This window comes from Virgibacillus sp. W0430 (assembly GCF_051846935.1).
Taxonomy (GTDB): Bacteria; Bacillota; Bacilli; order Bacillales; family Amphibacillaceae; genus JBPYCR01.
In genome coordinates, this window is the sequence record NZ_JBPYCS010000017.1 from 1 (window position 1) to 55,791 (window position 55,791).

The following is a 55,791-nucleotide window of genomic DNA, read 5'->3' on the forward strand; positions in this document are numbered from 1 at the left end:
GGAGTTAACTTATTTGTAGCTGCTAGTGTTGCAAAGTTGAAGCTGGAGAAATTATTTAAACCAATTCTACCATTGTTGATTACAATGTTATTTGTATTAATTTTAGTTACGTACATACCACAAATAAGTTAACTCCTACTGGGGGAGTAATAAATCCTATAGCTAAATTAAAAACCATGATTACACCGAAGTGCACTGGATCAATACCTAACGCAATAGCCATTGGAAGAAGTATTGGTGTCAAAATAACAATTGCAGCTAATGCTTCGAGTACAACTCCAACAATTAATAAAAAAATATTTATCAACAATAGAATAATAATTTTGTTCTCACTTATTGTTAAAACAAAGGACGCAACTGCTTCCGCTACTCTTTCTATTGTGATTAAACGTCCAAAAATTGTTGCCATGATAATTAACAAGATAATAATAGATGAAGTTGTTCCCGACTGAACTAAGGATTCGTATACACCTTTCATATTTAGGTCTTTGTATACAAATACACCAATAATTAATCCATAAGCAGCTGCTACAGCCGCCGCCTCAGTTGGTGTCATAACCCCACCATAAATCCCACCTAAAATAAAAACGGGTACTAATAATGCTAATTTTGCATTCCATGCAGCCGTAAGCGTGTCCTTCAAGCTAAACGTTGTTTTTTCACCTTGCCACCCGTTTTTTTTAGCAATAAAAAATGTAGTAATCATTAATGCTAGTCCAGTTAATGTTCCTGGTAGTATACCAGCTATAAATAACTTTGAAATAGACTGCTGGCCGACTACACCGTATACAACAAATGGATTGCTAGGTGGTATAATTACCCCTATAGAACCTGCAGTAGCAATTAAGGCGGTTGCGAATCCAATATGATATCCTTGCTTTACCATCGCAGGAATTAACAAAGTTCCAATAGCTGCGACAGTTGCAGGACCAGAGCCACTGATTGCAGAAAAAAACATACAAGTTACAACTCCAACCAATGCAAGCCCACCAGGAAGAAACCCTAACAATTCATCTGATAGGTTTAATAATTTTTTGATGATACTTCCACCACCCATTATAATTCCAGTAGCAATAAACATTGGAATCGCCATAACAGGAAAATTATCAATACTTGTAAAAGCAGCTTGAGGTAAGAAGCTAAGCGGTATAGCATTAGAAGCAAGCACAGTTGCCAATGTAGAGATCCCAAGAGCAAACGCTATTGGCATACCTATAAGTATGAATAATATAAAGTATCCAAATAACATAAACGATACATTCATTTGTTCGAACAGTATAATAGGAAGACTTAAAATAGCAGTAAAGACAACAGCAATACCAACTATTTTCATGTTCATTTCTTTTACGTCTTGGATAAGGTTTTGAACCATTCGAACGAATATGATTAGAAAACCAAGTGGAACTGCACTATACGGTATTGCCATTGGTATTGACAATGCAGGTGTTACTTGATTAGTTTCTAATTGAAAACTAATCATCGTAAATCCACCTTTTATAAGAATATAACTAAAATAAAACATTAGTAATGTAGTTGCTAATGTTATAGACTTCTGGATATTCTTTGGTAATTTACTTAAGAGTACATCGACTTGAATAGATTCACGCTTTTTTATAGCTAAGCTCGCTCCCAAATAAGATATATAAATAAAAATGTAACGAGCAGCCTCTTCTGTCCAAGTTGTTAAGTTGGGAATATCAATAAAAGGTAAAACGTACCGGTTTATTACTTGTAAATTTATAAGTATAATAAAAGCTAGAAATCCTAACACAATGAATACCTCTTCAAACCTATGATCAATCACTTTTATTATTCTAATAAATTTATTGGTAGGGTTATTAACACATTGTACTTCTTCCGTCTTCACCTCTGATTTCCTACGATTCATTACTGTCCTCCCCTCTCAATATGGAACTAAATTACGGGGAACAAATATAATTCCCCGTAATAGCAAAATGATCTATTTGAAAATATCATCCTGTGTCTTCCCTAAAGTTTCTAAAATGATCTCAACATACTCTGGTTCAGCTTCTCCAGGCACAATAAATTCATCCCACACTGACTCTACCGCCTGTTTCCACTTTTTCATTTCTTCATCCGATGGCTCATAAACTTCTATTCCAAAATCAATAAATTTCTGTTTAGCTTCTGCTTCCTGTTCGTTTGCTACGTCTCTTTGCCATTCAACTGCTTCTTGACCTGCCTCCATAATTATTTGCTGATGTTCTGGAGATAGATTATCAAAAATAGCTTTATTCATAACTACAATATCCGAACTATAATTGTAATTTACTTCTGTAGCATACTTTAATACTTCCTGATGTTTTGTAGACCAAAGCAAGGAGTAGCTGTTCCCCTCTGCTTCAATTGTGCCTTGTTGTAAACCAGTATAAACTTCATTCCAGCTCATTGGCGTTGGAACAGCACCCATAGCCTCGAAGTCTGCTTGCTCGACTGGTGAATTAGTCGTCCGGACCTTTAGTCCCTTCAAATCATTTGGTTCTATTATCGGTCTAACGTTATTGACCACTTGACGGAATCCATAGTCTGGAAAGAAAATAACTTTAAATCCCGACTTTTCCAACTCTTCTCTAATAACATCTCCAGGTTTTCCATCAACGGCCTTGTATACTTCTTCCTTATTTTCGAAAATATAGGGCAAATCCCACGCAATAAAATAGTTTGTAAAACTAGCCATATTTGGGGTGGAGGAACTAGCAAAATCAAGCGTACCCTGTTGAGCTCCTTCAATTACTTCTCGATCGTCTCCAATAGTTCCGTCATGGAATGTTTCTACAACTATTTCTCCATTCGTCTTTTCCTTCACTAACTCAGCAAATTTGTCTATACCTAATGAAACAGGGTGGGTTGCAGCTTTGGATTGACCTAATCGAAAACTAATTACCTCCTCACTATCATTTGATGTTTTATCCGTATCGTTCGAGTTCCCACACCCAGAAATAAACAAAACTATAAAGCCTAATGTGATCATAAATAAAATCATCTTTTTTTTCATTTCGCTCATTAAATTCCCCTCCTTCTAATTCTAATAAAACAATTTTTCATCATCATAAATTTATAAGTAAATCTAGCCTTTAACGAAAACACATAAGCACCTAGTAAGCTTTATATTTTTCTAGGCGCTTATCTTGATTCTTCCTATTCATCTCGCCATGCATTATGATCCAAATGTTTATATTTTTCCAAAAATCTAGTCGGCATTTTGAGAGCATCTTTTCTAAAAGGTGGTGCTAGTTGATTTCCATCGACATATATATTGATAACGGCTGGTTTATTTGCTTCCAATACTTTCTCAATAGTTGGCCTAATATCTTCTGCATTGTCTACACTAAAACCGAGCGCTCCCATTGATCGCGCTACTTCAGCAAAGTCAGGTCCTTCAATATCTGAACCAATAAAACGATCATTATAATAATCTACTTGATTTTTCTTCTCTGCTCCCCATGATTTATTATTAAAAACACAAGCAATAACAGGAATGTTTTGTTCAACTGCTGTGCTTACCTCGTGCAAACTCATCCCCCAAGCGCCATCTCCAACAATTGCTACTGAAGGTGAATTAGGCTCGGCTAACTTTGCACCAATTGCAGCCGGATAAGCAAATCCACAGTTTCCAAAAGTTAAAGCAGCTATATGACGTCTACTTTGATTAAAGGTTAAGTACGCATTTGCAGTAGAAGAAACATTGCCTATATCCGTTGAAAAAATTGTATTATCTGGAAATGCTTTTCTCACTTCTAAAAGTGCACGTCGTGGATTTATCGGATGCCCTTCTATCATTGCTAAATCCATTAACTCTTCTTCCCAATCTTTTTTAAGCTTAGATATCCCTTCAAGCCGTGTGTCATCATTTCTTTTGTCTACGCTTACTAAACGACTATATATTGCTTCACTTGCAGCTCGTGCATCTCCAATAACTCCAACTTCTACTGGATGCGTTCGTGCGATATTTCGAGGATTGATATCAACTTGTATAATATTCGCGTGTTTAGGGAAATAATCAATATCATAACTAGGTAATGTACCAAAGATCGATAATCTAGTACCTATTGCTAATAGTACGTCTGCATCCTTGAGAGAATACATTGCTGCCTTTGAACCCATATAGCCTATTGGTCCTACTGCCAGAGGGTGGTTATTAGGAAATGCATCATTATGCATGTAAGATACAGCAACTGGAGCTGTTAAGTGTTCGGCAATTTTAATGACAACATCTATAGCGTCCGAATCTACAACCCCCCTTCCAGATAATATGACTGGTCGTTCAGCATTTTTTAAAAGTTCAACTGCCTTGTCGATCTGAACTAAATCTCCTGCACCTCTTGTATCAGCACGATATTGATGTGGCTGTAAAATATAATCTTCCAACTCCCCATAAAAATAGTCTCTTGGAATATCAAATAAGACGGGGCCGCGCTCTGCATATGCAATACGGAAGGCGGTTCTCAGAGATTCCGCAACTCGACTTGGATGAGTTACTTCTACTGTTTCCTTCGTAATAGCCTTAAACACCGACACTTGATCACATTCTTGAAACCCATCCCAACCAATTGTAGGCGTACCAGCCGATGGTGAAATTACGACCATCGGAGTATGGGCGTGATTGGCGGCGGCAACGGATGTAACCATATTAGTAATACCTGGCCCATTTTGACCAATAACTACTCCTGCAACTCCTGTAACACGAGTGTATGCATCTGCAATATGTGCAGAACTTTGTTCATGTCGCACTGGTAGAAATCGTATGCCGGCTGTTGGTAACAAATCCAACATATCCATAAACGCTGAGCCCAAAATACCATAAATATCTTTAACCCCCTCAGCAACCAATGTTTCTACAATTGCTTCACTCGGGGTCATTTTTACTTTTTTAATATCATTTGCTTTGACTTTCGACTCTGGCTTGTTCATAATAATCCTCCTAATAGAAATTCCAAACTTTCAGTTTTAAAAACAACATACTTAGTAATATGTATATAATCCTCTGCTTTTTACCAACTTGAATACTATGCGACTTATTCAATTAATACGTAACTTACATAACCTACAATTCTTTTTTTTATTTCCGGGTTGAAAAGCTTTTCTACTTCTTTCTAAAGCTAGACAATCTTTTGAATTTATCACTCCTAATTATTATTTTTTTGTAAATACGAACGTTTTATTATTAAACTAACATTTAACATATGATAATTAGTGCATAGGTTGACTAAATTAATTTAAAAAGTCATCATAATGTACGTACCAGTAATATCAACATTACTTTGAATTCAAAAATGTTAGTGATTAATATATACGTATTTTAAAAGTGCAAATTTATTACTATATATTTAAAAAAGTGCAAACTTAAACACCCAGACATTTTTATTATCCGTCTGGGTATCAAAGTTACGAATACTTTATAAAATTAAAACGGCAAATATTGTACTTACGAGCAATCCTAAAATAACTGGAATAAAGTTTTTTCGAACTAACTCCATGACTGAAATCCCACAAAATCCGGCAATAGCAATTAAGGACGACCAAGCTACAAGTGTACCTCCCCCTGTCCAAATGGAGCCCATTTGCCCTATAGCTGCTAACGTAGAGGCATCGATCGAACTATTCTCCAATGCGGCGGCAAGTGCTCCAGTTAATGGAAGACCTGAAAACCCAGAACCGTCCAACCCTGTAATAATCCCAATAATTAAAATACTAAATGCAGCTAGTAATGCACTTTGCGGTAAAAATTGCTGACTTGATTGGACAAGGTCAAATAAGAAGGCCGGTGCTGCTTCATCTACACCTAAAATACTTCCTGAAAATTCACTGCTGCCTAGAAAGAAAAATCCTGCAATTGGAATAACAGGTCCCATTGCTTTAAATGCAAATACAAATCCATTTGTAATATGGTTGGTAATATAATCTAAAGCATGTTGTTTACCGAAAGCGACGGTTGATAATAGCAACAAAATAACAGCTACACCCCCGATTAAGGCTGCTCCATCACCACCTTCCAATCCCCCCATTCGCCCAGAGAGAAGCTTCGTATAAACCATGTAAATGACAACAGCAAGAAGTGTGAGCGGGACAAATATCGCAAATAATTTCCCCCAATACGAAAGATGCTTCGTATGTGCCTTTTTACCGGTATCACGCTCAAGAGACAATGCCTGCAGTTCCGTTTCAATCCGCGGATCACTTTTATCTCTAATCTTTTTTCGATATACAATGTAGGCTACAGCAATGGCAATTGTTCCAGTAATTAAAGATAATATTAAAGCTTTGTCCGCAACGACTATTGTAGATACCCCAGCAGATTTTGCGGATAAGCTAGGCGCTACTTGAACTATATAATCCGAAGAAAGTGCCATTCCCTGCCCAGCAATAGCTACCGCTACTGCCGCTCCCATAATGGGTAAGCCTGATCTTACAGCTGCAGGAACTAATAAAGCACATATAAGCGGCACAGCAGGAGTAGGCCAAAAAAACAAGGAAATAACATACGTAACACCGATTAAAATAAAAAATGAAACATGACCATTTACCATCATTTTTTGAATCGGCTGAATCATTTTTTCATCTGCACCAATGTCTCGTAATGAATGCAAAAGTGCGATCATAAATGTAATGATTAAAAATATATTAAAAAGCTCAGTTGCAGCAACCAAATTAGCATGAAATATTGAGGTGAACCCATCTACTAAACTACCTTTATATACCCAGGCAATAACAAAAGTACCTAACAACGATGGTAATACGACACCTTTACGAAAAATCATAGTTACAATAATTAATAACGTAAATAAACCATATAACAAATGTGACGTCGTTAAATCCACTCCCCATCTTCCTTTCTACATAAGTGTGCTATAACCTATGCGAAAACGCTACTTACAGTGCTTATTTATATGAAATGTTTAATTCCTTATTAGACGGGAACATACACAATACAACATCTAAAGGAGGCATAAATATGAGACCATTTGTTATGGAATATACGAATGACGAAAATCTTCAAAGAGATGTACAAGCATTGCAAAATAGAGGAGTAAATAAAGACGATATTTATTTATTGTCACACGATGATGATCGAACAGATCGCGTAGCAAGTAATGCCAATGCTAGTAAAATTGGCTTGAAGGAAATGGATTTTACAGATGCGCTTAAGAATGTATTTAATAAAAAAGGGGACGAGCTACGAACAAAACTACAAGATATCGGATTCTCAAGACAGGAATCCGAAACGCTTGAGGAAGATTTAGATGAAGGAAAAATCCTTTTAATTGTTACAAATCATGATAATCCAGAACGGTATTTAATGTAGCACTTCCTAAAATAACACGCGCTCTAGGGCACCCTAATGTTAATGACACTAGGGTGCTCTTTATAATACATTGTAATCAGATAACACAATTTTCAAAAAATAACTTTTTTGAAGGAATTATAATTGGCTCATTTTGTTCGTTTACTGTTTAAGTAGATCTATCAGGGGACGAGTTGCTCAGTTTTGGGAAGCGTATAAATTAGTCCCTTACCAAAATCAGTTTGAATGATCGCAATGTACGGTTGCGGTATATCTTGACTTCATACGTAAGTCGGCCAAAATTATTTGATGTAATATACCCTATCTTCATCCGCTTGCTAGTAATGTGTCAGCCGTCTTTTATGAGTGCTACTGCGAGTTTTATTTCTTTATATCTATTAAATTAAAAGAGGTAATCTTTACATTCAATTCTTTTTCCGGCTATTTATGTGTGGAACCACCACCTTCACCCCTTCCCGATGACCTGGGTCCATAATTAATACCGACTTCACTTCTTTCTTTTCTCTCTTTTTTTGTTCGTCAGTCCATTCTCTGTTAAAATTTCCTTTTGCATTTTCCCTGTTTTCGTTACATAGTTGTTTTTATACCAGGCTATAACTGACGTAACTGTTGTAAACATTAAGGCGCTCATATGTTCTATAACCTCACTTTCAATTGGCAAAGGAGACTTTCCAAAGATGACAAGAAATTGGTTGGTTAATGCTAACAATAACGTCGCTGTGCGAATAACCGTTCCTCTGTCCATTCAAACACCTCCTAACTTAATAATCATTTTTTATTTTATTCCAACTTACAATTATAGGAACGGCAGGAAAAGCAGGTGTTTTGTTAAGTGAGGTTACAAATACATCAAATCGATAGATAAGAAAAGAGCATCTTTTACCTATCATAACTTTCTCTTATTTCTTATTGCACGAAAGCTTGTTTGATAAGACGATTTAGTCGAAATTTTAATGCATAGAAGTATTTCAATAGCATACTCCATCATTGATAAAGGAAAATCACTTTTAATCATGTTTGATCGATCGTAGAATATTCTCGTAGGGTGGGATCTGCTTGCACATAACGAAGCAATTCACCTCCCAAGTACTATTAAACGCAAGAACGATGGCGTAAAAGTAAGCGATTCAGATGAGGTTAAATCATTTAAGAAGTAAATAGAGAGTAGGAATTACGTAAATTTAACCATATACCGGACAAAGTGCAGCTTCGTAATAGACGTACACATTTAAAGGAAGTGATGTGCGACGGGAAGCTTTCGTATGCATGCGAAGGAGATTCGACTGTTATCCATAGAATGTGAAATGCATTTCCAGATCGAAGCGTTACCTAAATGATAAAGTGTCCATTTCTGTTTGTAAAAAGGTGTGTTCGTTAGGAGTTAATTGGTTGGCTTTGCTTCAGATGAAGAATAAATTCGAATGATCATTCTTCCTTCAATCGCTTGCGCCCTTATTAAAATAGGCTGATCATATTTATTTTTAAATACAAAATCGGGCCCCCACCAACTAACAGTGGCATCTTTTCCTGGCGGTACATAGGGAACTGAACGACTGTGAGAATAGCGTTCAATTATTTCTATCCCTTTTAAATTTACAGCATTAAATAAAGTGGATGAAACCTGGCATATCCCTCCACCAATATCTTCTTCAATCTCACCTTTAACAATTACAGGTGCTTTTTTATACCCTCTTTCTTTCGTACGTTCTCCGACAACCTTATTAAACGAAAACTGTTCTCCTGGTAAAACAACGTAATTATTTATCGCTTTAGTGGATAGTTCAATATTATGGGTACGCTCAACGTTCGCTTTTTTAAAATACGTTTCGTACTCTCCCATTTTTTTATCTCGAATTTTTAATAATAATTCACGATCTACTTTAGGATGTACGATTTCTTTAGGTACTTCAATTTGATTTGACACGCCACTGTAGAAAAAACGAAGGATCGCTTCGGTTAGAGCGACTCTATCCATTCGGCTTCCTAGCTGCTCATTAATTATTGAATTATCATCCGCAATTGTTGCGTCTATCGGTCGTTTATAAGTCGCCTCATCTATCTGGTTCAATAATCGTTGTAGCTTAGCATGATTAAAAAACAATCCAGTATGGAATGGCAGTGAATAAGCATCGCGCTCAACGACCTCTATTATGTTTCCTTCATCGCTTATTGTTAGTGACACTGTGACATTTTCTAGTGAAGGTGTTATTAAATACAAAAACAGTAAAAAGACATACATCGTCAAAACCCCTTTTTCTTAGTATGAGAAAAAGGGGTAAGTTCATGTGTACAACTTGTACAGTTACTAAAAATTAATTAGATACACCGTTTATATCTAATAAAGCAAAGTACGCAGGTTAAACTTTTGTGAGTATCCCGAGAATAATGTAGAAGAAGTTTTCTCACATTGCTCATGAAATACTCGCTATCCGTAGGCAATTACTCAACTAATTTAAACAGCCTTTTACCCTCTTAAATTGATTTTCGACTTTCCTATGGGAGTATTGCCTATTCCATTCTATCGTGTCGGAGACGAATCCTGAGTTCCATAATCTAATCCCTCTTTTTTTAAAAATACAAAAAAGGTTCGATCATTGATTGTCTATGATCGAACCTTTTTTAACATTTTTGGCTACATATGTCCTAGATTTATTTACTTTTAGCGGAAATCTCTTGTTTCCTCTACGTAACGACTTGCAACCATATAACCAATAACGGCTGCTAAAACCATTAATAAACCGTTTCGCATTATTCGTTTCCTCCCCTGTTCATTGACTTTGCAATTAAAATGGACGAATTTTCCCTTTTTTAAGTAAGATTTTCGTGCCACCGAGCATAAACAACGAGCGATTGTCGACAACTTTTTTCATCGTAGCAGCTGATTTCCCTTTTAGCTTCGTACCATTGAAAATACTTCCTATGCCATCTGTGACACCTAATGATGCTACAGTACCCTTATCATCGAAATAGAAGTTTTCTAATGGCTCATTGTGTAGCAACGCTCGAATATTATTTGCACATGTTTTTGCATGCTGTAAAGCTGCTTGAGCTGTTGGAGGGAACGGGCGACCTTCTGCCTCATTCATTACCCAAGCACAGTCACCAAGAATAAAGATATCCTCTTCGCCTGGTGCACGCATATCTCCATTTACTGTTACTTTTCCTCTTGTAATTTCAAACCCGGATTTACCTAGTATAGAGTTCCCAGTTACTCCACCTGTCCAAACAATCGTACCTGCCTTTATTTCTTCATTATCTTCACCAATAATGAAGCTATCTTCTGTACATTCTTGGATCTTCGCATCGAGTCGGAATTCTACGCCACGATTTTCCAAAGAATTCATTGCATAAGATACTAAATCTTTGTCGAACATTGGTAAAATGGATGGTGCAGCTTCAACATTAATGATACGCACCTTACTTCTTTCAATGTCATATTTTTTACAAAGCTGTGGTACTCGTTCCACTAATTCACCAACAAATTCAATTCCGGTAAATCCAGCTCCACCTACTAAAATAGTCAAGCTATCTTCGTCCGGATTTTCTTCTGTTTTATATTTTGCGAATTGATACTCAATATGATCACGAATTAACCGACTAGAGTCAATATCTACGATGGAGTATGCATTTTCAGCCATTCCTTTAATACCAAACGTATTCGTTTCGAATCCTAAAGCAATAACAAGATAATCATATGTTAGTTCTCCGTTTTCTAATACAACACGCTTTTCGTCTTTCTTAATTTCTGAAACGACGTCATAAACAAGACGTACACGATTTGGATTTACAACATCGCTCAGCATAAAGCGCGCTTGGTTCGGATTAATTGTACCGGCAGCAACTTCATGTAACCAAGTCGTTTCATAATGGTAATTATGTTTGTTGACAAGTACAATGTCGGCTTCTTCAGCAGCCAAAGTTTGCGTTAGTCGTCTTGCTGTCATTAGACCAGCGTACCCTGCACCAAGTACGACGATTTTTGGTTTGTTGTTCATAAAAAATCCACCTTCCTACTTTGTCCTAAAGTAAATAAATTTGTAAGTTCAGCATCGCTATGCATTACTTATAAGTAGAATCACTAGTAAATAACATATCCATAATAGCAAATAAATAGTAAATTAGCTAATAAACTTGGCTATTTTTTTAATGTAAGTTTACGACATACCTATTTTATTTTAAACAGGTCGAATCGTAATTTCGTTCACGTTGACATTATCCGGCTGCGTTGCCGCATATACTACAGCGTTTGCAATATCATCCGTTTGTAATGGCGTTCGGTCGGTTGGCACTCGGCCGCTGGAAAGATCGGTTTTTACCATGCCTGGTGAGATATTCGTAACTCGAACACCTGTTTTTGCTAATTCTTTTTCAAGCCCCATCGAAATTGCGCGTACGGCATATTTGGTTGCACTATAAACAGTGCTCATTTTCGTTACTTCAAAGCCAGAGACCGATGCGATATTAATAATATGTCCCGTTTTACGATCTATCATAGACGGTAGCACAGCATGTATACCGTATAAAACCCCTTTAACATTAACATCAATCATACGTTCCCATTCGTCAACATGCCCGTCTTGAACTTTGGAATGGAGCATCTGTCCTGCATTATTAATATAAAAATCAATTTCATTAAAAAACGACTTTGATTTTAAAACCATTTTTTCAACGTCATCTCGGTTCGCTACATCAGTTGGGACAGCAAGTGCTTTCCCATTTCCTCTTTCGTTTATTTCAGCAGCTAGCGCTTCTATTTTCTCTTTTCGCCGTGCTGCCAATATAACGTTTGCCCCTTCCATAGCAAGTCCTTTTGCTATACGAGCACCAATTCCGCCACTTGATCCTGTTACGATAGCTGTCTTTCCTTGTAAACGCATAAGTAATCCTCCTTGTATCTATTTACTACGGTTCTACGCTTGCCTCTTCACCTGTCTCTGTTTCCATTGGTAATTCTGTACCGTTATCAATCGCATCAGCGTCTCCCTCATCTTCCTGCTCTTCTTTATCTGGAAGTTTTGGAGATAGATCATCACCCGCCTGTTTATCTGCATTTTTTACAACATTTTCATCATCTTTACTTTTATCCTCCGTCGATTGTTTGTTTTCTTTTAATTCTTCTATAATCCAATCTTGTTTCTCTTTGGGCTTTGATTCGTGGTTTACCTTTGGACGTACTGATGGATTTACAGACTTGGATTCAGATGAAGGCTTGTTCGTTTCAACCGGCTTGTTTTCTGTTTCCGAGTGATTAGAAGCGCTTTCATTTTTCCCCTCTATTATACGTTCTTCCTCTGTTTCACTCGATTCAATCGTTTTATGAAAGATAATTGCAAAATCATTTTTATGCTTCGGGATATACGTATAATCAGGTCTTAATGCATGGCTTCTACTCTTCTCATTACCTATTTTTTCGTGATCCGTTGCTGCATGATTTGTTTGTCTATGATTCATTTTTTGTACTCCTGCAAAAACTACAAACATAAAGGCAATAAAAACAACAAAATTGATGTATAACAGTTTTTTATTCTGCACCCCTCCACCTCCTCTACAACATTCACAAATCAGCAGCACTTGCTTCTAGTATCTATTGTAAACTACGAGAGCATTTTTTTACAAACGTAGCGACTGAACGGGTTGAGTCACGTATTGATGATTGGATATTTAATTTCTTGAAAAGGTATAGATGATTCTATTTTTTAATACGCTGCGCTACGGCTATAGACAGTAACATAACAATATAAGAACTATTGAAAGAATTCCTAATAAAATTTCCTGAAGTATTGATTCCCTTATCTATATTACTTATCTTAGCAAATGGAATATACGCGACTTCACTAGGAAAAGCAACAACTGAAAAACCATTAAAGAAATTTGTAAGATGCTCACGGAAAGCGAGTGTAGTCCATGAGCAAGATAAGTAAATCAAATATTTAACTTCACAACTGAGCTATAGCACCATTGAATATTGCATATCAAAAATTAATTTAAGCTGCAAGAGATTTTAAAAAAACATTGACTTTTTTAAAATATATGCCACAATAACAAAGACAAGTTTATACGGTTACCTTTAATTCAGTCCCGTGAGGCTGGCAAGGTGGAACAGACGAGTTCTGTTCATTCATAATAGTGCAGAATTATCAAATTTCTCTCTATAAACTATACCTTGCCCTTTTGCGGCAAGGTTTTTTCTTTTTAAAATGGTAACCGGTAAACAGCATTTTAAAAGGAGATGGATACTGTGAGAAAATACGACGAAATACAAGTACACGAACGGTTACCTTTATTAAAAAGTTTACCTCTTGGATTACAGCACTTATTCGCAATGTTTGGTTCAACGGTTTTAGTTCCGATTTTGTTCGGAGTCAATCCGGCAACAATTTTGTTAATGAATGGAATAGGAACACTCCTTTATATATTTATTACGAAAGGAAAAATTCCTGCGTATCTTGGGTCGAGCTTTGCCTTTATTTCTCCAGTTTTTGTTGTCCTTGGTCACTATTCTGGAAATGATGGCTACGGATATGTACTCGGTGGTTTTTTTGCAGTTGGGGTTGTGTTAACAATTGTTGCATATATTGTAAAAGTTGCCGGAACAGGGTGGATTGATATTATTTTTCCTCCAGCTGCAATGGGGGCGATCGTTGCAGTAATCGGATTGGAATTAGTACCCGTTGCAGCAGAAATGGCTGGTTGGATTGCTCCAGCTAATGCTGATGGTACGTGGTCAATGGATCCAAAAACAGCAATTGTCTCGTTGTTAACGTTGGCAGTTACGATTGTTTGTTGGGTAACTTTACGAGGATTTTTAAAAATCATACCGATATTATTAGGAATCGTAATTGGATATATTATTGCTTTTTCTGTAGGATTAGTCGATTTCACCGCGGTTAAAGAAGCTTCCTGGGTAACTACACCGCAATTTTATCAAATTAAATTTGACTGGTCAGCAATCCTAGTAATTTTACCAGCAGCGCTCGTATTAATTCCTGAGCATATAGGCCACCTTTTTGTAACGAGTAATATTGTAGGTAAGGACTTGGCGAAAGACCCTGGACTTGACCGTTCACTAGCCGGTAATGGGATTTCAACGATGATTTCTAGTTTATTCGGTTCAACACCAAATACTACGTATGGTGAAAATATTGGTGTGCTCGCGATTACACGCGTTTACTCCACGTGGATTATTGGCATTGCAGCTGTCATTGCAATTGTTTTATCCTTTGTCGGAAAATTAGCGGCCCTTATTTCATCTATACCTACCCCGGTTATGGGAGGAATTTCTCTTTTGTTATTCGGGATAATCGGAGCAAGCGGTATTCGAATGCTTGTTGAAGCTAAAGTAGATTATAGCAGATCTCAAAATTTAATTTTAACATGTGTTGTTCTTGTTATTGGGATAAGTGGTGCTACGATTCAAATCGGAGAGGTTGCGTTAACAGGGATGGGATTGGCAACTGTTGTTGCAATAATTCTAGGACTATTCTTTAAGCTACTCGATGTTTTAAAATTGTCGAATGAATAATATTCCAATTAAATGTGAAACAAATCTTAGTCTTTTAAATTTTCGTCGTGTAGAAAATTAGGAAGGCTCTTCAAAGCGAGCGAATGGAAAATGCGGGAAACCAGCGGGAGGCTAGAGATCGATGAGACCACAGTGTGTACCAGAGGAGGCTCGCCACTCGCCCGCGGAAAGCGCGTATATTCTATAAGCAGAAATGTTACAAAATTTCTCCTCCTACATTACTTTCCGGATACCCAAAAGTTTTATAGAGTTAGTACATAGCACTGCTAGATATGCAAAAGGAATTCAGTTTAAAACTGAATTCCTTTTGGCATCTTAATAGTTCTTTGTCGAATGACGTTGGTGATGTATTTTAAGTTGAGGAATACGTACGAATTAAGTAGAACGAAAACACGAAAGCTTGTGCTCTGATTTCGCTGGCTTGCACTACAGCCGACACGCTTTCCGCTGCCACGGCCTCCGCTTCTGTAGCTCCTCTATCCGAGTCGCTGCAGTGATCTTCAGACGCTTGCTATTTCTGCAGGAGTCCGTCGACTTTCGTTCCAATCAGCCTAAAGAGGGTAATATGGTTTTCGACGACTTTTATTCTACGGGGACATTCACTTGTTTTCTATTAGAAAATAAAAATGAAGGTAGTGAATTTCCTTCACATTTCCCTACCAAAAAGTAAGGTGGTTTTTATTCACCAACGTCATATATTGGAAAACCATCTTAATTACGATGAACATTACATAACAAGGAATCATCATGTGGATGTTGTTTGGCCTCCAACTGGATCGTAACGTGAGTAATTCCAATGCTTTGAAGGTTTTCTTCAATAGCACGTAAGATATGCTCTGTTTCTGCGATCATCAAATTACCATCCACTACCACGTGACAAGATAATGCATGTTGGCTACTTGTAATACTCCATACGTGCAAATCATGAATGCTATATACTGCTGTAACGTTTTCAATACCATTAACGACATCGGTTAAATTAATGTTCTTCGGTGTTCCTTCCATTAATATGTGAAAAGCATCCTTCGTTACTCGCCAGCCGCTAATTAGTACAAGTATAGCAACGAAGACACTTGCTAATGGATCCGCCCAACTCCAGTCTAATGTCATGATTACTATTGCTGCGATAATTGCCCCAATCGAACCGAATAAATCTCCTAAAACATGTAAAAAAGCAGCACGTAGATTCAAGTTTTCCTCTGTTTCACCTTGATTTAATATCCACGCAACAACTACATTTACAATTAAGCCAATGATCGCAATTGTAAGCATGCCGAATGAAGCTACTTCAGGCGGGTCAACGAAACGATGGTATGCTTCATAAAAAATATAAAAGGAAATGATCGTAAGTGTTACCCCATTAAATAGTGCAGCTAGTATTTCAATTCGTTTATATCCATATGTTTTACGATCGTTTGCCAATTTTTCACCGATAATAAAAGCAAAAGCCCCAACGCCTAAAGAAATGGAATCACTTAGCATATGACCAGCATCAGATAGTAATGCGAGACTATTCGTTAAAAATCCTCCAACCGCTTCAATAATCATATAAGCAGTTGTAATAATAAAGCTAATAATAAGCGCCTTTTTATTAGCTGCATGTCCATGTACGTGCTCCAACTGAAATCCTCCTCAAACTAAACAACTAAGATTCACGTAGTAACTACTGTTTTCCCTTTATTCTGTTCAGTTATCCACTATTTTTTAGTGCTAATTAATCGTTTATGCGCGTTTACTTCCTCGCAGTACGTGGTAGAAGAAAAATATAAGGACGATTAAACGCGCGAGCATTTCTTCGTCCACCTTATATTTACTATCATAATTATGAGAATGAGGAATTTGAACGATAACGATACGATATTAAGACGGGACTACGTAGATGCTTGCTCAAAAATCGGAAAAAATATTAAGGAGGCAGCACATATTATGAAGCCCTTACGTCAGCTCAAAAACAATTACGATTCAATTCATCATGTGAAAAATGAAGTAAACAATGCATTTCAACGTTTTTTTGAAGAACCATTAACATTCACTTCCCCTTGGAACAAGGAACACGATTTCTTTCCCCCTATAAATGTGATCGAGAATCTCGATCGCTATACAATTGAAGTTGAAATACCGGGAATGTGCTCAGAAGATGTAAACGTAACAATAGAGAATAATATGTTAACGATCAAAGGAGAAAAGAAACTTGACGATCATGTAAGCATAGAGGAAAACACGATGCACATTAAGGAGCGCGCACAAGGTGTTTTCCATAGGTCGCTCACACTTCCAAACAACGCAAATGCAGATCGTATTTCTGCTGAATGTAAAAAGGGTGTTTTAAATATATACATTCCTAAGGACCGTGTGAATAGCAAACAAATTGAAATTGAATAAACTCTAAAAACGAATGATTACAAATGGTTCCAATCGCCCCTTTTTATGATCGGAACCATTTGTATTTTTATTTACTAGCAATAACTACATGTACAGGCTAAGAGTTGAATTAATAGCTTGTGAACACCTCAAAAAGGTTTGAAAAAAGAATGGCAGTGGAAAATAGTACTTAAGCAACACCTGTTTTTCTTGTTGCAACAATTTAGCTTACGCGTATAACTAATCATCCATTTTTACAACAGAGCCCGTTTTCTAGACAATTATTTTCTAAAAGAGCGAGCCGTTTGGCCGCTATTATGTATAGCAATGGCGTCTTCATATGACAAATAAACGATCAAATATAACAATTACGACCTGGGGAGGAAAGATAGTTGTTGCTAAAGAAGTTAAGGCACACACACCGATATCAAGAAATAATAAATGTTTTAATTAAGAACGGATTTAGTCATTTTTTGTATCGGATCGGTTTAACCGATCGAAATAAATTTATTAATAAAACGAAACGTCAAGCAAATGAGAATATGACACTTCAGCATATAGGTGCAATGGTACGTATATCGTTACAGGAGTTAGGACCAAGCTTTATAAAGCTTGGACAAATTGCTAGCTCTAGAAGAGATTTGCTACCATTACCAATTGTAGAGGAGCTTGAAAAGTTACAAGAGCACGCACCACCTATACCGTTTCGTCAGGTTAAAGATATTTTAGAGGCGGAATTTTCCGATACGCTAAGTAATGTATTCCCTCATTTTAACCAAACACCTTTGGCAACCGCTTCAATCGGTCAAGTACATACTGCTAAATTAAAAACAGGGGAACGTGTCGCGATTAAAATACAACGTCCAAACATAAAAAAGACAATGGAAACAGATTTAGAAATCATACTCCGGCTCGCTGAAAAGATGGAAGAAAAAACGGAATGGGCGAGAGCTTATCGGATTAAAAACATCGTTACTGACTTCTCTCATTCTTTACGAAAAGAACTCGATTATCGTATTGAGGCGTATCATGCAAAGAAATTCAAAAAATTGTTTAGTAAGCAGTCAGACATTTATATTCCAAAAATATATCAAACGTATTCAACAGAAAAAGTATTAACGATGGAATTTATTGAAGGAGTAAGCGTACGTAAGGTAACTGACCTTGATAAGGAAGGTTTAGATCGAAAAACGATTGCTAAACGGTTGGCAGATTCCATGTTAGAGCAAGTGCTTGACGAAGGTTTTTTCCATGGGGATCCTCATGCAGGCAACATTTACATTCTACCAGACAATGTCATATCCTACTTGGATTTTGGAATGGCCGGCTACTTAGATGACGAGATGAAACGTCATATTGCCTCTCTCGTCATCCAAATTGAAAAGCAGAATACGAAGGGGATTATCCGTACATTTTCGAAATGGGGCCTATTGAGTGAAGCAACAAATACACATGAGCTCTCACTGGATATTGATTATTTTTTAGTAACGTATTATGATTTAGAGCTTCGAGAAATAAAAATTGGAAATGCAATTAGCGAACTATTAACAATCGCCTTTAAGCATAACGTAGCTATTCCGTCGAATATTGCTGTGCTTGCGAAGGTTATTCTTACTATTGAAGCTATAATTGCAGACCTTGACCCTGAATTTAATCTTATGCAAGCAATTAAACCATATGGCGACAAATTGATGAAGCAGCGACTAAATCCGAAAAGCATCGCTAAAGACAATACAGAAGAAGTATTTGATTATATTGAGACTTTAAAGGAAGTACCTTATACAATCCAAAAGGCAGCTCGTACGATCCAAAAGGGGACAATTCGTTTTGACGTTAACTCAAACGATTTACAAACCTTTTTAAGAAGACTTGATAAGATTAGTAATCGGATATCATTCAGCATTATCTTACTAGCATTTTGTATTCTAATTGGTTGCTTAATAATTGGTGCCTCAATTATTGATCAATCAACATTATTATGGAAAATTCCAATTATCGAGATCGGTTCAATTGCAACAGTGCTCGTATTTTTATTTATAATGTACTCCGTGTTTAGATCTGGTTAACAACAATAATAAGCAGGGCGTAAATTAAACAGCTTATATCAGCCAACTTCTAGCATACTTCCCCTTTTCCATTCATACAATTGCAATTAATTGCATGTTTTGAAAGGGGGAATGAATCATTTGCTAAAGGCACTACTCGCCGATCATATGTCTTGGAATCTACCCTTACTCCTTCTTTTTATTACACTATCTTGTTTCTATTTCCTGCTGTTGCATAAACAGAATCGAAAGTGGTTAGCGATCTTTAACCGTGAATCGTATATGTTTCACCTTTCACTTATCCTTCTTTATTTAGCAATCGGGAGCCCACTTCTTGCCATAAGTTATTTGTCTATTTCGCTTCATATGCTACATATGAGCATTTTATTTTTCGTTATCCCTCCTCTGTTCCTGTTAGGAATTCCATCTATAATCTACCGACAGCGTTTCATCAATAAGATCAGCATTTTATTTATACGGCCAATGATCGCTTTAACGGCATTTTCTGTTTTATTCTTTCTCTACCATATTCCAATAAATATATCTTACCTATCCAGTCAGCCCATATTACAAAAAGTGTATCTATTTTTATTATTCGTACTTGCCTTACGAATGTGGTGGCCCATTATAAACAATCAATCGAACGAGCAAAAGACGTACGACAGTTATGTAAGAAAAAGCATGCTATTTATTACGCCTGCCTGTCTACTATTAATTATTGGTGCATTGCTTGATGGTGCAAACAATCCATTTCTTACACAATTAACAACACACCTTTGCTTACCTGCAGACTCCTCCCTTCTTCACGTTTTGCCAGTGCCCTTTAACACCAAAATTGATCAATTATTAGCCGGCGCTAGCATGATGGGCATACACAAGACTAGTTTGATCATAACGGCTAGATTTGGTATAAAAAACGAATAAACCGACGAAAAATTAAAAAAATAAAATAGGAGTGCGCATCACTCTGCACCACCCCTACATCTATTTAGAACTGTTATTCCATAAACCGGTTGACATTTATTAATGAATTGCCGATTTAAATCTACCACCATGGACTTCCTGTGTATCCATAATCGTTATAAACGCTTTTTCATCCTTATCATGAACGATCGATTTGAGCTTTGCTACCTCTAGGCGGGTAATAACAACATAAATAATCTCCTTGTCAACGTGATGATATCCGCCTTTCCCGTACACTTTCGTAACCATACGCCCGAGCCGGTCATTTATGGCTCTGGCAACCTCCTCATATTCATCAGAAACAATTATTGCTGCTTTTGTGTCACCGGACAAGCCTTGAACAACTGCATCAATCGCTTTAGACGCTATATAATAAGTAAGAATGGAATACATTGCTTGCTCCCAGCCTAGGACAAATCCTGCCCAGCCAAATACAAATATGTTTACAAACATAACAAATTCGCCAACAGAAAACGGAATCTTCTTTGATAATAATATACCAAGAATTTCCGTACCATCGAGCGAACCGCCATTCCGGATAACAAGTCCGACACCTGCACCTAATATTAATCCACCAAATACAGTAGCAAGCAAAGGTTCATTTGTAACGGGCGACATTGTGAGCAACAGATTTTCAATTATCGCAAGGAAAACAATCCCAAATAACGAGGAAATAAAAAAGCTTTTTCCAATATGTTTATAGCCTGTGTAAAGAAATGGTAAGTTAATAATAAAAATAAGCACACCAAAATTGATCCCGGATAAGTTGTTTAATAATAAAGCAACTCCGATTACGCCTCCATCAATAATTAAATTCGGCACAAGAAACAGTTCTATGGAGGCTGCTGCCATTGCTGCACCAATCATAAGCATTATATAGCGATAGATAAAACGAATTACTTGGCCTTTTTTCATTTGCCACACCTGCTATTTTTAAAGTTTTAAACGGAAATTTTGCTTGTAACGATTAAAAAAACTACGCAAGTTCCACTTCGAACGATTAAGTCTGCTTTTGTTCGCTAAAACAATTCTAAAAAGAGCCGTACGACATCAGCACCTGCAATAAATGTACCGAGCGCACTTCCGAGACTTGCTAATACAACTACTAGTAATATTCTTGTGACGTTATTTTCCCAAAACCCTTTTACATGTTGTACATCGTCTGCTAACGATTCAAAATCCTTAACGACTGGCTTGCGCATAATCGCTTGAACAAATCCAGCAAAAAACCCAGCACCGATAAGTGGACTTAAGGAGCTAATTGGCGCAACAACAAAAGCTGTTAGGATGGCCAGCGGATGGCCAAATGCAACCAAAGCACCGAGCGCTGAAAGGGTTCCATTCCATAAAACCCAGCTAAGCGTTTGCTGTAAGCCGAGGGATGGATTCATATAAAAGGTATACGCAATAATCCCAACAATAAGAACAGGTATCGCCCATGCAATGATTTTTGGCGCTTTAGACTTAGGTGGTTTACGCATTAACTGTTTAATATCATGGTCGTTATGTATTTCCTTTTTTATCCCTGGAACATGTGCTGCACCAACGACTGCAACAATTTTATTCCCCGGTGCGTTTTTAATCTTTTCAGCTAAATATTGGTCTCGTTCATCGACTAACGGCTTTTTTAAAGCAGGAAAACTTTTTGAAAGATCTTGTAGCATTGTGTCAAGCATGTCTTGTGTTTTCATATGCTCTAGTTCTTCTTCCGTTATTTCATCCGTAATAAAAATACTACCAACTACTTGCATTAACAGTTTCGCTTTTCCCCACAGTCCTACATTGCCCCAAATACGAGAAAATGTCGTTTGGATGTCTCGGTCAGCTAATACGAGCTGTGCATCGATCTCTTTTGCAGAGTCAATTCCTTGGATCATTTCCTGCCCTGGATTTATACCAAATTGTTTAGCAATCCTTTTTTGAAACGAGGAAATTGCTAAATTCATTAAAAGCAACGTCGCTTTTTTATTCTTAATAACATGAAATATATCCATGTCCTTCCACTTGCTACCCTCTGTAATCGATTTGTAGCGTTGTTCGTCTAATTCAATACAAACTGTATCTGGTCGCTCCGCTTCAATTACTTCTCTTACTTGTGTAGCACTACTTCTTGAAACATGAGCTGTACCTATTAAAATTAGTTCCTTATTCGCAATAGTAATTCGTGTAATATATTCTTCTGACATTGGACGGTTCCTTTCCTATTCCATGCGTTCATTAATTATTCCACGTGAAAAAAAGATAGTCAAGCGACACACCACTTTTTACCATTTAATCATACTTCAGCTGTTGATAAATTTCTGGTGCTGCTTTATTGATACGGGTAGGACGCCAATTCGGTTTCACCCAAATATGCAAAGTAGACCCGCTTGCCAATCGCTGACCATTAAGGGGTACTTTTGTTCGCTCGCTTCCTATATCGGTTTCTTTTTGTTCGTCAACTTTTCTCACTTCATAATCAAACCGTAGCCTTACAGCTGATACTTCAGATACTTTTGCAAAAACAGCAATTACATCATCGTATTTTGCTGGTTGTTGATAGTTCACTTGCAAATCAATAACTGGCAATAAAAGGCCTAAGCTTTCCATTCTTCTGTAAGCAAGTCCTGCAGCTCGCAGCCATTCGGTACGCCCAATTTCAAACCAGCGTACATAATTGGCATGGTGAACGACTCCCATCTGATCTGTATCCTTATAATGTACGCGTACTGTTTCTCGATTCCACTTACTCACCGGTACGTTCCTCCCTGCCAATCGTATTTTTTAGCAAGTCGTTCTTCAACAATTGACCATATGGTATTCCTTTAATCGTTTCATTAAAAATAATAAAGCGACTGTCCAATTGAGTAATAATATAAGATAGATCAGCTTTTTTTAACATCGTATTAAGTGGTACTACTACAACACCTACAAGTGAACTGGCTATAATGAGGGCCGGATATTCCGGAATGTTTTCCATTAAAGGGCGACATGATCCACTCGCTTTACCCTTGATTTATTAAGGCTTGAGCGTATTCGTTTGCGTCCTCCCACAGTTTTCCGTACGTTCTGGAACGCTTATCGACATGAAGATATATCTTTTCTTCATTGTTAGTGCATACGAACTGAAAGTGTTCAGCAATTGTATTACGTGGTCATACTTCATACCGTTTTTTCAAGTCAGAGCGTCTTTCAGTAACCATATTTTGCATTTGACGCTTGTTCTGTATGAATAACCCCCATCTGTTACGCCCTCCTGATCAAGTATCCATCTATTCGGTATTGAGTGATACCCGTTTAGTTTATCTGAAATTAAATATTCGTGCAATTACACTTAATTCCTAGATTGAGTCAAGTATTTGTGGGTGTTATTTTAAGAAGTTAAAAAACCTCTCTTTGTATTCGTAAATTTTAGTATTGATTTCTAGCAACCGCAGTAGATATACACTACGCTTTCCGAGGAGGCTGAAGCCGTGCCCGCGGAAAGGATCCACCTGCAGTGAAAATCAACGGTGTTATTCATGTGTATATCGTTCGAAGTAAAATTGATCACATATTATCTAGTTAGATAAGTGCATGTGTTCCCCCACAAACATTTTACTCATACTAATTCCTAAGCTTAAATCTAGTATTTATGGGAGGTTATTAAGACCTAAAATTATTTATTATTTTACTTTTTTAATACGCGGTTGCTTCAGCAGTTGACATGCTGCTTTTTCTAGAGTCTCGTATATTCCTTACGCTAATAGGTAATAACCATGAATTGATAGAAGAAAAGCTTACTAGATAAAAAAATAATACAATAGTCCCAATGTTTTCCTACAAGCAACAAGGTGCAAACACGTATTTACAGTACTTTTTACTCGTACGTACAAGGGAGAGGATCGTTCTTCTTATATTTCTTCTTTGCCTTCTATTTCGTTACCCTTTACAATAATCTGGAAAGACTATCATGTAAAGCAACAGGTCGAACACACGTATAAACGTTATAATGAGAAAGCAAAACAGACGAATTCGTAATATAACAGGCGGAAAAATAATGCCTGAACATAATATACGAGGAGAGTATTTATGAACACAACGTATGAACTGCCACAATCGATTCAAAAACTGTTGATCGACAAACGACGTAACTCCAACCTTGTAGACTACAATACAGGAAAACAGGGAAAGAACGGATACGTAACTCCTTCAATGGAATTATTTATTGATGCGGTTACCGCTTTAGGAATGGGAAAAAACGTGTTGCTAAAAGGGCCCACTGGTTCAGGTAAAACAAAGCTGGCAGAAACGCTTACCGCTTTATTCAACCAAAAAATGCATAGTATTAACTGTTCCGTTGATTTAGATGCTGAAAGTTTAATCGGTTTTAAAACATTAACGTATAAAGAAAATAAACAAGTTATTGATTTTATACCTGGTCCAGTTACAAACGCAATGAAGGAAGGCTCCTTTCTTTATATAGATGAAATCAACATGGCAAAGCCAGAAACATTACCACTCATTAACGGTGTGCTTGATTATAGACGAACAGTAACAAATCCTTTTACGAATGAAGTCATTACCGCATCACCTGGCTTCAACATTATCGCAGCAATTAATGAAGGGTATATCGGAACAGTGCCTTTAAATGAAGCATTAAAAAACCGCTTTATCGTAATCGACGTACCTTATATTCAAGGGGGTCAATTGCGACAATTAATTCGAGCAAATACAGATCTTTCGGAAGAAAAAGCGATCAATTCGTTTGTACAGCTGTCCGCTGATCTTATCCAAGCTGTCAAACAAGGTAAACTTTCTGAGGATGCCGCTTCGATTCGAGCCCTTCTTGACGCCTGTGATCTTAGCATTTATATACCACCTAAACGAGCAATCCTACGATCAATAGTGGACAAACTGGACGAACAACGAGAAAAAGACTTGATTTTAAATATAGCAGATACACTGTTTTAGAAAGAACTGCGGTAATGTGTCAAGTTGAAAATTATTAATTTTTTTGTTATCAAGCTTTAATTTGCTTAAAAAAGACAACACTAAATTAATCCTAGTAAATTATTTAATTTTCCTAATAGCGGAGTTGAGATTTAGAAGCTAATTATGTCTCATATATTTACGCTAATTTCGGGTTTGTAAATTTGGTTTTTGCGTCGTAGCGCGTCCACCAAACGCACTAATCTTCTAATCCGTGTCAAAGCAGGGGGTGAGACCCCGACGGAGATGGTTTCCTTCCGAGGAGACTCAAGCCATGCCTGGGAAAAGTGTCCGCCTGTAGTGCAAATCAACGGGTGTAACACAGTGTAATTCTCACGAAATATACACTAGTTCAAATAGAACACAGGAAGGAACAATAGGCGAAAAGCATACTATTCGAGGAGGATACCGATGAAGCCGAATCAATGGCTAGATTTAACAATTGATAGCGGTCTTTTTTTACAACTGCAAGATTTGGCAACTGTTCTAAGTGGTGATGCAGAGTTTATCTTTGATTATAGCTATAGCTCCTATATCGATGTGATCGAAAAAAAAATAACCGGCAGCAGACTTTGGGATACAGAAAATGATGAAATGAAACTTTCTGGTTATAAATCAGATTTGTTTTTACGTATGCTTGGAACACTTTACTATACGAACGTACGTGAGCTACAAAGGTTTAAGCAGGACATCGATGCTTTGAAGCTAAAAAAGTTTGCTACACAGCTCGTCGCTTTGCTTGAAGATATACGGTTAGAAGAAATGATTATTAGAGAAAGACCTGGAACAAAATACGATTTTTCTATTCGGACAGACTATTTGCGGCATTATTTTTATACTCAATTAACTGCCAACGTAACGCGAGGATTTGAAATTGATGCATTCTACTGTATTGTTTATTTAACATTGCGCGCAGAGCAACCAGATCCGGCATTTACGAATGCAACGAAAGAACAGCTTGATCGATTAGAGAATATTAAACCGATTATTCATAATGTATACGCAGCTAAAAACACGAAAGATATAATAAAGATAACGAAAGACATTCTACTACGTCTCGACACGATTGAGAAAGACATGGTAAACAGTTACTTCCCATTACCTATTCAACACTTAGAGAAACTGAACAGTCGCACAATGTTTGATGCGCTAACGAGAACAGATTCGCTAGCTAATGACGACGAGGAAACGGTAAACGACAAAGATAATGATTATATTGATGAACGCTTCTCCACGTGGCACCGCGAAAATGAAAACAGCGACAGAAAGCAAACTTTTCTACAATTTGAATTGGAAGTAGGAACAAGGACAACCTTGTTAGGTGGCGAAGCTCGTGAAACAGAAGATGCAGATGAAGCATTAGGCACCATTCAAGGAGCCTCCGGTACGAGTGAAAAAAATGACTATTCGCAATTAGAGGGACTGGACAAAACAGAAGAACAAAAAGGAAACGATCAAAAGGAAGCAAACGAAAATACGGATAATAAGCATGCGGTTGCGCTTTATAAATACGCTCATGCTCCGACACAATACAATATAAAAGCGTACGAGGATGCCCTACAAATAATTGAACCATATAAGCGCAGACTAGAGGTAACTATTGAAAAAACGATCGAACATAAAAGAAATGAACAACGTCAGCATTTAATTTTCGGTCGGTTATCAAAGCAAATGCTCCCTTTAATCGTTTACGACAATCCACGAGTGTTTTATAAAAAAACTGCACAGTCCAAAGATATGAATGCCGCTTTCACTCTACTTGTTGATTGCTCCGCTTCGATGCATGATAAAATGGAACAAACAAAAAAAAGCCTCATCCTATTTCACGAGGTTTTAAACAAGCTTAAGGTGCCTCATTCTATTGCTGGCTTTTGGGAAGATGCAATGGAAGCTACTGAGAGCTATCAGCCGAACTACTTTCACATTATCCGCAATCTTGAGGACTCCTTTTATAAGCGAGACGGAGCTAAAATAATGCAGCTCGAACCAGAGGAAGATAACCGAGACGGCTTTAGTATTCGAATTGCCACAAGACAATTGTGGGGCAGAAATGAAAAAAATAAATTTTTACTCGTATTTTCTGACGGTGAACCAGCCGCGACCGGGTATGATCAAAATGGTGTAATAGATACGACTGTTGCTGTTTCCGAAGCGCGTAAAAAAGGCATCCATGTTATCGGTATTTATTTAGCTAATGGAGATATAAGCGAAAAGGAAGATCGACTCATGCAAAACATTTATGGAAAAGAACGGGTAATGGTCCCAAATATTTCAGAGCTTACCGACCGACTTGCTCCACTACTAAAGAAATTATTACTTCAAACGATGTAACGTATTGTACAGAAAGGATAATTTAATTATGCGTCTCTGGCATGAAAAGCTTATTCCCCATCTTCCTCGTCAGCAATTGCTCGGCCAGCACCGAGAGTGTTGCGCATTAAGAGGAAATGGGTGGGGGAAAAAACATTCCGTTGTTAACTATGTTTTTACCTATCCACCAATTTATCTTTTTCAATATCACGAACGAATTATGAAAGAAATGGAACGACGGAACTATCGCGTTGATCCTCTATGGAAAAACAAATTTTATCGGGGCAAAAAGTGTGCCTCCTTTTCTTCTGCACAGTTTTATGGATGTATTGAGAAAGAACAAACGCGACAAACGCTTTTTTATAATGAGCATGACGAAGCATACTTGCAAGCTTGCTTAGTTAATTTATTAGAAAAGGGAATTGACTTATATGATACTTGCGAATCACAATAGCCATTCCCTATTTTCGCAGTTAACGGACATCCTTTTCTGTGATGTGAATAATAGAGCTTTATAAACCATCCGTTATGCCAAGTAAAATAATACCAACCACGACAACAGCAATCATCACGTACTGCTTTTTAGACATAATTTCTTTCAAAAAGATTCGTGATAAAATAACCGAAAAGATACAATAAGAGGCAATAAGTGGAGCGGCAATAATCGCATTTCCGGCCATAGCAAAGACATAAAAGAACTGTCCAATCGTTTCTAGAATGGCAGCTATTCCTCGATCTCTTTGTTTAAATAGTTTAAAAGGCTCTTTTTTAATAACCTTTATATAGAAGTAACATATAGCAGCACAAATAAAAAATGTGAACTCATATGCGAGCAGCGCAGCATCTTCGCTAATGAGCTTTAACTCATCGAGATAAATGCCATCAGCAAACGTACCGAGACCGTCAATTAAACTATATAATATCGGAAAAATAATTGCTAATACACCAATCTGATACTTCTTATCAATTATTTTGTTATTCGTTTGCAACGCTTCTGTTTCCGCTTGCTTTTCCAAAAAGGCAAGTCCGATAACACCAGCTGTTACAATAAGAATCCCTGCAATTGCAATGCTACTCATTTCGCGGGGGAAAAATATAAATAGAAGCACAGCACTTACTGCTCCGGAAGAGTTTTGCACCGGAGCTGCAATCGATAATTCAATGTATCGCAATCCAATATATCCAATAGTCATCGACAAAATGTACATAAATGAAACTGGGAAATAACGAACCATATCGAATGGATCAAATGAAATATCTTTAATAATCATATAAAATACTGCGTGAATCCCCATAACAAGACCGACCATAACAACAATCTTCAAATGACTCAGCTTATCCTTGCTGTCTGACCCTTTTTTATAAAACAGGTTTGCTGCTCCCCATGCAATCGCCGTAAAAATTGAAAAAATAAACCACATGTACGATAATCCTCCAACTAGTTAGTCTGTGGTTCGTATGAACGCATATGCCGTCCATAAACCTTTTTTATTTTACCACGTGAAGCAATTTCATAATAGCTTTTATTAATACAGAAGTTAAAAATTTAGAATATGTTTTTTAAAGCCTTACTTCACCTCGTACAGTAAAAGTTATGGTGTCTATGAGCATACAAATTGATTTTGAAGGAAAGTAACCTACATATACATTTTTCAACTTTTAGCTTTTCCAGCACTTATCTTCACATCCAGACCAGCTATACTGATTTGTGAATAAAGATCCCTTTTCAATTTAGGATAACACTTACACTACTGATGAAAGCTAGATTCTAATCAAATTTACATTTGATATACTCGTCATTTTATAGAACGTGATTTCGACTCTCATTGTTTTCCTTTTTACTTTAATTTACAAAAAAGTAATCACCAATGCTCAGGGTAGCGATTACTTCTATTACTAACACGTTGGTCACCCGCTCTAATTAATGCCACATCTGTGTCTTCATCTGAAAAGCTTTCAACTTCTGAGCTTGAGCAGCAGCCTCTTTCGTATGATCTTGAACAATTATCAAAAAGAGCGTCTCTCTCATCTCATCTGACCGTATTTATTTAAGAAATTGATTAAAGTGATCTTCGGGAAAATTATAGGTTTTTTCTGTACTCTTATTATCCCATAAAATCGATTCCGTAGAATGTTTTTAATAATCATCTCCCTAAGATTTCTCTCGTTTTATCGAGTATCTCTTCATCCTTCAAGCGAAACTTAAATTCTACACGCCGGGATTTTTCCGCACTATATTCCCCATGATCATTCGTTCGGTAATCCGAAAAAGATTTACTATTAACGGTCAGCTTTTCTTCTAAGTTGTTCTGAATGTGCTTATAAGGAAATGCATCGCTTAATATATAGGAAGCAACACTGTACGCCCGCTCTTGAGCAAGCTCCAAATTGTACAAATACGTTCCGTCACGATCTGTGTGTCCTTCAATAATAATTTCGGCAATATAATCTTCATAACCACTTGCAAACAATGTGTCTAAGTATTTCGGGACAAATTCGTCTAGAAATTGAAATGAAGTTGGCTTTAATTTAGCTTCGTCGTATTCGAATAATATTTCCGTATTAAAAATGATTGCACCTGTTTTTTCATCCACTTCAATCGCCAGGTCAGAAGTACTGAATTCATTTTTCAAATCACTAACAAGCTGTTCACGAACACCCATAATTTGATCAATCGTTCGTTTCATTTCTTCTATTTGCAACGATTTTATAATCATCATCGCAATAAAAATTAAAATAAAACATAATAAAATAACTGTTAACAAGTCGGTAAAAGATGGCCAGAACTGTCCTTCCTCTTGTTCGTTTTTAAAAAGCCTACGATATTTAGAATTCATTTTGACTCAACCTAGCAGTTTGATTTCGCTGTGCGACGTGTTGGCCTGTAACCGATAATTGCCTGTTTAACTGTTGAATCTCCCGACTAAGCTCCTGTAAAATTTGCTGTATGAAACGAAAATTTTCTTTTTGTATATCCCCCGTAATACGGCTTAACTCCCTGAAATCCCTGTTAAGCCCATCGCTCGTTTTTTCTGCTGTTTCATGCATGTTCCTTACGACCCTGTCCAGTTTATCCTCAAGCGTTGAACCTAGGATTGCAACATGCTTCGTAAGTGCATCTGTCAAATGGGCTATCTTTAATTCGATTTGCCTTTCCTGTTCATTTGAAATATGAGCTGTTTTCGAAATAACTGTATTTATTTCATGAAGCAACTCATTATTTTTTAAGCCTATCTGTTCATACGTTCGACTTGCTTCTTGAACCTGCTTATCAAAGCGAATTGAATCGTCGGCATGTGATTTTAAATGATTGTTGAATGTTCGGTTAAACTGCTTCAGCTCCTCAAAACGATCTATTAATAAATGCTTGTATTCTACTTGCGTGTGACTAATCGTCTCCAAAGCCTCCGGTAAACTTCCAATAGCATTTTCCAGCATATCAAAGTCATTGGACAGTTTACTTAAAGTCGAAACAATACCGGCTAACTGTGCGCTTACATTATTTCCAAAAACGTTTTTAAATTCCTTGTTGTGCTGTCCCATAGTGTCAACTAAGCGACTATTCTGTTTGATTATTGACTTAAAAGAAGCTTGGAGATCCGTCTGCTCTTCCACAATAGAATGAATATATTGCTTCAGCTCATCTACCGAAGCTTGAAAATGCTCGAATATACTTTTCTGAGCTTTTGAAGCCTCCTTTATCCGTTCATACATTCCTTCCACTGTTTGCGAAAGCCGCTCATTTCTTCCATCGGCTTTTTTGAAATAAGCAAATAACGTATCGAAGTTTGTATTCAATTTTGTAGTCGCATCGCTAAAGCCATCTGTTATTTGTTTCATATTGTGAAACAGATTTTGAAATTGCTGTAAATTATCTGTAAGTCCATCATTAAAGGCTGCAAGGTCTTTTGCTGACTGTTGCAGACTAGATGTATAGTCTTGGAATCCGGAAAAAGCATTCACTATCGCTTGCAATGATTGCTCATTCGTTTTTTGCAATCTTAAAATTGATTCATTAATCGTTTCTGAAACGTCAATAAGACGATGCATGCTTCCTTCTTCATGCCCTTCCAAAATCGATTCCGCTTTCAACATAATATCTGTGAGTAAGTATTCTGTATTAAATATTTTAAGACAAACGGTCATAATAAGTGAAAGTCCCATTCCAGCAATACTTGTATAAAACGCAACATCAATCCCTGCCAGTACGGCTGAAACGTTTTCTACCAATTGATCTCCTTCTGTATTAATACTGCTTAAAGAGATCGTTAAGCCGATAAACGTCCCCAGTACTCCGATTAAAATAAACATAGATACAGTCATTTGTATTGTCTTAATAAGGCTAACAACCGGAATATTAAACAAACGCCAGCTAGAAAATTGTTCCTGAACAAACGTTTCTGGCTTTACAGCTTCGGTTTGCTGTCTATCATTAAACTGCTTCTCAAATCTATTTAACGGCTCCATGTCCATCTGATTTGTTTCTCTTACATAATTTCTTATGTTTTTCAATTTATTAAACAATGCAATATGAATAAGAAACGTAGCAATAAAAGTAAATAACAAAATAATGAAAATGAATTCAATTATTGGATTCGCTAAAATTAATTCTACTTTTTCTCTGTTAATAAATATTCCTAAAACAGCCTCAACCATGATTGTCCTCCTAATGAAGATGCATTCTAATTTTTTTCAGACAACGCAAGTACATACCTTATACATACGTATTCAGGAGGTGAACAAATCATGTGTTATTGTTAAGAGCAATTATATTTTCTAATACACGTCTTCTATATTTAATTACATATTTGTAAACCGAGAGACTAGTAAGGTCATTCACTCCCCTTAAACCAGTAATTTATCATGCAGGAAATCCAGCTTAATTACAGGTATTTTATTTATTAGTTTGGTAAACTACATACATGTATATAATACGTGGTACGACTTGTTTATGTTTCCTTAGCTTCGTTCCAATGAGCTGTGCAATAAAATTTTAAAAACAGTACTACTACACACATTTATTCAAAATTATCCCGCATAAGAAGGTGGAATTATGGAAGAATTTGCTCTCGTTAGTATTGTTGTTATTTTAGGTCTCGGTATTTTTTCTCAGTGGCTTGCGTGGCGCATCCAATGGCCTTCAATTGTAATTATGTCTATTGCTGGATTATTAATTGGACCTGTCTTAGGCCTTATTAACCCACAGGAGACACTTGGAGATTTGTATAGCCCGCTCATATCGCTTGCAGTTGCAGTTATTTTATTTGAAGGTAGTTCAAGTCTTGATATCCGAGAAATTAAAGGGATTTCAAAATCGGTTTTTCGTATTGTAACCGGTGGTGCTTTTTTAGCGTGGATTCTCGGTTCACTCGCTGCTCACTTTATTGCAGGCCTAAGCTTAGAAGTTTCGTTTATTATTGGTGGGCTTTTCGTCGTTACTGGACCGACAGTTATTATCCCACTATTAAGAAACGCCAAGTTAAAGCCAAGAACGGCAGCTGTTTTGAAATGGGAAGGCATTATCGTTGATCCAGCTGGCCCTTTGCTTGCTCTTTTTGCGTATGAAGTAATTAAAGTATTTACAAACGAGCATCTCGAAATGGATTATTTGTTCAACTTTTTTGGTGGTGCATTGTTAGCCGTCATCTTAGGTTATGTGATCGGCTTAATTATAAGCATAATGGCTGGAAAAGGTCTATTTCCCGAATACTTAAAATCACCGATTATACTTGCTTTTGTCCTGATCTGTTTTACATTGGCAGAAGTTATTATGCATGAAACAGGCATGCTCGCCGTCACTGTAATGGGATTAACGTTAGGTAGAACAAAAAAATATGTTTCGTCCATAGGAAATGTTAGTCATTTTGTGGAAAACGTTTCTGTATTACTAACATCCACTGTATTTATTTTATTAACGGCTTCCTTGCCTAAAGAAACAATTTTGCAAATGTTTACCTTACCTATTATTGGATTTGTAGTAGCAATGTTATTTATTGTTCGTCCGTTATCGATTTGGCTCCCTACCATCGGGACCGAATTAACGAGTGCAGAAAAAACATTAATTGGATGGATAGCACCAAGAGGAATTGTCGCGCTTACAGTTGCAGGATATTTTGCTACTACACTCATGAACGATGGCTATGAAGGAGCCTCGATATTGATCGCATTAACATTTGCACTTGTATTTATTACGGTATGTGCGCACGGCTTTTCGCTTGGACCACTTGCGAAAAAGCTCGGTTTAGCAAATCAGGAATCACCCGGGGTTCTTATTGTTGGTGCAAGTAGTTTCTCTGTAGCGTTGGCAGAGCAACTAAACAAAATGGGAAATCCTGTTCTAATCGCTGACTCTTCGGAAGGACGTTTACACTTTGCTCGAAGTAAAAATATAGAAACATATCATGGGGAAATTTTAGCTGAGCACGCACAATTTGAAACCGATCTTACACCGTATGATACGATTCTTGCGATGACAGGCGACGCATCTTATAATGCGCTCGTTGCCCAATCGTTTGCACCAGAATTCGGCTATAATCATACGTTTTCGTTACCAGCACCAAAACATTATCATACCGATCAGTCCGAGCTGCCTATATCAAAACGAGCTTCTCTATTATTCGATGAACAAGCTGTATTTACAGAATTAAACCGAAAAATTAACACAACATATACGTTAAACCAAGTTGAGATTAACGAAAAAGATACCGTTTTAAAGGATACAATTCCTAATAGCATAACACCACTCTTTATTAGGAAGAAAAATGGAAGCATTGCATTTGTTACATTACGTAAAAAAATGATTTTAAATGAAGGAGATATCCTTATCGTGTTACAGGAACGAGCATAAAACACCGATTAATACGTACATGATGATTTAGTTTTTGCAAATGAAGACGAAGCGAATGCTGCCATACTCGGCTTCATGCGCTTCTCCTTCTTTTGGTGGCTATAACTTAAGTTTTTCTTACTTTTGAATAACGACATGATGTGGAAATGGAATATCAATGTTTGCCTCATCAAATGCTTCTTTAATGCGTTTACGCATATCTCGTTCACATGCCCACTGCATACCATTTTCCGTTTGACCTACTACGCGTAAAACAATATCCGAGGATCCAATACTTTGAACACCAATTGCGTTTGGCCCTTCTTTAAATCGTTCGTCTTCTTGGAATTCAGAACAAATTACTTCAAGTACTTCAATGGCATGGTCAATATCGTTTTCATAGTTTATGCCAATATCCACGAGTGCTCTCATGTTCCCTCGAGAATGGTTCGCAACCCCTTCAATATACCGATTTGGTACGTAGTTAAGCGTCCCGTCGAAGCTTCTAATTTTCGTTGTACGCAAACCTACTTCTTCTACAATTCCATCATAGCCAGCAGTAGTTACATAATCGTCAATTTCAATTTGCTGCTCAAGCAAAATAAAGAATCCCGTTACCATATCACTGACGAGCCCTTGTGCACCGAATGCAATTGCTAAACCAACTATTCCTGCACCTGCAATAATAGGCATAATTTCTACACCTAGCGTCGCGAGAAACATAACAATAAAAATAAATAGCATTACATACGTAAACACATTAGCAAGTAATTTTTCTAACGTTTTCATTCGCCCTTGGGACGATGCTCTTTTTTCGCCTATTTTTCGTATTGTTCTTTCAATAATCTTTCTTCCAATCGGTACGGCAATAACAAACGCAATAATTAAAATACCGATATGCCATAGAACTTCAATAATTTTTGCTAAATCAATTTCAATTCCAAATATCTCCATACAATAGTACCCTCACTTTTTGAATTAGTAATATAATAAAAGGCAAATGATGTGTGTGAATTTAGTCATTTTATTAGCAAATCGGTCTGGCATTACATTTTCAGCTAGCTAATATAATTATTTCCATATAATAACCCATTCGACGTAAACTAGCTATTCGCTAAGCTACAGAGACGATTCAAAATGAGCGTTGTCAGCATTATCTTTAAGCTTACGAGCATAAATTACAATTTCACGAACGTCCTATGTTCTAATGACAACCTATTAAATTCCACACTCTCATTTACCATACCCTATGATCTCCTTGAATAAACGTTACTTTAATAGAATTTAACTTCACGAAGACCATTATTACATTATTCTATTATATAGGATACGTGTTTGAACTATTTTTTCAAATAAATCTGTTTATAGATCGGAGCTTCCTAAATTGATTTTCGGCTGTTCCTTTTCCCACTGGAGCTTTCTCTGAGGGAGTCTCCTATATTCAGCTATATAAACACGAATCACTTAGTAAATCTGCTATAATTACATTTATATGAGTCAATTTCATAATTGTCATTTTTAAAAAATCACAAAAGAACAGAATTTTAAAATCCACTTAAAAATTTAAAGCTAGATTGGCGTCTGCTGTGTTCCATCCGGAACCACTCCGCTTTCCGAATGCAACGCCTCAACTAATCTTAACATTTTTTGCCAAAACTTTTAAAATGGATTTTCGGCTGTTGCTTTTACTGAGGGAGTCTGCGTGGATCCGGATTCCACACAGACGCGTTGGTATTGCTATTCAACCTCTGTTTCTTGGTTGAATGCTGTATGAATTCGTTCACGGCTATACGTCGATGATAGATACTTTCCCAAGCTTTTGATCCCCAAGCTGAAGCTTTATATCTTCGAAGATTTTTGGTGATCTTCACCTTAAATACTTTTTGACAAATGCTTTTAGTACCCAATGGACAATCGATACATTCCTTGGGGCTTATGGAACTTTAGTGCGCAGTTCATTTAAAGGAACTTCTAACTGTTCTTCAATTTTTTTCATAGATTATTATGAATGGTATATAAAATTGTTTAATATGGCCGTTAAGGCTTACTTTAAAGGATGGAAGACAAATGATACAAGATCAAGCCTTTTCAAAAAAGAAGATTTTCCTCACTATTATTCTAACATTTCTAGTCCTGACTAGCTTTCGAGTCGGATGGGTGTATTATCATAAAACCCCTGAACAGCCTTATGCAAAAAATGGTGTAATCGATTTGAGCGACTGGGAGTTTAAAGACAATGAAACGATCGTATTAGATGGAGAGTGGGAATTTTTCCCTCAAACGTTAACGAATAATCACGCTCCTTCTCAAAGGATGGCAAAGATAATAAATGTTCCAGAGGAAAGCATGATGCCAGACCATTCAACAATAAAAACATACGGCTACGGTACATATAAATTAAAAATTCTTCTCCCAGAAAACGTACATTCCTTATACGGTATTCGTTTTAAAAGGGTTACAACCTCTGCTGATATATTCATTAATAATGTACCTATAACTGATTTTAATTCTGTAACGAAAGACCCAGGAAATAAAGTGATAGAAAGGGGGCCATTTTCTGCGACATTTCACCCAAACAGCAGTGAAGTCGAATTAGTCGTTCATGTATCCAACTATGAGATTCCCTTCTTTAGTGGCATAACTAAGTCTGTTCAGTTCGGTACAGAAACCGCTATCCAAAAACAGTCAAGAAGTTCAACTACTTTGCAAATCGTCGTAGGTTTGATCTACATTCTTCATAGCATGTATGCGTTGATCGTTTACTATATTGGTAGAGGAAAATATGAGAAAGAGCTGTTTTACTTCGGATTTATGCTCGCTATTCATGCATTTTCAATTTTAATAGATGATGATGTTGTACTTCAGTTACCAATACATATTGTGACGACTAACAAGCTCTTGCTATTTTTATTTTTAAGTACGTTGTTTACACTTCTTATATTTATTAAACATTTGTTTCATATACACTCTCGTTTCTTCAAGTTTCTTACTTATATGTACTTTTTCTTAGTCATAGCTCAACTCATTGTTCCTTTTCAATATTATCCTTACTTATTAATTCCCGTTATGATTTTTTACCTTTTATCAATTGCTTTTTTGTTTATCCAAACGGTAAAAACAATACGAGGCGGACACCAAGATGCTATTTTCATTTTAATTTTTGTAACGAGCTATACATCAAACATGATTTGGGGGTTCATGATTAATTATCAATTGGTTGAAATCCCTTACTATCCATTTGATTTTATTTTTTCAATTGTAGTAATCGCCTTACTCCTTTTCAAGCATCATATCCGTCTAAATCGGCTAAACGAACAACAAACAAAAGAGCTTCAAGAAGCGGATAAGAAAAAAGATGAGTTTTTAGCTAACACGTCTCATGAATTACGTAATCCGCTCCATGGCATTATTAATATTGCTCGAACGATATTAAATGATAAAGAAGCACGGCTAAGTTCGGTTAATAAGGAAAATTTAACACTTCTCGTTCAAATCGGTGAACGAATGACTTTCACGCTCAACGACATTCTTGATATTACGAGACTAAAAGATAAAGATATTCGTTTGAATAAGGAAAGTGTAAATTTAAGTACCATTATCTCTGGTGTGCTTGATATGATTCAATTCATGACGGAAAAAAAAGCAATAAAAATACATCACAATGTACCTGTAACTTTCCCTAACGTTTTTGCCGATGAAAATCGATTAATCCAAATTGTATTTAATTTAATTCATAACGCTGTTAAATACACGAATGAGGGCACCGTTACGATTCGTGCTGAAGCACAAGACGGCGTAGCAATTATTTATGTTGAAGATACTGGAATTGGTATAAGTGAGGAAACAAAAAAGAAAATCTTTATGCCTTATGAACAGGAGGATGCAAGCATTACAGCTATTGGAGGTGGGATTGGACTTGGACTACATATATGTAAACGATTGGTTGAGCTGCATGGAGGAACGATCTCAGTCGAATCTGATATAAATAAAGGGACTGTTTTTTTCTTTTCAATACCACTTGCAAATAATTTGACTAAAGAGCCAAAAAGCCGATTAAAAGCTTTTGACACTGTCGTACCTATTCATCCAGTTAAACAGGAAAAGCCTATTCGTTCAGTAGAAGATTCGCAACCCACTTCTTCTAGTAGGAACAGTAACTCGAGATTCTCAAAAGTTGCTCAAATTTTGATCGTAGATGATGACCCAATTAACTTAAAAGTCATTCGGTCATTGCTTGAGGGAGAGTATTGTATTCAGACAGCTTTAAACGGCGAAATGGCCTTAGAGCATATTGATAAAAAAAATTTTGATTTAATTATATCCGATGTGATGATGCCTAAACTATCCGGCTATGAGTTAACAAAAATAATACGCAAAAAATTTTCCATAGCGGAGTTGCCGATTTTACTAATTACGGCAAGGAGTCAACAGGAAGATCTAAATGCTGGATTCCTTGCTGGAGCAAATGACTATGTAACTAAGCCAGTAGAAGCAATGGAACTGAAAGCAAGAGTTCGAGCCTTAACTCAATTAAAACAATCGATAGATGAGCAGCTACGAACAGAAGCTGCCTGGCTCCAAGCGCAAATACAACCCCATTTTTTAATGAATACTTTAAATACAATTGCATCATTAGGTGAAATCGATAATTCTAGAATGGTCAAGTTACTAGATGAATTTGGAAATTATTTAAACAAAAGCTTTGCAGTAAATAATACAAAAAGCCTCGTATTATTAAAAGAGGAGCTGGCACTAACACGATCATACTTATATATCGAACAAGAGCGATTTGGCAACAGAATTTATGTCGACTGGAATGTTGATGAGACGCTTACCTTTCGTATTCCGCCGTTATCCATTCAGCCTATCGTCGAAAATGCAGTAAGGCACGGAATACTAAAAAAATTGCATGGCGGAACAGTTACCATTTCGGTAAAAGAGAATGAAATAGACTATGAAGTATCGATTCGTGACAATGGCGTTGGGATGGCGAAAGATAAAATAAATGAATTGCTTCACGGAAACATATATGATAAGAAAGGGATTGGCATTACAAATACAAATCGAAGACTTATACAAATGTACGGAAAAGGGTTACAAATTTCTAGTGTTCCTCAACAAGGTACGACGATGTCCTTTCTCATCCCTAAAAACTAAGTGTTAGCCATAAGGAATGGTTTATATGAGCGGGTACTTCGGCATAATTTAACGAGAAAGTGTATGCTTTATAAGAAAGGATAGGTCGTTTATCATAAGATAAACGACCTATCCTTTTTGGCTCTTTTAAATTACGAACGTAAATGCCTCATCCGTTTATTTATCGGAATCTGTACTTTTTCTTCGTACATACAACACTGTAAAGCCTGCAAGTATCATCATTATTCCACCAAGTATACTATTATAAATCGTTGTGGCGGTTTTAGGTAATTGCGCGCCCGGTGCTTTCGTATCTTCTTCTGTATTTTTCTCTACTGGTTCAGAAGGAATGAATGTATTCGTAATGTCGAAACCATCAATTTCGGTTTCATAACCAGGTACTTCTACTTCCTCAATCGAATAACTGATTTCTTTACCTTCCTCATCATATACGGGTATGTTTGCAAATGAATAGCTCCATCCCATTTGTTCTGTAACCTCCAAACGGTCTACTTGCTTCCCATTTGCATTTAAAATTACAGTAATAAATTTTGGACGATCTACTGCGGTATCGCCTTTCCAAGTCTTTTTACCGTCAATAGATGTCGTATCAAATCGTACGTTTATAAGATCAAAACCATCTATTAATGTTTTGTACCCATCTAGTCCTTCTTCCTCTATCGTATATTCATATACGACACCATTATCATCGTATTTATCTAGACTAGTAAAACTGTACTTCCATTCAGAATCCGCCGTTACTTCTTTTGTATCAATCGCAACCCCATTTTGGAGTAGATTGACTTGGATTTTTTTCGGCCGATCTGCAGAATTATCATCTTTCCATGTTTTTGTACCAGTTACCTCTGTTTCTCCAACTCGAACATTTGTAATATTAAATCCATCAATTACTGTTTTATAGCCGTCTACTGCCGCTTCTTCTATCGTATACTCATAGGCTTTCCCATTTACATCGAATGCTTCTAAGTTAGAAAACGTATGTGTCCAATCATTTGCTGCAGTAATTTGTTCTGTATCAATTTTTTCACCATTTTGTAATAGATAAACAGTGATTGAATCTGGGCGATCTATTGAATTGTCATCTAACCATTCTTTTGTTACTTCTATATGCTTCAAGCGAACATTCATTATGTCAAATTCATTTGCCGTAGCTTTATACCCATCTACTTGCTGCTCCTGAATCGTATACGTATATGGCTCACCTAGCGCATTTGTAAGTAATAAGTCATCAAAACTGTACTGCCAATTATCATCTTCTGTTACATCTTTTGTTTGAATGACTTCCCCATTTTGTAATAAATCTACTTTAATCATTTTCGGTCTGTCTTCCGCGTTGCCATCATTCCATGTTTTACTACCAGTAATAGACGTTCGTTCAATTGCCTTATTTTCTGCAGTTACTTCAACTGTTTCAATTTCCTGCTCGTCAATCGTAAATTGGATTGGTTCACTGCTTAATAAATACCCTGCTGGTGCTTCTTTCTCTACAAACTGGTATGTTCCCGGCTGTAAGTTCTTTTCATAGATGACACCTTGAGCATTCGTCGTAAGCCCCTCTTTAATCGGTTGAAATTCACCGTTAATTTCTTGGTATAGGTCGAACGTAGCCCCAGCTAATTTAGTTGTTTTATCCGCTTCATCTACTTTTGTTAATTTTGTTTCATAAATAATTTTATGATTTTGGATATTTATTTCTTCGTTACTTTTTGTGAATTTAAATGTGTATCCATCCCTATTGGAAACAACGTAGCCGTCTGGCGCCTCTGTTTCCTTAAGGGTATAATCACGGTCATAAAGCAAATTTTTAAACGTAATTTTTCCTTCTGCATCTGTTACTTCTCGTTTAATAAAGTTGTTATCCCCGTCATAAAGCTCAAATGTTGCTCCTTGAAGTGCCGAAGCTTGGTTATCGGCATCAACTTTTGTTACGATAAGTGCTCCTACTTCACCAGTAATTCCCCCTTGTATTTTACTAACGTCAATTGCCCTGCTAAATGGATCTGTGGATGAGACTGACTCTGTTCCTTCTCCATTCAATGTAAAGTTATTTTTAAAGTTCCCTTCTTCTCCAGTTCCTTTGTAAAGAATATAAGAATCATACTCTAACACATACGCTGCTTCAACTGGATTATTAAAAGAGATCGTAAACGTGTCACTACCGTCTTCTCTTTCTGAAAAAGCGACCGTATAATCAATCCCTTCTTCTAATACGTTACTTTCATCTTTCACAATGCTATTCGGATTTGTATTAACCTTCGTACCATACAACATAATGGAATCCTTGCGTAACGATTGATTTTTACTAAGCTCATCATGTAAAACGAGATTGTTTATTTTAGATTGCGCACGATTTATGTCTACGCTCCAATTCACTACTCGTGGGTTATCTTCATTTTGCTCTCCAAATTTATCCGTATAGTTGCCACCTTCATATGGAGAAACGGTAGCAGTTAAATCAAATGGCTCTTTATTCTCAGAATTAACAACAGCCTTATTACCGTAAGATGACTTCACAAGTAAACCGTTTAAATCGGTTTTATATTCAATTAAGTATGGCTCGGTAATATTATTTAAAACTACTTTAAATCCGATCGTTTCACCTTGATCTTCGATTGGTTCAATTGTATACATATTTTCAGCAAGTGCTGCACCTTTTTGCACCCCATTTTTACTACCTGTTAATTCCATTTCATACACTTTTACAGAAGCAAGGTCAAAATTTTGATTTCCTTGGATAACATCTTCTATGACCGTATTGTTCAACGTCTCTTTGTTATAGTTGACCCCAATCTCCCAACTTATTTCTTTTGAGACAGGATTATACGTCCCGTTCTTAAAGCCATTCTGCTTTGAGTATTGATCAGGCCTAAAGGTTGATCCATTTTCCTGTTTCCCTGTTGTTATCGATCCCGGTGAGTGCTCAATATCCCATTCGATGCCTGCAGCATTCGTATGGTTTTGAGAACGATTTTCACCTTGGTCTGTTATTATCGCATCATAATTAAACGTAGTCGTGTAATTAATATGAACGACATCTGTTATCGCATTTAGAAAAACGATGTTGATCTTTCTAGTAGATTCATTATACGTAAGCGTATAGTCGGAACCTTCCGTTACGTTTGTTCCACCATGTGTCACTGTTATCCCATTTTCAATCGTAAATCCGACCGGAAGTGTATCAGTAAATGTCACATTTTCCATTGTTTGTTTATCTTCATTAATTCGTATGTTCCAGCGCACTTTTTTATCTTTATAGTCTACACCGCTATGTGATTTAAAAAAGATTTGCTGAGAAATAGTCGTTTTTGCTTGCTTGCTGTTTCCAAATTCGTCGTTAATTGTGTTGTTAATTTGATAACTATTTTCGGTTTCTCCAGGACGATCGACTGCCTTCGTTTTATACTTAATTTCATATGCATGATCAATCGCATTGTTAAATTCCAATGTAAACCCATTACTTGTTGGATGAACGGTATACTGATTCGGCGCATTGCCTGCGCTCACAAGCTCGCGACTAGCTTCTGCACCTGTTTGCTGATTGATTGTTATTTTATGCACTTCAAAGCTATCATCTATAAGTGCATGGTTCCCCTGTAATACATCGGTTAAAATCGCTTTATTTTCTGGGATGAACCTTTCATCAAAGTTATATTTAACAATCCATTCAACTTCTTGCTTTTCCTTGTTATATGCTCCATTTGTTTTTTCTAACGGTTGTCCACGTTTAACATGTACGGTGGCCTGTGCGTTTAATGGACTAGAAAGCTCATCGGCATGGAGAGCTACATTATTTTTGTACGCATTCCCTGTATCACTCTCATCAATTTTTGTTTTATATTCAATTCGGTATGCTTTGTCAATCGTTCCCAAAGACAAAGGAAAACTTGAACCAAATTGATTGTCAGCTAACGGAGTTGCACTTGCAATTGTTCCATCAATGTTCATTTTCAACTCATAAACCTTGATCGGTTCTGACATATAATGGTGGTTTCCTATTAACGTATCGTGTAACTGAGCATTATTTAATTTTTGTAAATCTTTGTTAAAATCAACTGTCCAAGTAATTTCTTTCGTATTGTAAGGCTGATCTGCATCCGCCTTCTTGCTAATTGACGAGCCTTCCGGAATAAACTTCACCGGATACGTCACTTCTGATCCATCTGATATCGGAAATTTAATCTCTTGTTCGGCGTTTCCATCCGAAAAATGTTGATCAAATTCTGATTCAAGACTTATAAAACCAGAAATTTCAGAGTTTCCTTCAATTTCTTCGTTAAACTCTATTATTATTTCGTTATTGTTATTACTAGTAAATGTTCCGAAGACAGTATTGCCATTGCTTGTTCGTAATTCCGTAGGCTCGGGATTCGGTTGCACTTTAATTTGTTCAGGTATTGTGATTGTATATGTAGACCCATTCGAATACCCATGATTATTAGGCAAAGCAAACTTATATTCTAGTGTAACTTTAAAGTCATTATAGGGACGAACAAGCTCAATTTCTTGCCCCGGCGTTAGCTCCTGTTTCTCCGTTCCATCTTCAAGTCGTTGATAAAGCGTGATATCGGTTATAATATTTTCCGTAATTGCTGTGTTTGCAGAACTAAAACTTGCTTTTTGTGTAGTTGGTACAGATTGTTTGCTCGCAGCGGGCGTAGGTTTCTGCGTGGAATCTGGCTCCGCATTTTGTTCCGATTCTGGCTGATTACTTACATCCGATCCATCTTTCTTTTCTGGTGATTGCTCTTTCTGCTCCGTCTCTCTAGGAGCAACAAGCGCCTCTATAACAAAGCTTCCTGCCTTTTTTTCAATACTTTCTAATTCCTTTTCTACGTGTACCGTTATTGCTCCATCCGTTGTTGCTTGATAAATACCTGCAGATGGATTCTCTTCTGATAAACTACCGTTTTGCTCATGCTGTATCAATAGTTCAGTTGGAATAGTAACTGTATCCTTGTTCACCTGGTTTAGCTCTACTTCAACGATAGACCAATCAACAAGAATATGTACAGTTTCCCCTTCTTTTGTTTCCTTTAAATGGATAGGATTACCTTCTGCGTCTGTTATTGTTGTTCCAGTTATAATTTTATCATCGATGCCTTTAGCTATTGTGTAAGACGGTAATGCAAAGCCGCTCATTATTGTTTGAAAAAACAATAAGCAGATAAACATCACACTTAGTTTCTTGCTCATAAATAAATCCTCCTTCAATTTGCTTACTTATGTTAAAAATTCCATATTGTGGGAATCATTCAATCACCATTGGACAGTATAAAACATACGTCTTAACAAGATATATACAGTTTTTTAAAAAATGGATAAATATACCGATTTATAGGTATTTCAGACTACTAAAAAGCCTGACAAAGACTCAAATTGAAAGTAATAAGAAATTCAAAAAGCCCGAGAAATATTGATTAATCAACATTTCTCGGGCTTTTTGCAAAAATCACAACAGAATTGAAAACAATTTCATTTTTAACTATTTCTCTTAGTTTTAGCCTTCCTATTACGAAAAAAACAAGCAAAAATTCCTGTACTTACAACGACAATAATTATAAAACCAATAACAATCCATCGTTCTATTTTTGTTTGATCACTTTGAATAATTCCATTGGATGAGTCACTATCTACAACATCAACATCCTTAATCACATGAGAAAAAACTTCTCCATTTTGACTTTCAACAACAATATTCGCATCCAAAACATTTGCTTGCACGTATTCTAATAAGTTTTCAGTCAAAAAAGGGACGGTCTGCTTATCATGCATTGGTGAAAATACGACCATTACATTCTTTTTATTCCAAATAGATGGCTGCACCCACGCAATGTTCTTAGATGTTTCATTCACAAAATGAAATGCTGATGCATCTAAGCTATAGTTATCATCTACTTTTATTAGTAAATCATCATAAAAGTCTTTTAAATATGGATGATCTATAACCCCACCGAATATAATAACATTTTTGGATGTAAGCGAATCTTCATTCAAATTGTTATCAAATAGGATTTCAAGTTCATTTATTTTCCCTCCGCGGCCTAACGACTGCGTTAATAAAGAGAGCTGATTAATAAGCTGCTGATCCAATTCCCTTGGCAATACGATTACGGTTTCGTCTAATCCACCCACCGAAGAAAATGGCGATGGCCATGCTTTAAAGCTCGCTTCCGATTGATGATGCTGTATACCGAGCTGCAAATAGCTGTCTTCATGAATAAAAATCCACTTGTCTTCATTTGCCGGCGTACAAAAAGCATCTTCACGTAGTCCATTTGCTTGAAATTGAATCGTTAAAAATCGTTCTTGCTGTAATAAATGTGATTCGATCGGAACCTCTACTTCATAAAACGATTCATTCTGTTTGTCCAAATCGTTTATTGCAATTGAATAAGGTAGTTCATTAATGAAAAGAACAAGTTCAGCATCTTCTACCGTCTCAGCAGTGTATTGCTCGTCATTAAATAATGTTTTGGAAACTTTTAAATTCAAATGCAGCATTGCTTGTTCATTTGATTGAATGTAAGGTGGAATTTCATAAAAATAGCTTTGGGAAATGGATTGTTTTCCAGTTAATGTCTGATCGGTAATACCAATATCTTTAAATGTTTGCTTTGAATTTAATTTTTGTTTAGGAATAGATGGTACTTGTGCAATGGATAGTTCATTTCCTGCAAGCTGATCGCTTAACTGCTTCTCTGTTAACATACGAACCTTGTCAGCTATTATTTGATCATCTGTTGCAGTAACGAATAAAACTTGCTTCATTGCTTTATTCGACTTAACATAATACGTACTTAAAACGATCTCCTTACTCGGTAATGAAAGATTAGCAGTTTCATATATATGTTTAATTAAGCCTGTCCATTGGCCTTCTGCTCCAACAATAATTAAGTGATCAGAAACGACGTTCAATTCGGACTCTTTAACAATCAATTGAGCTGCTTTCCCATTCGTTTGTTCCAGTAAGCTATCAGCTAGCTGCAAGGCAGCGGACAGATTTGCTGCAGAAGGGTTATCTGGAACAACAATTTTACTTTGAATTTCGTTCTCTTGGTTCTTTTGAATAAATGGGTACGGATAATCGTATAATGTGTTTTCTCGATCCAACGCCTCTTGAAAATTTAAAAACAAATAGCTCTCAGGTAAAATCGTTAGCCAATTCGCAGGATTATCTAAGTCTGCACACATTTGTTCGGACAGGTGCCCGTAAAAAGAAACTGTTACTTTATGAAAACCTTGTTCTACCGCATCCCCTGTTAAAGGTATTTCTATATCCATTGCTCTCTTTTTTAAATCCAATGCAGTCGTAAAAACCGGTTCATCATCAATATAAATTGTTACTGTCGAACCTTTTAATAACAGCTCAGAGTATTGTACCTTGACATTTAGTTTACTTTCTTTTTTTATCGCTTGTACGGGTATCTCATAATACAGTTCAGCTTGGTCAACGAGCCCTTCCAATGTTATAGACTCATTTGTTAAAGGAATTACTGAACTTGTATTCTGCTTTTCAGAACCATTTAGAAATTGTTCCGGTAATGAAATGACATTCCCTTCAACCGAAAAGTCCTCTGCATGAGTGGGCTCATTTAGCAGAAATAAAACAATTGCAAGCATGCCGCTTATTGCAAGTCTTGATAATTTAACCATACTTTCCTCACACCTTAAACTTATTTAAACACCAGTTGCACGAGCAAACTTATCGATTAAACCGTTCTGTTTTATACCATTTCACCTCTTGTTTGAACAACACTCGTTTCGTTTCTAAAAATAAAGCATAAACAACTAAGATAATCCATAATTGCGAATAAGATATATACATGAATAATACGATGAAAAAGTTTAGAGCGGTCATTTCTGTTTTTTCTATGCTGAGCGTTATATAGATTTCCGTTACATATAAAGAAAATGCTAATACCCATAAAATAATTGTTACGATTCCGATCGATAAGTTTAAATCAACAAATAAGCTAACGAAAAATATTATGTTTGACAATATAACACCAAAGAAAAAGAGAAAATACGTGAAAAAGAAGTAAAATAAATCAAATACAATAGCTTTTCGCTTCAGCTTAAAAAATTGCAATAAAAACTTTACTACAACATACTGATTTCCTCTTGCCCATCTTGCACGCTGTCGCCACCACACTTTCCACGTCTCTGGCTCCTGCTCCCATGTTATAGCCGCTGGAAAAAAACGAATATAATAACCTAAGTTATAAACGCGTATCGTTAATTCGGTATCTTCTGCAAGTGCTTTTTCATCCCATCCGTCTAGCGTTTCAATAATTGACCGTCGAATTGCAAAATTCGTCCCTGGGATAGTCGTCATTTTAAACCAGTGCCAGCGACCAGCTTGAGCCATCCATTGAAAGCAAATCGTTTCAATATTAATAAAACGTGTTAATAAGGTTGATTTAGCGTTGCTTACGCGAAACTTACCGACAATTGCTCCTGCTTTATCGTCGTTTTTTAATCCCATAGCAAGATAATAGACCGCTTTTCTTTCCGGAGTATTATCTGCATCATAGACGACGATATATTCTCCTGTGGAAGCTTTAAATCCTTGGTTTAAAGCACTTGACTTCCCCTTTCCAGCATGTGGAAAAGTTGTCTCGACTACTTTAATATAAGGAAACTTCGCTGCCATTCTTTCAGCAATTTCACCCGTTTGATCGGTCGAATTATCATTAATGACAATTACTTCTAATTGTTCCTTTGGATACTCTAATCGTGTCATTGCTTTTAATGTTTTTTCTATAACAATTTCTTCATTATGTGCAGGAATTAATATACTCACTTTCGGTAGATCTTTCATACTTTTCTGCCAACCTGGAATAACGAACTCGTACCGTGCAAAATGCAGAAATCCTCCTAACATTAGAAACATGTGATACAACAGCATCGTCCAAATCATAAGTAATGAAAACAAAAATATACCATTAATCAAGATTACGTCGCTCCTTAAATAGCCTTTTCTTCAATTGGATCCGTAAATATAATGTAAAGATAAAGAACAATAGAAGAAAAACACATACAACGATCGTAACAGCCCATAGAATCATCTCTACTGCAGTGAAATGATTTCTTTCAAAAAAAAGATCCCACGGCTTCAATGTATTTTCAACATGCATTTTTCCTAATTCGCTCGACGATAGGTGTACATTGTCCGCTTCTACGTAATTGCTTGTCCTTTTTAAATCAAGCCAGGTCAGATTAGGGATTTGTTCATAGACATCTAATAGCTCTGACAAATATTCTAATCCCAAATATGGGTGATAAAATCCACCTATTACACCATCTCTTACAATCATTGTTTGTTTTAACTTTTTCTCCATGTCCAAAAAAGGCTGAGACAGATCTGGATTAACATAACCTATTGTCTCTGGATATAGTTGCATTCCATTTAGAAAGGAGCCTGACGATATAAATGGAGGGGCGTCCATAATTTCCCAATTATCGTCGCTTAATTGTATTTGGCCAAAAATAGTTGAAAAGTAGTTTCCAACAATGGAATATCCTTGCTGTGACATCGTGTAATGAGGAGCTTCAAAAGCGAGTGGATACAAACGATGCGAAACAAGTTCATAAATTGAATATTCCAAGCGTGCGCTTATATAGTCGTTCTCCTTTTCTTTTAACGGCCGTATATAATTTAAATAGTCTACTTTACTAGGAAATTGACTAGATGGCAATATTTGCTCTATGTCATGTGCTGGATCAGACTGGATAATAAATTGTCCGTTTTCCACATCCCAAAATTCAAACCCTTCACCTGTTTCGCTATCTCGATATTGATGCGTGTAGCCATGTGAAATTACCGTCCCACCTGTTTCCTGCATATAGTGAAGTACTTCAACAAGCTTAGGAGAATCCGTAAAATGAACTCTATCACCAGTTCCAGGTGTTATGTATACCGGAATTACTACTAGAATATAAGGAATATTTCGTTTGTTTAAATACTTGCCTATCTCTAGCAATCGATCAGGATCGGACATTGGATGAATGTCCTCCAACCGAAGATATGCTACATGCACATCCGTATGATCGTTAGGCAACATGTCGTGAAGTGCTTCTGCTAAAATATTTATTACTTCTCTATCTGTCAAATCAACAGTTATTATGAAATCCGACCCTTTTTGCACGAGCAACGGAAAAGTTTGCGTGTCTTTATATCCATACAACATCACTTGTCCTTCACTTGTAGTTGATATTTCCTTCATTTTTAATGGATTGCTTAAAAATGTTCGATTATTTGTGCCTAATTTTTCCTGAACTCCATTTATATACACTTCACTATTTTGTTGAAAAAGATCGTGTTTAATAAGCTGTTCTATATTTTCCCCCATAAAAATAGTTGGTTTAGATCGTACCTTTTGAAACAGGGAGCGCACCGATCCGTCAACCGTTTTTTTATCCTCACCATAATAAAAAATATGTGTAGCCGTTTCAAGCTCATGTGCAGAAATGTCTGCATCGGAGACAATTTTTACATTTGCTGTAAAATGATGCAGCAGCATATCCAATTTTTTTATTTGTTCACTTTCTACATTTTTGTCATTTGAGTATATTAGTAAAAGATGAATTTCATTGTTTTGCAAATCCTCTAATAAAGGAGCAGCATGTATTTTTTTCGCAGTAAAACAATACAGTAAGGTGAATGTAACTAAGGCTAGAAGTATTTTATGATACATGTTCTTCCACCTGCTCCATTGCTAAATCATAGAGCTCATTATGATTTTTAATATCGGCTGAAAATCCAACTACACCATACGTAAGTTGTAGCGTAATAAATTTTTTGTTTTGTAATTGATAGACTTGTAGCGTATTATTCAGCTTATTTATTACGAGTTGTGCATCGTCAACCGGTGTATCTGTTAGCAGCAAAGCAAACGTGTCTTTTTCCGGTCGATACTTATGATCGCTTGCCCTTACGCTTTTATAAAGGCTTTGAGAAAAGTATTGGAGCAGATTAGATAATTCCTGATCTCCATATAATTTTCCAAATTGTTCCATATGATTAATTTTAATTAGTATAAGTGTAAACGTATGTCCATATCGTTTCGAGCGATTAAATTCCAACTCTAATTCAACGAGCATTCGTTCTTTATTATCAAATCCAGTAATCGGGTCGATTGCTACAAGTGTTCTAATTTGTTCACGTAATTCGTTATTTTCATTAATTGTTGTTTTAATTTCTGAAGACAACTGACCGGCAGCGAGGGATAACAACAAAAGAATAATCATCCAAGCTAATATGAGTACATACGGTATAGAAACTACAAATAAATTACCATCACTAAAGCTCACCCAAAAAAATCCACTTCCTATCAAAAAGAACAGTACTAAAGTTAAGCCAAGTGATGCTAAAACAGTCCCCATAACACCGATAATACTAACTAACATTGCTAAAACAAACAAAATTAACCCGATTGAATCATATGGAAGAAAGAATATACTTACTACTAAATTTAGGAGTAATACAACAACTGTTAAAAATAAAATGCGACTTCTTTTATTCAATAACTTGTTCATCTAACAGTTTCCTCTCTGCAAGTAGAGCGAGTAAATTATCAAATGAATGCGTTGAATTTGACGAAAGATACCCACCATAATAAGTTGCATCTTCCTTATCTGTCCGGTGACGAATCATCTGTTTATATACATCTTTGGCAAACGTATATTCTTCTCTTTCTAAACTATAAAGAATCGTTAGGGCATAGACAGCAACAGACTCATATTCGACTGCATTCTTTTTTGTACTACCATCATATCTTCCATATAAATGATCTTCTTTATAAAAGGTTTCCTTTAGCCACGCATAGAAAGACTCTGTATTAATATCAAATCGTTCCATATGCATTGCAACATAGAGCTGATCAATCAAATTGATTGTATCGTCAAATTCAAAAGAATCATCAGATATGCGATAAGATTTCGGATAAAAACCATTTTTTAAAGGAACGTTTTGCATGAACTGTTTTAGAAAAACCAGATCTTTCTTTGAAAACTTACTGTATTTGACCAAATATTGAAATGCCGTTGGACTAACATAGGATAACGTTAATTTACTATCCCTTTCTTTATACTGAACATCAAAAAAGTCAACAAAATGTGCTTCAATTCTATTGTTTTTTAAAACACCATTCGCTATTCTTTTAGCAGTTGTAATGTATTCTTCTTTGTTTCTACGTTCCCCTTCTCGAAATAAAGCTTCCATAATTCGAAGGTCATCAATAAGCGCATTTGTTGTAGCGGACTTACCGTTTTCGATCTTCCACATGACTACATTTTCTTTCGTTAAAAAGAGCTCTTCAATGGTTTGATAAGCTTTATCAAATAGTTTCGTATCTTCTTTCTCTGCTAGGTATTCCATCCATAAGCCTATCGACTCAGATAGGGCGACAGCACTTCTTGAATGTTGCGGCAAATCGGTTCGGATCGTACCATCCTTATGCAGTAGATTATTAATAATAAATTGCTCCGTTGGAAGCGTAGCTTTTTTATTTTGTTGAACTTTTTGCCGCTCACTGTTGCTGTTCGTCTTCGAGGGAACTACAAAAAGCCATATACAAGCTCCTATTAACCCAATCACTAATAGTACAATTACGAATCGTTTCATGATTCACCTCAATCGATATCAATTAAATTATAGTTGCTCCATCTATACAAGTTCTATACGTACCTGAGTAAAATAGTAGTTCTCTTATTAATCGGTATATTTTAGTATGATTAAAGCTATTTGTCTTACACTTTTTAAAATAGCAACCAAAGTTGTGATCCCCATATACTATCATAGGTATATTTTAATTCACACTTTAACTTTTATCCCTCCCATTGAGGTTTTTTCTATCCCTATTTGCACTTATTCAAGCAAGCTCTCTATAAGAATAGCAATATATTTAAATTTTTAATATTTAAACCGATAATAATAAGCAGCCGACGAATTATTATGATACGCTTTCTTATAATAAAGAATTTTGACAAAGGGGAATATGTATGAAGGCTATTCTTATTGATGACGAACAACTTGCACTTGATTTTTTAGAACGACAAATAAAAAAAATTAGTACATTGCATATAAAAGCAAAGCTTCTTTATTTTGATATGAATGAGCATAAAAATCTTTTATATAAGGTAGATGTTGTTTTTTTGGATATTGAAATGCCTGAAATTAACGGAATCGAGCTCGCAGAGATGATGCTTGAAGAGAATCCGGGATTATCAATAATTTTTGTTACTGCCTATAACGACTATGCGCTCAAAGCATTTGAATTAAACGCGCTAGATTATGTATTAAAGCCTGTTCGACTAGAACGATTGCAAGCAACGATAGAGCGGATTGAAAATCGTTCTAATTATTTATTCTCTCAAACTATTAAAAGGGATCAACCATTAAGAGTTAATGTATGCAAAGAGCTTACGTTTCAACTAGAAAATAATGAACGGTTGCAAATAAAATGGCGAACCGCTAAAGCAAGAGAATTATTTCTTTTTTTATTACATCATGAAGGGAAAACAAAGCATAAATCAGAATTAATTGAATTACTGTGGGAGGATTTCGACCAAGAAAAGGCGTATTCTCAATTGTATACAGCGATATATCACATTCGCAAAACACTTCGACCGTACACAAATTACTTCACGTTAAAAAACACATTAGAGGGCTATCACCTAACTACTACAAATGTTTTTATAGATATATATGAGTGGGAAAAACAGATAAAAGAGGCTGAAAAGATCCAAACCGACAGTCTCGATGCGTATGAAGAAATTATGGAGTTATATACTGGTTCCTATTTACAAGATTATAACTACTTATGGGCAGAAGCGGAACGATTTCGTCTAGAACAGATATGGCTTTCACACGCACATAATATCGCATCTTTTTATAAAAAATGGAAATATCCAGAGAAAGCAGAAGCATGGTATGTACGAATATGTACGCTTCGACCAGAAGATGAAGAGGCGCATTTTTACTTAATGCAATTGTATGCTTCTATGGGATATGGCATTCTTGTAAGACATCAATACAAACAGTTACAAAATGCCATCGATGAGTTTCATATTAGCATCAGTCCTCATATACAACAGTGGTACAAGAAATGGAGTCGAGAAGAAGTACCAAATTATACGGTATAACCGTAAATTATATTTAGTTTGTCACGTCGTAAAAAAATGGTGTTCGCAAATTCGGTTCGTTCCTTGACTTATTTACCGATGGAGTATCCGCCGAAGTCCACTACCTACGTTTACAGGCGTAGGTAGTAAGCTGAAGCATAACTTGTGGGAAACGAAATAAATCCGACCGACATACTTGCCTGTTTTCAGAGAGGATCCCGATCAAAAGGCCTTCCCCCTGATCTGATAGCCGTTAATCAACTTTGGTTTCAGCCAATGCCATCCGACGCATTAAATTGAATATACATTTAATTTTCCTATACGCACTCGAATAAATCAGATCTTACACGCAAAACGTACTCATTCTATAATAAATAGCCCTTTTTTTGAATAATCTCTTAACTCTTCCAATAAATACTTTAAATGAACCTCAATCAATTGTAGTTGAACCCCGTAATTATGCCCCGTCTTCACTTGTTTATGCCATATTAATTTACCTGGTAGCTTTAATTCCCTTTCATTAAGTGTAAACGTAATTGTTAGATAGGTCATCCGTTCGTTCGCCTTAGGGATAAACAATTTAGAATAGAGTTTTAATCCTTCCAGACTAATATCGAGCAGCTTTGCTTCACCATTTGCAAGTGCTACTCTTTTATTGTTTATGAACTCAATAGAAAAAAGTGCAGAAACTGGTTCTATAAACGTATAGCGAAATAAATCGTTTCTTCTGTATTTCAATTCAATGCTCCTAACTAATAAAAGCTGTCAAAATACAATCAATGATATAGTTTCATATGTTACAAAATAAAGTTCGAATCACACTCACTATGATATTATACGAGACTCTTATTAGACTGCCAATTGAAATACGTTTCATGTTTTAGTTACGTAATTGTGGGTGGATATTCAATCATGGAAAATACGTGATACAACACGCAAAAAAATATGCAAAAGACTAGTGGCATTCGTTTATACGGTTTGACTTTTTATACATATTTTATACTACAATACTTTTTATGCATATAAATCCATAGCTAAGAGAGGGGGATTTTTCATGTCTGGTTATGGTGGCTATTCTAACGGTAGTGAATTTGCGTTAATTGTCGTATTGTTTATTCTGCTAATAATTGTAGGGGTAAGTTTTGTAAAATATTAATCTCCATTTCCAATCCGATTGCGACTTGGTTCTATACTGAATTAGAACCGAGTCGTATTTTGCTGTTTAGAACAGTATATTGAGGAGAAGATGTACTACAATTTGAATCCTATTAAGCTCCTAATTATTAATGCGAATATTATAGTTATAACATGGGCTTTCTAGAGTAAGTCTAAGAGGATGAGGCTGTTTATCACTTCGTCCCCCTAACCCTACCAAAGCATTAGTAAGATGCTTTTTCAAGGTATGTTCAAATCTAAAAAACAAGTATGAGTAAAATGGTTGTGGGGGAACAGATGCACGAATCTAACTAGATAATATGTGATCAATTTTACTTCGAACGATATACACATGAATAACACCGTTGATTTTCACTGCAGGTGGATGCTTTCCGCGGGCACGGCTTCAGCCTCCTCGGAAAGCGTAGTGTATATCTACTGTGGTCGGTAGGAATCAATACTAAAATTAACGAATACAAAGAGAGGTTTTTTAACTTCTTAAAATAACACCCACAAATACGTGACTCAATCAAAAAACAAATACATATTGACATATCTTCCTGAATTATATATAGTATTACTTGTCGATACATTTGATTCCGTAGCTCAGCTGGGAGAGCGCTACCTTGACAGGGTAGAGGTCGTTGGTTCGAGCCCAATCGGAATCATACCCTTAAACCCTTGGCACATATGGTGTTGAGGGTTTTTTATTTTTTAAATAATAATAGAAAAATATATATGTGTACCGTAAATGTACCCAAAAGTTTCGACCGCCTTAAAAAAGTGGTCTTTTTTTCGTGGAAAAAATACATAAAAACTTCTTCATATCTATTGAAATACACCTTATAAGGTGTTATAATGTAATTAACAAGTCAAAGGGGGGGTCAAAATGGAAAGTCTTACAAAAGTAATAGAAGCGATAGCCGCAGTTATCACAGCAATCGCTTCACTAATTACAGCTCTTGTCGCCTACAAGATATCTAAGAAAGATAAAAAATAGGCAACAAAACAGTAAGGAGCCACCACTCCTTACTGTTACTATAACAGTACAGAA

At 36.3% G+C, this 55,791-nt stretch carries 38 protein-coding genes, 1 tRNA gene and 1 pseudogene; 14 read left to right on the top strand and 26 right to left on the bottom strand.

The window, feature by feature from the left end:
- Positions 1-36: 36 nt before the first annotated feature.
- Positions 37-132 carry a hypothetical protein gene (locus ACLIBH_RS09785; protein ID WP_439316565.1) on the top strand — a complete coding sequence of 32 codons (96 nt, stop codon included), beginning with the start codon at positions 37-39 and terminating at the stop codon, positions 130-132.
- On the opposite strand, the gene ACLIBH_RS09790 is transcribed toward ACLIBH_RS09785, so the two are convergent.
- The 4 genes from ACLIBH_RS09790 to ACLIBH_RS09805 form a co-directional block, all read right to left on the bottom strand.
- Entirely contained in the window at positions 107-1,888 is a 1,782-nt protein-coding gene (locus ACLIBH_RS09790; RefSeq protein ID WP_439316526.1) for a TRAP transporter large permease, read from the bottom strand. The genes ACLIBH_RS09785 and ACLIBH_RS09790 overlap by 26 nt on opposite strands.
- Positions 1,889-1,960: 72 nt before the next feature.
- A complete protein-coding gene (locus ACLIBH_RS09795; RefSeq protein ID WP_439316527.1) occupies positions 1,961-3,025 on the bottom strand; it encodes a TRAP transporter substrate-binding protein in 1,065 nt (354 codons plus the stop codon).
- A gap of 134 nt (positions 3,026-3,159) precedes the next feature.
- Positions 3,160-4,932: a sulfoacetaldehyde acetyltransferase gene (gene xsc / locus ACLIBH_RS09800; RefSeq protein ID WP_439316528.1), complete on the bottom strand. Its 1,773-nt coding sequence runs from the start codon at positions 4,930-4,932 to the stop codon at positions 3,160-3,162.
- Between the two features lie 485 nt (positions 4,933-5,417).
- Entirely contained in the window at positions 5,418-6,839 is a 1,422-nt protein-coding gene (locus tag ACLIBH_RS09805) for a hypothetical protein (RefSeq protein WP_439316529.1), read from the bottom strand.
- Positions 6,840-6,973: 134 nt separating this feature from the next.
- On the opposite strand from ACLIBH_RS09805, the gene ACLIBH_RS09810 reads away from it, so the two are divergent.
- The gene (locus ACLIBH_RS09810; RefSeq protein ID WP_439316530.1) at positions 6,974-7,324 is read left to right on the top strand and encodes a general stress protein; all 351 of its coding nucleotides are present in this window, start codon (positions 6,974-6,976) and stop codon (positions 7,322-7,324) included.
- A 487-nt stretch (positions 7,325-7,811) separates the two neighbouring features.
- On the opposite strand, the gene ACLIBH_RS09815 is transcribed toward ACLIBH_RS09810, so the two are convergent.
- The 5 genes from ACLIBH_RS09815 to ACLIBH_RS09835 form a co-directional block, all read right to left on the bottom strand.
- A complete protein-coding gene (locus ACLIBH_RS09815) occupies positions 7,812-8,069 on the bottom strand; it encodes a phage holin (protein ID WP_439316531.1) in 258 nt (85 codons plus the stop codon).
- A 636-nt stretch (positions 8,070-8,705) separates the two neighbouring features.
- Positions 8,706-9,563, bottom strand: a complete 858-nt coding sequence (locus ACLIBH_RS09820) for a VanW family protein (protein ID WP_439316532.1) — start codon at positions 9,561-9,563, stop codon at positions 8,706-8,708.
- Between the two features lie 544 nt (positions 9,564-10,107).
- The gene (locus ACLIBH_RS09825; RefSeq protein ID WP_439316533.1) at positions 10,108-11,319 is read right to left on the bottom strand and encodes an NAD(P)/FAD-dependent oxidoreductase; all 1,212 of its coding nucleotides are present in this window, start codon (positions 11,317-11,319) and stop codon (positions 10,108-10,110) included.
- Between the two features lie 180 nt (positions 11,320-11,499).
- Positions 11,500-12,201 (bottom strand): SDR family oxidoreductase, encoded by a 702-nt coding sequence (locus ACLIBH_RS09830; RefSeq protein ID WP_439316534.1) that lies wholly within the window; start codon positions 12,199-12,201, stop codon positions 11,500-11,502.
- A gap of 25 nt (positions 12,202-12,226) precedes the next feature.
- A complete protein-coding gene (locus tag ACLIBH_RS09835; protein WP_439316535.1) occupies positions 12,227-12,856 on the bottom strand; it encodes a hypothetical protein in 630 nt (209 codons plus the stop codon).
- Positions 12,857-13,562: 706 nt separating this feature from the next.
- Here ACLIBH_RS09835 and uraA point away from each other — a divergent pair.
- Complete coding sequence (gene uraA / locus ACLIBH_RS09840) at positions 13,563-14,846, top strand: uracil permease (RefSeq protein WP_439316536.1); 1,284 nt, start codon at positions 13,563-13,565, stop codon at positions 14,844-14,846.
- 711 nt (positions 14,847-15,557) lie between these two features.
- Here uraA and ACLIBH_RS09845 read toward each other — a convergent pair.
- A complete protein-coding gene (locus ACLIBH_RS09845) occupies positions 15,558-16,466 on the bottom strand; it encodes a cation diffusion facilitator family transporter (protein ID WP_439316537.1) in 909 nt (302 codons plus the stop codon).
- Between the two features lie 306 nt (positions 16,467-16,772).
- On the opposite strand from ACLIBH_RS09845, the gene ACLIBH_RS09850 reads away from it, so the two are divergent.
- The 3 genes from ACLIBH_RS09850 to ACLIBH_RS09860 all read left to right on the top strand — a co-directional run bounded on the left by ACLIBH_RS09850 (position 16,773) and on the right by ACLIBH_RS09860 (position 20,176).
- On the top strand, positions 16,773-17,228 hold the full coding sequence (locus ACLIBH_RS09850) for an Hsp20/alpha crystallin family protein (protein WP_439316538.1): 456 nt from the start codon (positions 16,773-16,775) through the stop codon (positions 17,226-17,228).
- Between the two features lie 371 nt (positions 17,229-17,599).
- Positions 17,600-19,273 carry an ABC1 kinase family protein gene (locus tag ACLIBH_RS09855; protein ID WP_439316539.1) on the top strand — a complete coding sequence of 558 codons (1,674 nt, stop codon included), beginning with the start codon at positions 17,600-17,602 and terminating at the stop codon, positions 19,271-19,273.
- 111 nt (positions 19,274-19,384) lie between these two features.
- Positions 19,385-20,176: a cytochrome c oxidase assembly protein gene (locus tag ACLIBH_RS09860; RefSeq protein ID WP_439316540.1), complete on the top strand. Its 792-nt coding sequence runs from the start codon at positions 19,385-19,387 to the stop codon at positions 20,174-20,176.
- A 99-nt stretch (positions 20,177-20,275) separates the two neighbouring features.
- Here the strand turns inward: ACLIBH_RS09860 and ACLIBH_RS09865 are convergent, their stop codons facing one another.
- The 4 genes from ACLIBH_RS09865 to ACLIBH_RS09880 form a co-directional block, all read right to left on the bottom strand.
- A complete protein-coding gene (locus ACLIBH_RS09865) occupies positions 20,276-21,130 on the bottom strand; it encodes a YitT family protein (protein WP_439316541.1) in 855 nt (284 codons plus the stop codon).
- A 104-nt stretch (positions 21,131-21,234) separates the two neighbouring features.
- On the bottom strand, positions 21,235-22,401 hold the full coding sequence (locus tag ACLIBH_RS09870) for a TraB/GumN family protein (protein WP_439316542.1): 1,167 nt from the start codon (positions 22,399-22,401) through the stop codon (positions 21,235-21,237).
- An 85-nt stretch (positions 22,402-22,486) separates the two neighbouring features.
- Positions 22,487-22,948 carry an acyl-CoA thioesterase gene (locus tag ACLIBH_RS09875; protein WP_439316543.1) on the bottom strand — a complete coding sequence of 154 codons (462 nt, stop codon included), beginning with the start codon at positions 22,946-22,948 and terminating at the stop codon, positions 22,487-22,489.
- The gene (locus tag ACLIBH_RS09880; RefSeq protein WP_439316544.1) at positions 22,941-23,174 is read right to left on the bottom strand and encodes an AMP-binding protein; all 234 of its coding nucleotides are present in this window, start codon (positions 23,172-23,174) and stop codon (positions 22,941-22,943) included. Before ACLIBH_RS09880 ends, ACLIBH_RS09875 begins: the two co-directional genes overlap by 8 nt.
- A 1,091-nt stretch (positions 23,175-24,265) precedes the next feature.
- On the opposite strand from ACLIBH_RS09880, the gene ACLIBH_RS09885 reads away from it, so the two are divergent.
- The 3 genes from ACLIBH_RS09885 to ACLIBH_RS09895 all read left to right on the top strand — a co-directional run bounded on the left by ACLIBH_RS09885 (position 24,266) and on the right by ACLIBH_RS09895 (position 27,929).
- On the top strand, positions 24,266-25,147 hold the full coding sequence (locus ACLIBH_RS09885; protein WP_439316545.1) for an ATP-binding protein: 882 nt from the start codon (positions 24,266-24,268) through the stop codon (positions 25,145-25,147).
- 429 nt (positions 25,148-25,576) lie between these two features.
- Positions 25,577-27,496, top strand: coding sequence for a vWA domain-containing protein (locus tag ACLIBH_RS09890; protein ID WP_439316546.1), 1,920 nt, complete (start codon positions 25,577-25,579; stop codon positions 27,494-27,496).
- Positions 27,497-27,524: 28 nt separating this feature from the next.
- Positions 27,525-27,929, top strand: a complete 405-nt coding sequence (locus tag ACLIBH_RS09895) for a TIGR02328 family protein (protein ID WP_439316547.1) — start codon at positions 27,525-27,527, stop codon at positions 27,927-27,929.
- Between the two features lie 58 nt (positions 27,930-27,987).
- Here the strand turns inward: ACLIBH_RS09895 and ACLIBH_RS09900 are convergent, their stop codons facing one another.
- The 3 genes from ACLIBH_RS09900 to ACLIBH_RS09910 all read right to left on the bottom strand — a co-directional run bounded on the left by ACLIBH_RS09900 (position 27,988) and on the right by ACLIBH_RS09910 (position 32,131).
- Positions 27,988-28,896 carry an EamA family transporter gene (locus tag ACLIBH_RS09900; RefSeq protein ID WP_439316549.1) on the bottom strand — a complete coding sequence of 303 codons (909 nt, stop codon included), beginning with the start codon at positions 28,894-28,896 and terminating at the stop codon, positions 27,988-27,990.
- Positions 28,897-29,619: 723 nt separating this feature from the next.
- Positions 29,620-30,312, bottom strand: a complete 693-nt coding sequence (locus tag ACLIBH_RS09905; protein ID WP_439316550.1) for an OmpA family protein — start codon at positions 30,310-30,312, stop codon at positions 29,620-29,622.
- Positions 30,302-32,131: a MotA/TolQ/ExbB proton channel family protein gene (locus ACLIBH_RS09910; RefSeq protein WP_439316551.1), complete on the bottom strand. Its 1,830-nt coding sequence runs from the start codon at positions 32,129-32,131 to the stop codon at positions 30,302-30,304. Before ACLIBH_RS09910 ends, ACLIBH_RS09905 begins: the two co-directional genes overlap by 11 nt.
- A gap of 397 nt (positions 32,132-32,528) precedes the next feature.
- Here ACLIBH_RS09910 and ACLIBH_RS09915 point away from each other — a divergent pair, with 397 nt between their 5' ends.
- Entirely contained in the window at positions 32,529-34,322 is a 1,794-nt protein-coding gene (locus tag ACLIBH_RS09915) for a cation:proton antiporter (protein WP_439316552.1), read from the top strand.
- 117 nt (positions 34,323-34,439) lie between these two features.
- On the opposite strand, the gene ACLIBH_RS09920 is transcribed toward ACLIBH_RS09915, so the two are convergent.
- Both ACLIBH_RS09920 and ACLIBH_RS09925 read right to left on the bottom strand, forming a co-directional pair.
- Complete coding sequence (locus ACLIBH_RS09920) at positions 34,440-35,255, bottom strand: mechanosensitive ion channel family protein (RefSeq protein ID WP_439316553.1); 816 nt, start codon at positions 35,253-35,255, stop codon at positions 34,440-34,442.
- An 827-nt stretch (positions 35,256-36,082) separates the two neighbouring features.
- A pseudogene (locus tag ACLIBH_RS09925) lies at positions 36,083-36,232 on the bottom strand (IS5/IS1182 family transposase); the annotation flags it as partial.
- A gap of 136 nt (positions 36,233-36,368) precedes the next feature.
- Here ACLIBH_RS09925 and ACLIBH_RS09930 point away from each other — a divergent pair.
- Positions 36,369-39,458 (top strand): hybrid sensor histidine kinase/response regulator, encoded by a 3,090-nt coding sequence (locus tag ACLIBH_RS09930; protein WP_439316554.1) that lies wholly within the window; start codon positions 36,369-36,371, stop codon positions 39,456-39,458.
- A gap of 156 nt (positions 39,459-39,614) precedes the next feature.
- Here the strand turns inward: ACLIBH_RS09930 and ACLIBH_RS09935 are convergent, their stop codons facing one another.
- The 6 genes from ACLIBH_RS09935 to ACLIBH_RS09960 form a co-directional block, all read right to left on the bottom strand.
- The gene (locus ACLIBH_RS09935) at positions 39,615-44,651 is read right to left on the bottom strand and encodes a Cna B-type domain-containing protein (protein WP_439316555.1); all 5,037 of its coding nucleotides are present in this window, start codon (positions 44,649-44,651) and stop codon (positions 39,615-39,617) included.
- Positions 44,652-44,936: 285 nt separating this feature from the next.
- Positions 44,937-47,111: a cellulose biosynthesis cyclic di-GMP-binding regulatory protein BcsB gene (locus tag ACLIBH_RS09940; RefSeq protein ID WP_439316556.1), complete on the bottom strand. Its 2,175-nt coding sequence runs from the start codon at positions 47,109-47,111 to the stop codon at positions 44,937-44,939.
- Positions 47,112-47,160: 49 nt separating this feature from the next.
- Positions 47,161-48,378 carry a glycosyltransferase family 2 protein gene (locus ACLIBH_RS09945; protein WP_439316566.1) on the bottom strand — a complete coding sequence of 406 codons (1,218 nt, stop codon included), beginning with the start codon at positions 48,376-48,378 and terminating at the stop codon, positions 47,161-47,163.
- Positions 48,379-48,403: 25 nt separating this feature from the next.
- Positions 48,404-50,155 (bottom strand): DUF2334 domain-containing protein, encoded by a 1,752-nt coding sequence (locus tag ACLIBH_RS09950; RefSeq protein ID WP_439316557.1) that lies wholly within the window; start codon positions 50,153-50,155, stop codon positions 48,404-48,406.
- Positions 50,145-50,996, bottom strand: a complete 852-nt coding sequence (locus ACLIBH_RS09955) for a GGDEF domain-containing protein (RefSeq protein ID WP_439316558.1) — start codon at positions 50,994-50,996, stop codon at positions 50,145-50,147. The genes ACLIBH_RS09950 and ACLIBH_RS09955 overlap by 11 nt, the downstream gene beginning before the upstream one ends.
- Positions 50,977-52,083 carry a lipoprotein YdaJ gene (locus tag ACLIBH_RS09960; RefSeq protein ID WP_439316559.1) on the bottom strand — a complete coding sequence of 369 codons (1,107 nt, stop codon included), beginning with the start codon at positions 52,081-52,083 and terminating at the stop codon, positions 50,977-50,979. The genes ACLIBH_RS09955 and ACLIBH_RS09960 overlap by 20 nt, the downstream gene beginning before the upstream one ends.
- Positions 52,084-52,460: 377 nt before the next feature.
- On the opposite strand from ACLIBH_RS09960, the gene ACLIBH_RS09965 reads away from it, so the two are divergent.
- Positions 52,461-53,603 (top strand): response regulator, encoded by a 1,143-nt coding sequence (locus tag ACLIBH_RS09965; RefSeq protein ID WP_439316561.1) that lies wholly within the window; start codon positions 52,461-52,463, stop codon positions 53,601-53,603.
- A 339-nt stretch (positions 53,604-53,942) separates the two neighbouring features.
- On the opposite strand, the gene ACLIBH_RS09970 is transcribed toward ACLIBH_RS09965, so the two are convergent.
- The gene (locus ACLIBH_RS09970) at positions 53,943-54,320 is read right to left on the bottom strand and encodes a PilZ domain-containing protein (RefSeq protein ID WP_439316562.1); all 378 of its coding nucleotides are present in this window, start codon (positions 54,318-54,320) and stop codon (positions 53,943-53,945) included.
- A 316-nt stretch (positions 54,321-54,636) separates the two neighbouring features.
- Between ACLIBH_RS09970 and ACLIBH_RS09975 the strand changes: the two genes are divergently transcribed.
- Complete coding sequence (locus ACLIBH_RS09975; RefSeq protein WP_439316564.1) at positions 54,637-54,738, top strand: YjcZ family sporulation protein; 102 nt, start codon at positions 54,637-54,639, stop codon at positions 54,736-54,738.
- Between the two features lie 594 nt (positions 54,739-55,332).
- A tRNA-Val gene (locus ACLIBH_RS09980) sits at positions 55,333-55,405 on the top strand.
- Positions 55,406-55,791: the final 386 nt, after the last annotated feature.

What these genes read in the sequence shown, in the direction of transcription:
- ACLIBH_RS09790 (WP_439316526.1), bottom strand. Translation starts at nt 1,888, where the DNA reads ATGAATCGTAGGAAATCAGAGGTGAAGACGGAAGAAGTACAATGTGTT.
- ACLIBH_RS09795 (WP_439316527.1), bottom strand. Translation starts at nt 3,025, where the DNA reads ATGAGCGAAATGAAAAAAAAGATGATTTTATTTATGATCACATTAGGC.
- xsc (WP_439316528.1), bottom strand. Translation starts at nt 4,932, where the DNA reads ATGAACAAGCCAGAGTCGAAAGTCAAAGCAAATGATATTAAAAAAGTA.
- ACLIBH_RS09810 (WP_439316530.1), top strand. Translation starts at nt 6,974, where the DNA reads ATGAGACCATTTGTTATGGAATATACGAATGACGAAAATCTTCAAAGA.
- ACLIBH_RS09815 (WP_439316531.1), bottom strand. Translation starts at nt 8,069, where the DNA reads ATGGACAGAGGAACGGTTATTCGCACAGCGACGTTATTGTTAGCATTA.
- ACLIBH_RS09820 (WP_439316532.1), bottom strand. Translation starts at nt 9,563, where the DNA reads ATGTATGTCTTTTTACTGTTTTTGTATTTAATAACACCTTCACTAGAA.
- ACLIBH_RS09825 (WP_439316533.1), bottom strand. Translation starts at nt 11,319, where the DNA reads ATGAACAACAAACCAAAAATCGTCGTACTTGGTGCAGGGTACGCTGGT.
- ACLIBH_RS09830 (WP_439316534.1), bottom strand. Translation starts at nt 12,201, where the DNA reads ATGCGTTTACAAGGAAAGACAGCTATCGTAACAGGATCAAGTGGCGGA.
- ACLIBH_RS09850 (WP_439316538.1), top strand. Translation starts at nt 16,773, where the DNA reads ATGAAGCCCTTACGTCAGCTCAAAAACAATTACGATTCAATTCATCAT.
- ACLIBH_RS09860 (WP_439316540.1), top strand. Translation starts at nt 19,385, where the DNA reads ATGAATCATTTGCTAAAGGCACTACTCGCCGATCATATGTCTTGGAAT.
- ACLIBH_RS09865 (WP_439316541.1), bottom strand. Translation starts at nt 21,130, where the DNA reads ATGAAAAAAGGCCAAGTAATTCGTTTTATCTATCGCTATATAATGCTT.
- ACLIBH_RS09870 (WP_439316542.1), bottom strand. Translation starts at nt 22,401, where the DNA reads ATGTCAGAAGAATATATTACACGAATTACTATTGCGAATAAGGAACTA.
- ACLIBH_RS09880 (WP_439316544.1), bottom strand. Translation starts at nt 23,174, where the DNA reads ATGGAAAACATTCCGGAATATCCGGCCCTCATTATAGCCAGTTCACTT.
- ACLIBH_RS09885 (WP_439316545.1), top strand. Translation starts at nt 24,266, where the DNA reads ATGAACACAACGTATGAACTGCCACAATCGATTCAAAAACTGTTGATC.
- ACLIBH_RS09890 (WP_439316546.1), top strand. Translation starts at nt 25,577, where the DNA reads ATGAAGCCGAATCAATGGCTAGATTTAACAATTGATAGCGGTCTTTTT.
- ACLIBH_RS09895 (WP_439316547.1), top strand. Translation starts at nt 27,525, where the DNA reads ATGCGTCTCTGGCATGAAAAGCTTATTCCCCATCTTCCTCGTCAGCAA.
- ACLIBH_RS09900 (WP_439316549.1), bottom strand. Translation starts at nt 28,896, where the DNA reads ATGTGGTTTATTTTTTCAATTTTTACGGCGATTGCATGGGGAGCAGCA.
- ACLIBH_RS09905 (WP_439316550.1), bottom strand. Translation starts at nt 30,312, where the DNA reads ATGAATTCTAAATATCGTAGGCTTTTTAAAAACGAACAAGAGGAAGGA.
- ACLIBH_RS09910 (WP_439316551.1), bottom strand. Translation starts at nt 32,131, where the DNA reads ATGGTTGAGGCTGTTTTAGGAATATTTATTAACAGAGAAAAAGTAGAA.
- ACLIBH_RS09915 (WP_439316552.1), top strand. Translation starts at nt 32,529, where the DNA reads ATGGAAGAATTTGCTCTCGTTAGTATTGTTGTTATTTTAGGTCTCGGT.
- ACLIBH_RS09920 (WP_439316553.1), bottom strand. Translation starts at nt 35,255, where the DNA reads ATGGAGATATTTGGAATTGAAATTGATTTAGCAAAAATTATTGAAGTT.
- ACLIBH_RS09930 (WP_439316554.1), top strand. Translation starts at nt 36,369, where the DNA reads ATGATACAAGATCAAGCCTTTTCAAAAAAGAAGATTTTCCTCACTATT.
- ACLIBH_RS09935 (WP_439316555.1), bottom strand. Translation starts at nt 44,651, where the DNA reads ATGAGCAAGAAACTAAGTGTGATGTTTATCTGCTTATTGTTTTTTCAA.
- ACLIBH_RS09940 (WP_439316556.1), bottom strand. Translation starts at nt 47,111, where the DNA reads ATGGTTAAATTATCAAGACTTGCAATAAGCGGCATGCTTGCAATTGTT.
- ACLIBH_RS09945 (WP_439316566.1), bottom strand. Translation starts at nt 48,378, where the DNA reads ATGATTTGGACGATGCTGTTGTATCACATGTTTCTAATGTTAGGAGGA.
- ACLIBH_RS09950 (WP_439316557.1), bottom strand. Translation starts at nt 50,155, where the DNA reads ATGTATCATAAAATACTTCTAGCCTTAGTTACATTCACCTTACTGTAT.
- ACLIBH_RS09955 (WP_439316558.1), bottom strand. Translation starts at nt 50,996, where the DNA reads ATGAACAAGTTATTGAATAAAAGAAGTCGCATTTTATTTTTAACAGTT.
- ACLIBH_RS09960 (WP_439316559.1), bottom strand. Translation starts at nt 52,083, where the DNA reads ATGAAACGATTCGTAATTGTACTATTAGTGATTGGGTTAATAGGAGCT.
- ACLIBH_RS09965 (WP_439316561.1), top strand. Translation starts at nt 52,461, where the DNA reads ATGAAGGCTATTCTTATTGATGACGAACAACTTGCACTTGATTTTTTA.
- ACLIBH_RS09975 (WP_439316564.1), top strand. Translation starts at nt 54,637, where the DNA reads ATGTCTGGTTATGGTGGCTATTCTAACGGTAGTGAATTTGCGTTAATT.